Annotated in this window: 37 protein-coding genes and 4 pseudogenes; 23 read left to right on the top strand and 18 right to left on the bottom strand. The window is 60.1% G+C overall.

The window, feature by feature from the left end:
* Positions 1-365: 365 nt before the first annotated feature.
* Positions 366-877: pseudogene (locus I2H38_RS19460) on the top strand (DDE-type integrase/transposase/recombinase); the annotation flags it as partial.
* A 193-nt stretch (positions 878-1070) separates the two neighbouring features.
* Here I2H38_RS19460 and I2H38_RS19455 read toward each other — a convergent pair.
* Both I2H38_RS19455 and I2H38_RS19450 read right to left on the bottom strand, forming a co-directional pair.
* On the bottom strand, positions 1071-2381 hold the full coding sequence (locus tag I2H38_RS19455) for a porin (protein ID WP_196273531.1): 1311 nt from the start codon (positions 2379-2381) through the stop codon (positions 1071-1073).
* A gap of 1042 nt (positions 2382-3423) precedes the next feature.
* Positions 3424-3570: pseudogene (locus I2H38_RS19450) on the bottom strand (IS630 family transposase); the annotation flags it as partial.
* A gap of 467 nt (positions 3571-4037) precedes the next feature.
* Between I2H38_RS19450 and I2H38_RS19445 the strand changes: the two are divergent.
* From I2H38_RS19445 to I2H38_RS19435, 3 genes are all read left to right on the top strand, one after another.
* Positions 4038-4283 (top strand): hypothetical protein, encoded by a 246-nt coding sequence (locus I2H38_RS19445; protein WP_196273530.1) that lies wholly within the window; start codon positions 4038-4040, stop codon positions 4281-4283.
* A gap of 414 nt (positions 4284-4697) precedes the next feature.
* Positions 4698-5945: a Glu/Leu/Phe/Val family dehydrogenase gene (locus I2H38_RS19440; protein WP_196273539.1), complete on the top strand. Its 1248-nt coding sequence runs from the start codon at positions 4698-4700 to the stop codon at positions 5943-5945.
* Between the two features lie 18 nt (positions 5946-5963).
* Positions 5964-6815 (top strand): pseudouridine synthase, encoded by an 852-nt coding sequence (locus I2H38_RS19435; RefSeq protein WP_196273529.1) that lies wholly within the window; start codon positions 5964-5966, stop codon positions 6813-6815.
* Between the two features lie 126 nt (positions 6816-6941).
* Here the strand turns inward: I2H38_RS19435 and fahA are convergent, their stop codons facing one another.
* Together fahA and hmgA are read right to left on the bottom strand one after the other, a co-directional pair.
* A complete protein-coding gene (gene fahA, locus I2H38_RS19430) occupies positions 6942-8249 on the bottom strand; it encodes a fumarylacetoacetase (protein ID WP_196273528.1) in 1308 nt (435 codons plus the stop codon).
* 8 nt (positions 8250-8257) lie between these two features.
* Complete coding sequence (gene hmgA, locus I2H38_RS19425; RefSeq protein WP_196273527.1) at positions 8258-9610, bottom strand: homogentisate 1,2-dioxygenase; 1353 nt, start codon at positions 9608-9610, stop codon at positions 8258-8260.
* A 58-nt stretch (positions 9611-9668) separates the two neighbouring features.
* Between hmgA and I2H38_RS19420 the strand changes: the two genes are divergently transcribed.
* A complete protein-coding gene (locus I2H38_RS19420; protein WP_196273526.1) occupies positions 9669-10103 on the top strand; it encodes a MarR family winged helix-turn-helix transcriptional regulator in 435 nt (144 codons plus the stop codon).
* A 90-nt stretch (positions 10104-10193) separates the two neighbouring features.
* Here the strand turns inward: I2H38_RS19420 and I2H38_RS19415 are convergent, their stop codons facing one another.
* The gene (locus I2H38_RS19415; protein ID WP_229426825.1) at positions 10194-11189 is read right to left on the bottom strand and encodes a YeiH family protein; all 996 of its coding nucleotides are present in this window, start codon (positions 11187-11189) and stop codon (positions 10194-10196) included.
* Between the two features lie 13 nt (positions 11190-11202).
* Between I2H38_RS19415 and I2H38_RS19410 the strand changes: the two genes are divergently transcribed.
* The gene (locus I2H38_RS19410) at positions 11203-12195 is read left to right on the top strand and encodes a LysR substrate-binding domain-containing protein (protein ID WP_229426824.1); all 993 of its coding nucleotides are present in this window, start codon (positions 11203-11205) and stop codon (positions 12193-12195) included.
* Between the two features lie 388 nt (positions 12196-12583).
* Here the strand turns inward: I2H38_RS19410 and I2H38_RS19405 are convergent, their stop codons facing one another.
* Positions 12584-13735, bottom strand: coding sequence for an NAD(P)/FAD-dependent oxidoreductase (locus I2H38_RS19405; protein WP_196273524.1), 1152 nt, complete (start codon positions 13733-13735; stop codon positions 12584-12586).
* Between the two features lie 136 nt (positions 13736-13871).
* On the opposite strand from I2H38_RS19405, the gene I2H38_RS19400 reads away from it, so the two are divergent.
* From I2H38_RS19400 to I2H38_RS19370, 7 genes are read left to right on the top strand one after another with little or no spacing between them, the layout of a single operon-like run.
* Entirely contained in the window at positions 13872-14753 is an 882-nt protein-coding gene (locus I2H38_RS19400) for a MurR/RpiR family transcriptional regulator (RefSeq protein ID WP_196273523.1), read from the top strand.
* Between the two features lie 51 nt (positions 14754-14804).
* Positions 14805-16388 carry an ABC transporter substrate-binding protein gene (locus I2H38_RS19395; RefSeq protein ID WP_196273522.1) on the top strand — a complete coding sequence of 528 codons (1584 nt, stop codon included), beginning with the start codon at positions 14805-14807 and terminating at the stop codon, positions 16386-16388.
* Positions 16389-16421: 33 nt separating this feature from the next.
* On the top strand, positions 16422-17348 hold the full coding sequence (locus I2H38_RS19390) for an ABC transporter permease (RefSeq protein WP_196273521.1): 927 nt from the start codon (positions 16422-16424) through the stop codon (positions 17346-17348).
* Positions 17348-18196 (top strand): ABC transporter permease, encoded by an 849-nt coding sequence (locus I2H38_RS19385; RefSeq protein ID WP_210324880.1) that lies wholly within the window; start codon positions 17348-17350, stop codon positions 18194-18196. The genes I2H38_RS19390 and I2H38_RS19385 overlap by 1 nt, the downstream gene beginning before the upstream one ends.
* A 2-nt stretch (positions 18197-18198) precedes the next feature.
* Entirely contained in the window at positions 18199-19161 is a 963-nt protein-coding gene (locus I2H38_RS19380) for an ABC transporter ATP-binding protein (protein WP_196273520.1), read from the top strand.
* Positions 19154-20128, top strand: a complete 975-nt coding sequence (locus I2H38_RS19375; RefSeq protein WP_196273519.1) for an ABC transporter ATP-binding protein — start codon at positions 19154-19156, stop codon at positions 20126-20128. The genes I2H38_RS19380 and I2H38_RS19375 overlap by 8 nt, the downstream gene beginning before the upstream one ends.
* Positions 20129-20146: 18 nt before the next feature.
* On the top strand, positions 20147-21646 hold the full coding sequence (locus tag I2H38_RS19370; RefSeq protein WP_196273518.1) for a M81 family metallopeptidase: 1500 nt from the start codon (positions 20147-20149) through the stop codon (positions 21644-21646).
* A 299-nt stretch (positions 21647-21945) separates the two neighbouring features.
* Here I2H38_RS19370 and I2H38_RS19365 read toward each other — a convergent pair whose 3' ends face one another.
* Both I2H38_RS19365 and I2H38_RS19360 read right to left on the bottom strand, forming a co-directional pair.
* The gene (locus tag I2H38_RS19365; protein ID WP_229426823.1) at positions 21946-22329 is read right to left on the bottom strand and encodes a YybH family protein; all 384 of its coding nucleotides are present in this window, start codon (positions 22327-22329) and stop codon (positions 21946-21948) included.
* Positions 22330-22345: 16 nt separating this feature from the next.
* The gene (locus I2H38_RS19360) at positions 22346-23047 is read right to left on the bottom strand and encodes a GntR family transcriptional regulator (protein ID WP_196273516.1); all 702 of its coding nucleotides are present in this window, start codon (positions 23045-23047) and stop codon (positions 22346-22348) included.
* A gap of 265 nt (positions 23048-23312) precedes the next feature.
* Here I2H38_RS19360 and I2H38_RS19355 point away from each other — a divergent pair, with 265 nt between their 5' ends.
* From I2H38_RS19355 to I2H38_RS19330, 6 genes are read left to right on the top strand one after another with little or no spacing between them, the layout of a single operon-like run.
* The gene (locus I2H38_RS19355; RefSeq protein ID WP_196273515.1) at positions 23313-25145 is read left to right on the top strand and encodes a gamma-glutamyltransferase family protein; all 1833 of its coding nucleotides are present in this window, start codon (positions 23313-23315) and stop codon (positions 25143-25145) included.
* A gap of 35 nt (positions 25146-25180) precedes the next feature.
* The gene (locus tag I2H38_RS19350; RefSeq protein WP_229426822.1) at positions 25181-26704 is read left to right on the top strand and encodes an ABC transporter substrate-binding protein; all 1524 of its coding nucleotides are present in this window, start codon (positions 25181-25183) and stop codon (positions 26702-26704) included.
* Positions 26705-26722: 18 nt separating this feature from the next.
* The gene (locus I2H38_RS19345) at positions 26723-27763 is read left to right on the top strand and encodes an ABC transporter ATP-binding protein (RefSeq protein WP_196273514.1); all 1041 of its coding nucleotides are present in this window, start codon (positions 26723-26725) and stop codon (positions 27761-27763) included.
* Positions 27760-28881, top strand: coding sequence for an ABC transporter ATP-binding protein (locus tag I2H38_RS19340; protein WP_196273513.1), 1122 nt, complete (start codon positions 27760-27762; stop codon positions 28879-28881). Before I2H38_RS19345 ends, I2H38_RS19340 begins: the two co-directional genes overlap by 4 nt.
* A 3-nt stretch (positions 28882-28884) precedes the next feature.
* On the top strand, positions 28885-29826 hold the full coding sequence (locus I2H38_RS19335) for an ABC transporter permease (RefSeq protein ID WP_196273512.1): 942 nt from the start codon (positions 28885-28887) through the stop codon (positions 29824-29826).
* A 41-nt stretch (positions 29827-29867) separates the two neighbouring features.
* Positions 29868-30710, top strand: a complete 843-nt coding sequence (locus tag I2H38_RS19330; protein ID WP_196273535.1) for an ABC transporter permease — start codon at positions 29868-29870, stop codon at positions 30708-30710.
* Between the two features lie 123 nt (positions 30711-30833).
* Here I2H38_RS19330 and I2H38_RS21545 read toward each other — a convergent pair.
* Positions 30834-30917 (bottom strand): annotated as a pseudogene (locus I2H38_RS21545) (IS6 family transposase); the annotation flags it as partial.
* Positions 30918-31071: 154 nt separating this feature from the next.
* On the opposite strand from I2H38_RS21545, the gene I2H38_RS19325 reads away from it, so the two are divergent.
* Both I2H38_RS19325 and I2H38_RS19320 read left to right on the top strand, forming a co-directional pair.
* Positions 31072-32100 (top strand): trans-3-hydroxy-L-proline dehydratase, encoded by a 1029-nt coding sequence (locus tag I2H38_RS19325; protein WP_196273511.1) that lies wholly within the window; start codon positions 31072-31074, stop codon positions 32098-32100.
* Between the two features lie 62 nt (positions 32101-32162).
* The gene (locus I2H38_RS19320) at positions 32163-33179 is read left to right on the top strand and encodes an Ldh family oxidoreductase (protein ID WP_196273510.1); all 1017 of its coding nucleotides are present in this window, start codon (positions 32163-32165) and stop codon (positions 33177-33179) included.
* Between the two features lie 287 nt (positions 33180-33466).
* Here I2H38_RS19320 and I2H38_RS19315 read toward each other — a convergent pair whose 3' ends face one another.
* Positions 33467-33829 carry a methyl-accepting chemotaxis protein gene (locus tag I2H38_RS19315; RefSeq protein WP_324617447.1) on the bottom strand — a complete coding sequence of 121 codons (363 nt, stop codon included), beginning with the start codon at positions 33827-33829 and terminating at the stop codon, positions 33467-33469.
* Positions 33830-33957: 128 nt separating this feature from the next.
* Here I2H38_RS19315 and I2H38_RS19310 point away from each other — a divergent pair.
* Positions 33958-34165: pseudogene (locus I2H38_RS19310) on the top strand (IS6 family transposase); the annotation flags it as partial.
* Positions 34166-34186: 21 nt separating this feature from the next.
* On the opposite strand, the gene I2H38_RS19305 reads toward I2H38_RS19310, so the two are convergent.
* The 8 genes from I2H38_RS19305 to I2H38_RS19270 all read right to left on the bottom strand — a co-directional run bounded on the left by I2H38_RS19305 (position 34187) and on the right by I2H38_RS19270 (position 41261).
* Positions 34187-35152, bottom strand: a complete 966-nt coding sequence (locus I2H38_RS19305; protein ID WP_196273508.1) for a type II secretion system F family protein — start codon at positions 35150-35152, stop codon at positions 34187-34189.
* Positions 35153-35159: 7 nt separating this feature from the next.
* Positions 35160-36155: a type II secretion system F family protein gene (locus I2H38_RS19300; protein ID WP_324617446.1), complete on the bottom strand. Its 996-nt coding sequence runs from the start codon at positions 36153-36155 to the stop codon at positions 35160-35162.
* Between the two features lie 22 nt (positions 36156-36177).
* On the bottom strand, positions 36178-37680 hold the full coding sequence (locus I2H38_RS19295) for a CpaF family protein (RefSeq protein WP_210324879.1): 1503 nt from the start codon (positions 37678-37680) through the stop codon (positions 36178-36180).
* A 47-nt stretch (positions 37681-37727) separates the two neighbouring features.
* The gene (locus tag I2H38_RS19290) at positions 37728-38975 is read right to left on the bottom strand and encodes an AAA family ATPase (protein WP_196273507.1); all 1248 of its coding nucleotides are present in this window, start codon (positions 38973-38975) and stop codon (positions 37728-37730) included.
* A gap of 124 nt (positions 38976-39099) precedes the next feature.
* Positions 39100-39891, bottom strand: a complete 792-nt coding sequence (gene cpaB / locus I2H38_RS19285; protein ID WP_196273506.1) for a Flp pilus assembly protein CpaB — start codon at positions 39889-39891, stop codon at positions 39100-39102.
* 51 nt (positions 39892-39942) lie between these two features.
* Positions 39943-40458 carry an A24 family peptidase gene (locus I2H38_RS19280; RefSeq protein ID WP_196273505.1) on the bottom strand — a complete coding sequence of 172 codons (516 nt, stop codon included), beginning with the start codon at positions 40456-40458 and terminating at the stop codon, positions 39943-39945.
* 101 nt (positions 40459-40559) lie between these two features.
* A complete protein-coding gene (locus tag I2H38_RS19275) occupies positions 40560-40739 on the bottom strand; it encodes a Flp family type IVb pilin (RefSeq protein ID WP_196273504.1) in 180 nt (59 codons plus the stop codon).
* 345 nt (positions 40740-41084) lie between these two features.
* On the bottom strand, positions 41085-41261 hold the full coding sequence (locus tag I2H38_RS19270; RefSeq protein ID WP_196273503.1) for a Flp family type IVb pilin: 177 nt from the start codon (positions 41259-41261) through the stop codon (positions 41085-41087).
* Between the two features lie 209 nt (positions 41262-41470).
* On the opposite strand from I2H38_RS19270, the gene I2H38_RS19265 reads away from it, so the two are divergent.
* Positions 41471-41653, top strand: a complete 183-nt coding sequence (locus I2H38_RS19265) for a hypothetical protein (RefSeq protein ID WP_196273502.1) — start codon at positions 41471-41473, stop codon at positions 41651-41653.
* The last annotated feature ends 407 nt before the right edge of the window (positions 41654-42060 follow it).

Genomic DNA, 42060 nt, shown 5'->3' with positions numbered 1-42060 from the left:
TACTACGATCCGGACGGCACGGGTAAAGCGCCGGCGGTAGAGTTCGCGAAGCTCGACAAGTACCTCAAGATGACGGCTTCCGACTTCCTCGTCATCTAACGGTAACGAACAAGAGTGGCCCCGGTGCGAACCGGGGCCACTTGCCTGTCGGCAGTGGCTTCATCCGGGCAAGAATCGGCTCTGCGGGCGCCAGATGCGCGCCGTTGGCTTTGCAGGCTTCTCGGACACCGAGGACTTCGCCGAGCAGGCTAACGTGGTATCAACCAGCCGATGCCCACATTCCCACGTTCAAGGGGGTTGGAGGACGGGAGGCCGTCTCCGTGCTCCGCGCGGATCTAAATCGGATCAAACCGATCGCATCGGCCGAAGCGTACATCAAGGTGCGTGGAGAATGGACGTACCTTCACCGCGCTAAGGACAGTATGGGCGATACGGACGCGTTCTGGTTCGGTGAACATCGCGACCTGGCGGCCGCGAAACGCATCCTGACCAAGTTTCTTGAGCGGCATGGACGTCCTGAACGTATCGTCATCGACGGCAGTCGGACCAACCGCGAGGCGATCGTATCCTACGATACGACAAACCGATTGCTCGATCGATCGAGACGTCGGCTGAAGCCGATCCGGATCCGACAAGGCCCTTATCTGAATCACCGCATCGAGCAAATTCACCGCGACGCGTCGGGGCCGATGCTGGTTTCAAGCCGATGGACAGCACTCGTATTATTCTGGGTGGCGTCGAGTTGGTCCCTATGATGCGCAAACGACAGGCGAGGTTTGCCTTCAATCCGCGGCAATCTCTGGCCGATCAGTTCAGGATTCTGGCCCGCGACGTGGGATGTCCGACTGATTCTGTCCCCAGTTTGAGTTTGCGATAGATCGATACATGGTGGTGTGTCTCGAAAATATCAGGCGATTCGTAACCCGCTGAGAAGAGCCTTTCCGATCCGGGGCGCGCCCCGGAACATTCACGCCACGGCACCGAATCGGCGGCACGGTTTCACCGTGATGAGGCAAAGAAAAACCCCGGTGTTGCCACCGGGGTTTCCCTAACCAATCGGGTTGAACCGATTAGAAGTCGCGCTGAACGCGGAGACGGCCTTCCCAGGCGTGATCCGAGCTCTTGGTGATGTTCGTGCCGGGAACGAGCAGCTGACGGCCACGGGGATCGAGATTGACGTAGAGAGCTTCCACGCCGATATCGAAACCGGAAACCGGCTGCCAGAACACGTTCGTGCCGACGCGCCATTCGGTGGCGTCAGCCAGACCGGTGGTGATGCCAGCAGCATTGATCGCCGAAGCGCCACGGCCGTACTCGAAGCGAGCGTACGAACCGAACACGTTCTGACGGATTTGCGGGGTCCAGTAGTGACGCAGACCGCCGGCAATCGACCAGCCGCGACCGCGCTGGATGTTACCCGTGAGGGGGTTCACGAAGCCGTCAACCAGGCCGGCGACGAGATCGCCCGTGCCGAGCGTGTTGGACGAGCCACCGGTGATGTAGCCGAGAGCGCCGTTCGCGTAGACTGCGTTGAGCCACAGGGCGTCACCCGGAGCAAGCATCGGCAGGTTGATGCCGACGTTACCCTGCACGGCGAAGCCGTACTCGGTGTCCGGGTTGTCGGTGAAGCCAGCAATCGTGACCAGGTTGGCAGCGCGGAGCTGGTGAGCAGCGCCGGAGAGCTGAGCCGTACCCCAGGTGCCGGTGTACTTCACGTTAGCGACGACGTCCGGAACGCGCTGACCAGCGTAAACCAGGGCGTTCGCGCGCGGGCCACCGGCGATGAAGCCGTTGTCACGACGCTCGAGGCCGTCTTCCAGCGACACCGTGGCCGAGAAGCCGTTGCCGAAGGTGAAGGTGTAAGCCAACAGGTCAACGTCGGGCGAGTCCGAGAAGCGGAGCGTGCCCATGTGGCCGGTCGGCAGGTCGCCGTTGTCGAAGAAGGTGACAACACGACCGGCGGTCAGGCCACCGAACTGGACGAAAGCTTCCTGAACCTGCGGGTTGTTGCCGATGCCGCCCGTGGCGCCGAACGGCGTGCCGGACGAACGGGTGATCTCGAAGCGAACGAACGTGCGGAGAAGGCCATAAGCCGTCGCCGTACGAGCGTCTGCCTGGATACGGCCGCGAGCACGGAAGCCGATGGCATCCTGAGCGCGGAAGCGCGGCTCACCGTACACGTAGTCAGCGCGAACGCGGCCACCGACGCGGAGGCAGGTTTCCGTGCCCGGGATGTAGAAGAAGCCTGCGCCGTAGGTGGAGCAGACGCGAACGTACTCAACAGGAGCAGCCTTCTTCGCGGGAAGATCGGCAGCTTGAGCTCCGGCAACGGCGGCGAGACCCGCGACCGTTCCGAGAAGAAGGCTCTTAACGAGCTTCATGATTAATCTCCTAGGTTTCTTGGGACGGACACGTCTCACCAAAGCGAAGTGCATCCGAAAATTCACGAAAGGTCCCCCCTCCGCTTCGGCGACCCTAGCCAGCCATGCCGTAGGATCAAGTCGATAAGCCACAATCTAACTTTCTTAGGCCTGTTTTCCGCCCAAGTGTTGCCGAAATCATACAGAGTAATCGAGTAACATATTACTTAATATAAAATTAATTTCTCTGCGTAAGGCGGAAGCCGATTGACAGCAGAGGCGATTTTGGATTGATATCCTATTGTAATCACTGCCGAGAAGCGTGGTTGCCTCTAAAATTCAGGATTTGAGACCCGGAATTTTAAGCCCGGTAGCGCAAGCTACCGGGCTTTTTCGTGCGCGCCCGATCATCGTATGATTCCGCCCGAAACTCGCCAGTCGGCACGCCTTTCGGGGTACTCCTTTCGGCACGTTGCGAATCTCTTAACCGTGACCGTAAAACAAAACATCCGAGCTGATCCCTGGGCGCTACAGTAAATTGAAGTATCAGAGGCGTCCGAGATCATTCAGGCAAGTGGTGATAAACTTAAATTCCAGGGGGCTAAGATGTGTCCGCACGTTGAGCGCGTGGCTATGGCGTTTTATTACGCAGAACACGATATCAATAATTGGGAGTGCGAACCTGAAATTCTAAAAGAAGAGTTCCGCGCCTGTGCTCGGAGCGCGATAAGGCTTCTGAATGGGGACATGTCTCAGGTCAGCGATCTCACCGTCGATTTGATGGATACGGAACGCGAGGCGGCTTAGCGTCGCTCCCAACTTCATCTGCTCGAGAGAGGGCTTTCCGGCATGGATTTGATGGCTGCGGGCGAAAACGACCTGCCCTTGGAGTTCAGATAACCAATGCCCCAAATTGCTGTGCAGTGAGTGGACTTTTCTACCCACTGCAATCGCTTCACGAGCTATCGTGGTGGAAAGGGGCGCCGGATGCATCAAGCTCCCTGAAGCCGTGAGAACGAAGCCACAAGTCAGCTGTCGCTAATGCCGCTAGAGCTGAATCCGATCAGACTTCATCGTATCCGGCGGCGCTAAAGTAGTTGGTGCACCCGCTGGGCGTGAAGAGATCAACCAGGTGCCCGATTGCGTTCCATGGGCCCTCGACGGTGCGCTCCGCGGCCTTTCGCATGAGCGCCTTAAGTTTGGCGACGGCGTGGGCGTCAACAAACATGACGAGGCGTTATGGCCGGGCGCAACGCAGCTCACCCTGAGAGGCGTGGTGGCGCCCTTCGTGCTCGACGGCCTTTCGCACCTGTTCAATAAGGCAACCGGCAAGCGCCTGTCCTGATCTTTCAACATCGAGGACGGACCTAACGTGGAACTGTCGCAAAACTCTCCCGTAACTTGCTCCGCCGCCTGCTTCAGCCCGTAGCCGAGCCTCTTGTTGAGGTCCTCGAGGTCGGCCGCCGCGTCCGCGATCACCGTGCCGGGCGGAAGATGGCTGAGGCTTCCACTTCGATCAGCGCGTCGAAATCCCGAGGCGGGATTTCGCCATATTTGGCGGGCCACCTTGCGACCCGACACGGCGATCCGCACATATATGACCGTAGAAATCCGCAATGATTGGGGGACGTATTGATCCATCGAGATCGAAACAGCACAGGAATTCGATTGGTCCGAATGCCACGTTGGGTCGTCATTCTGTTGCTCGTCGCCGCAGGTCTTCTGGGAATTTTGTTACTCGCTCTGGCTGCGGGCCTTGCCTTGGTTCTGATCCCGGTTGCAGTAGCGATCACCATCGTCGGCCGTTGGCGTTTTCGGCGAGAGAGCCGGAAGGGCTTTGGAGGGAACCCCAGCATCATTGAAGTGGACTATCACACCGTCGACCCGGCACAAAAAAGTGAGGGCCAGGGAAGGCACCGATGACAGCCATCTAACGAGGGTTGTCGGCACGCATCTGGTACACGCCGGAGAGCTGAATCTTACCCGGATGAGGCCATTGCCGAGTGGTAAGGGTCGTGGCTACTCAACTGCACGACCGCATTCGGCGAGGCCCTTAAGGCGGCGCGCTGAGGGTGACCAAGGCCTATGCCGGCGCGTGCCGCTCCATCGATAGCGTGCTTGCCTGCCTCGACAGGTGCAACAGAGCCCACTCATCGCGCCAGATGCGAGTCAGGCTGACATTGTCTGAGGGTCAAATGCCGACTTTCACACCTAATCGACGCGGATGCTCGCCAAGCTGTTGCGCTTCAGCACGGAAGCCGCCATTAAGGCTCCCTAGCGGTAACCCGCCCGATCTGCACCAACGCACAGGAGCAAGATAGATTGCATGCAGCCTCCATGCTGGACCAGGCTCTAACACGCCTCGATGACGCAGCCCGGTACCTCGATCTCGATGCGGACGTTCTTGAAAAACTCAAATACCCGCGTGAGACCACGAAGGTCCGTCTGATGATCCGCATGGACGACGGCTCCCGTAAATCATTCATGGCCTGGCGCTGCCGCTATGACGACACCCGCGGCCCAACCAAGGGCGGCATCCGCTTCCACCCCGATTCCACCATGGAAGAGGTGGAGACACTCGCCTTCTGGATGACCTTCAAGTGCGCGGTGATGAATCTGCCCTATGGCGGCGGCAAAGGCGCTGTGCGGATCGATCCCCACACCCTCTCGAAGGCAGAGTTGGAGCGCCTTTCGCGCGCCTACATCCAGGCCTTCTCCAAGATCATCGGGCCCGACCGGGATGTCCCTGCACCGGATGTCTACACCAATTCGATGGTCATGGGTTGGATGGCCGATGAGTATGCTTCCATCGTCGGTGAGGCGACGCCGGCGGTGATAACCGGCAAGCCCATCGCCCTCGGCGGCTCCCTCGGCCGTGACGATGCGACGGCTCGTGGCGGCTATTATCTCGTCAGGCGCCTGGCCCAGCAGCTCGGGCTGGAGCCTGGAGCGCGCGTTGCGGTTCAGGGCTTCGGCAACGCCGGCCAGCATATCGCGAGGCTGCTTGCCACTGACGGATACAAGATCGTGGCGGTCTCGGATTCCAAGGGTGCGGTCCACTGCTCGTCAGGCCTCGATATCGGCATGTTACTTGCGGCTAAGGGGCGGGGGAGCGTCGCGAGTCTTGCAGGGTCAGAGGGAATTTTCTCCCTCCCAGCTGACGATCTCGTTTCGGTTGATTGTGAGCTTCTGGTGCCGGCGGCGCTGGAGGACATGATCCATGAGGGCAATGCCGCCAGCGTGAAGGCCCGCGTCGTCCTTGAACTCGCCAATGGCCCGATCACGCCCGAGGCCGATGAGATACTGTCTCGTAAGAACGTTATGGTGCTTCCGGATATCCTCGCGAATGCCGGCGGCGTCACCGTCTCGTATTTCGAGTGGGTGCAGAACCGGCAGGGCTATTACTGGCCCGTCGAGGAGGTCCACGCGCGGCTGAAGACGATGATGGAGCGGGAAGCCGACGCCATCTGGGCGCTTTCCCAGGAGAAAACCATCACCCTGCGCAGCGCCGCCTACGTGCACGCGCTTGCCCGGCTGGCTGGCGCCATTGAGGCGCACGGCACGCAGCAGTTCTTCACGAGCTGAGGCCGGAGCGACATCATTATGAAGCTGCCCCCGTCGCGGGGCGTGGGTAAGGTGCGGCGTCCAGATGGCGCCGTGGTCAGCCTGCCGCGCGCCCTGTCGAAGCTTGGGTTCTGCTCCCGCACGCAAGCCGAGGCCTTGATTGCCGACGGCCGTGTGCGTGTTGACGGCAGGGTCACCCGCAGTTTGACAACCCGCGTGGATCCCGGACGCGCCCGCATCATCGTTGATGATCAGCCGGTCGTGGCCGAGCGCAAGGTCTACCTGATGCTCAACAAGCCGCGCGGCCTCGTCACGACCCGCGACGATCCGCACGAACGAGCAACGGTCTACGACTGTTTGGAAGGCCTCGATCTCCCGTTCGTCGCCCCCGTAGGACGCCTCGACAAGGCGAGCGAGGGCCTGCTGCTCATGACCAACGACACGCGCTGGGCGCAGCGTGTTCTGGATCCGGCTTCGAACGTCGAGAAGCGCTACCACGTCCAGATCGACAGAATGCCGGACGAGACGATGCTGGAGCGGCTGCAGGCCGGCATGGTGCTTGACGGCGAGCGCCTCGTCGCGAAATCGGCGAGCGTGCTCCGTGCCGGCACGCGCAATGCATGGCTCGAAGTGGTTCTCAACGAGGGCAAGAACCGTCAGATCCGGCGCCTGCTCGGCGCGGTCGGAGCGGAGGTCCTGCGCCTCTTGCGCGTCGAGGTCGGCGAGGTACAGCTTGGCGATCTGCCGAGAGGCGCGGCCCGGCACCTCACGCCTGAGGAGAAGGCCAAGTTGGATGTTCCAGATCGGCCGGCCTCCAGCCTCTCCGGACTTCGGGAAGGAAGGCGCTCGTTGCAGGAGAAGCCGCGCACTGCACGCGCTTTTCCGAAATAGGACTGTGGCTGCTGTCAACCTGGTGCGGAGTCGACAGAGCTACGGCGACTTGCTCCCTGCAGATTTTTCAACGCCAATGCAATTTCGCGCGCCCGGAAAATCTGTCTGACAGAATGGTTCGTCGAGTCACAGGGCGGGCAAAATAACGGCCCGGCATTCTCCAAAACCGATTGGCGCGAAGCCTTCGCGTTGACCTCGGGCGCGGAGAAACACCTCGTCTCCGTCTTCCAGAAAGCGTCGTTCTTCACCCGAAGGCAGCGAAATTGGATTTCTACCTCCTACGGTCGCCTCCAGGATGCTGCCGCAGGAGGCCGCGTCGGGTCCTGAGATCGTGCCCGTGCCCAGGAGATCGCCGGGCTGGAGATTGCAGCCGTTGCTGGTGTGGTGCGTGATCATCTGCGCAACGGTCCAATACATGTGCCGCGTGTTGGACAGGCCGAGACGATGCGGCGACAGCCCTTTTTCTCTCATCGCGGGCGTGCGCAGAAGAACCTCGAGTTGGAGATCAAGCCCGCCCTCCTTCTGGTCGGCTTCGTCTGTCAGATATGGCAACGGCTTCGGATCGCCCTCTGGCCGCGAGGGTTGGGCGCTGCGGAAGGGCGCCAGCGCCTCCGGCGTGACGATCCAGGCTGAGACGGTGCTGGCAAAGTTCTTTGACAAGAACGGCCCGAGTGGTTGGTACTCCCAAGCCTGAATGTCGCGGGCGGACCAGTCGTTTAGCAGGCAATAGCCTGCCACGTACTGTGCGGCCTTAGTGATTTCGATCGGCTCGCCGGACACGTTACCGGAGCCGATCCAGACTCCCAGTTCCAGTTCGTAGTCGAGCCTTTGGCTCGGGCCGAAACGAGGATCCTCGGAATCCGGCAGCTTCGTCTGGCCGTTAGGCCGGCGCACCGCCGTCCCGGACGGGCTGATGGAAGAGGCCCTTCCGTGATAGCCGATGGGCACATATTTGTAGTTCGGCAACAGAGGATTGTCGGGGCGAAACTGCTTGCCCACATTGGTTGCATGGTGAATCCCGACGTAAAAGTCGGTGTAGTCTCCGATCCGCGCCGGAAGGTGCAGCGTGCAGTCGGTCGCAACATGGAGACATGCTTCTGCATGGCTCCGATCGGGATTGCCCAGCGTCAAAAGCTCAGACAAGCGGGCGCGCAAGGCGCATCGTGCCCTGGCTCCAAGAGCGAGGAATTCATTCAGCGTTTCTCCCGATGCAGCCGCTGCCGCTTCTCGCGCCTCGCCGTCGAAAAGACCGGCCTCGATCGCGGCGCCAAGGTCCAGAATCCGGTCCCCGATAGCGACACCGCCTCTCGGTTTTCCGGAGTGGCTGCTGAAGACACCCAAGGGCAGATTTTGAATTGGAAAGTCCGGATGTCCATTGGCTGAGGCGAGCCAGCTTTGGAGCTTCGGGTCATGCGTTTGGTCGAGTTTGGGCATAGCCGGTCTTATCGCTGGTTCGGATTGAAATGTTTCTTCAGTGAGTGCCCGTAGGCTCCGTAGTCCTTCTGCAGCTTTTCGGATCCGGCGGCATAAGCCGTGACCCGCTGCGGGAACCGCGTTTCGAACATGAAGGCCATCGTCCCCTCGAGCTTGTGCGGATTTAGATCCGCATTGCTGGCCTTCTCGAACGCTTCAAAATCGGGACCGTGCGGGAGCATCGTGTTGTGAAGCGAAACACCACCCGGCGAGAAGCCTTGCGGCTTCGCGTCGTACTGTCCGTAGACGAGGCCCATGAACTCGCTCATGACGTTCATGTGGTACCACGGCGGCCGGAACGTATTTTCTGCGACCATCCAGCGATCCGAGAAGATGACGAAGTCGATATTGGCTGTTCCCGGCGTCTCTGACGGCGAGGTTAGAACGGTAAAAATCGAAGGGTCGGCATGGTCGAACAGAACCGGCCCGACGGGCGAGTAACGACGAAGGTCATACTTGTAGGGGGCATAGTTGCCGTGCCAGGCCACAACATCGAGGGGAGAATGCTCCATCTCGGCGGCCCACAGCGCTCCGCCCCACTTCACATACATCCGCGAGGGCGCATCCTTGTCCTCGAAGGCGGCGACGGGGGTCAGGAAATCACGAGGATTGGCGAGACAATTTGCGCCGATGGGGCCGCGCTCCGGAAGCGTAAAGGCGCCTCCATAGTTCTCACAAAGATAGCCGCGTGCCGGTCCCTCCAGAAGTTCGACGCGAATTTTCACACCGCGCGGAACCACGGCGATCTCGCCGGGCTCGACATCGATGATGCCGAACTCGGTCCACAGGCGCAGCCGGCCCTGCTGGGGCACGAAGAGCATCTCTCCATCGGCATTGTAGAAATACTCATCCACCATGGAGCGGGTGATGAGATAGATATGCGCTCCCATTCCGGCGTGCGTGCCACAGTCGCCAGCAGTTGTGATCGTGCGGACACCTTGGAGAAATGACAGCTGCTCCGCAGGGATCGGGATCGGATCCCATCGCATCGGACCGATCGGAACATCGACTTCGGGAGCCGGAGCCGTGCGCCATAGCCCCATGTCCACTTTCTCGAACTGGCCCCAATGGGTGACGGTCGGACGAATACGATAAAGCCACGAACGCTCGTTGGTGGCGCGGGGCGCCGTGAAGGGCGAGCCGCTCAGCTGTTCCGCATAAAGTCCGTATGGACATTTCTGAGGGGAGTTTCTGCCGAGGGGCAATGCACCAGGCAGCGCTTCCGTCTCGAAACCATTCCCGAAACCGGACATGTAGCCATTCTGGATGGCGCTGACGCCAACGGTATTTTCAGCCTGCAACGGAGGGCTTTGATCGTTCATTTCGGAGACCTCTAATTTTTGTTGCATTGGTAACCGTCTATTTTGTAACCATCAACGCATGAAGAAACTCGCTCTCGAAAACTTTCTGCCCTACCGCCTCAACCGGATCGGGGCCGTTGTCTCCCAAAAATTCAAGAGCGTCTATGGCGCACACCACGATCTCACGATTCCCGAATGGCGTGTTCTGGCAACGCTGGGGCAGTTCGAGGAAATGGGCGCCAAAGCGATCGGGCAACATTCGTCCATGCACAAAACGAAGGTGAGCCGAGCCGTTCGGGCGCTCGAGGAGCGCCGTTGGCTCAGACGCCGAGAGAGCGACCAAGATCGCAGGGAAGAGATATTGTCACTTACAACCGCCGGCCGGCGCGCGTATGCGGATATCGTTCCTCGCGCCGTTGCTTTTGAAAAGCAGATCTTACTCGCCCTCGGTTCTGACGCGACAAAGCTGCTTGCCTCGCTCGATCGACTCGAGCGGACTTTCGAGGAGAACTAACGGGCGCTGCCTTGTTGCGGACCTAAGAATGTTTCTACCTCTGCCCAAAGCCCGTCGGCTCTTTTCCCTTCCGGACGAGAGACAAGGCGCTCATAAAACTCCAAGCAGACGGATCAGGCCGAGGCTGATGCAGAGCAGGAGAACGAGCGAGAGGGCCACGGCAAGCGTCACCCGACCACCCACGCGGCCGAGGACGCGCAGGTCCACGCCGAGCCCTAGGGCAGCCATCGAAACGACGGTGAGCGCCGAAGCGGCGGGGAGAATTCCGCCCAAGACTGGATCGGGAATTGCGCCCGAGGATCGTGCCGCTGCAAGTGCCAGGAAACCGACGATGAACCACGGTACAAGGCGCTTGAAGGACGGCCTCGCGGACTCGGCTTTGGCGCTGCCTACGATCACGGAAAGCAGAATAACGACAGGCCCGAGCATCAGGACACGTACGAGCTTCACCAGGGTGCCGACCTGCGTGCTGACGATGCTAATGGGCATGGTGGCGGCCAGTACCTGCGGCACCGCATAAACGGTTAGCCCCGCGAGCACGCCGTATTGGGTCTCTGACAATCCGAGAAGCGGCACGAGCAGAGGCAGAGAAAGAACCACGATCACTCCGAGAATGGCGGTAAACGCGATAGAGGAAGCGACATCCTCACTTTTAGCGCCAATCACTGGGGCAACAGTCGCGATGGCGGAGTTGCCACAGATGGAATTTCCGCAAGCTACCAGCATGGCCATGCGCTTGGGCAACCCGAGCACACGGCAGAGCCCGAAGGTTGCAAGAAGGGCCGCAGCAACGACGCCGGCAATCCCGACAAGAAGAGGGTATCCTGCCTGCAGCACGGTTTGAAAGCTGATCGAAGCGCCAAGAAGTGTCACGGCGATCTCCAGCAGCGTCTTGCTGCTGAAGGCGATGCCGGGGAGCCACCGGCTACCTGGCGTCCATAGAGTCCGAACCATAGCTCCGAGCAGGATCGCAATCACGAGCGCCTCGAGATAAGGCCGCCCGGTCCAGTGCTCCTCCACAATTTGTACGCCGAAGGAGACGAGGGCAATGAATGCGCAGAGAATGACACCTGGCAGCAAACGCATCCATTGATTTTGCATGGGAGTGGAAATCCTGAACATCGATTTCCAGCTTTCTGATCTTACTTTCGCTATAACGCAAATACATGTATCTCATAGGTCGATAACTGATAGTTATGACATGAATCTCCACCTCCTCAGGCTCTTCGCTGCTGTGGCAGCTCATCGAAGCTTCTCGCGAGCGGCCGAGATGCTCAATATCAGTCAGCCTGCGGTGTCCAAGGGCATACGCGAATTCGAGGCACAGCTTGGGAGTCCGCTTTTCGAGCGCAGATCCGGTGACGTCAAATTGAGCGAGGCCGGAAACGTTCTCATCGAACATGCTCGAGTTTTGTTCGCGATCGAGCGGGTGGCCGAAGAGGCTCTGGACAGTCTGCACGGGCTCCAGCGCGGGACGCTCCGCATCGGCGCATCGAAAACCGTAGCTACCTACTTTCTACCCCCGGTCCTGGGTGCTTTCTTTAAGGCTTACCCCAAGATCGAGCTGCGTCTGACGAGCGCCAACACGGCAAACGTCGTGTCTCTCTTGGTTAAGCGCGAGCTGGATGTCGCCTTGGTCGAGGGACCTGTCGAGATGGAAGGCATCGTCGTGACGCCTTGGCGTAACGACGAGCTGATATTAATCGCCGCTGCGAAGCATCCCCTCGCTACAAAAAGAGGACCCCACTCTCTACAGGCTCTCGCTGGCGAGACGATCGTTTTACGAGAGGAGGGTTCAGGGACACGGGATGTTGCCTGGGAAGCACTGGAGACCGCCGGTTTCAGGCCTTCAATGTTGCTCGAGGTGAGCGACAATGAGGCGCTCACACGAGTGGTAGCAGCAGGCCTTGGGATTGGAATTGTATCGTCGGTCGTTGCTGCCGACCAGATCGCCCTCGGCCGGCTGACGCAGATCAAAATCCGTAGTTTGACAATCCGTCGCGCGCTCTCCCGCCTCAGCTTGCCCGGACGGCAGCCGAGTCCGGCAACGCTAGCATTCAACAGCTATCTGACGAATTCAGAGCTCCGGTGAGAGGGCGAAGCTGGTAGCGATCAACCTCTGCGGGGATGCGGTCGAATTCTGGCTCAGCGAACACGGCGCTGTCACGTTAACTGAGAATCGGCGCATTAGGTGTCACGGACGATTGCCGGCTACGAGGTCATGGCGACGATCCGCAAGGGCCAAGTGGCGAGTGCACCAGCGAACGACGTGAGGGCTCGGAATGACTTGGTTGTGGCTGTGTTCAGCGCTGCTGCCTAGTTTGAGCCATCATCTGGCTCCGATTGACCTACCTCGCTGCGTGCAACAGAACCGCATGATCTCCAAGCGCGGACCGTTCCGCCTCTTTGGCTCGGATTTGCGACAAAGCCACGCGGGATACGCATAAGACAAAGGGAATGAGAAAAAGATCAAGGCTTCCTTACGCCGGCAGAGGCGTGGATTCGGCGTTCCTGCGTGAGAACCGCGCGACCGAAAGATCCTGCTCGGACAGTCCCTGCGCCGCAATCTTCCAGGGAATGCGTCCGTCGGTTATGAGGCCCGCCGCGATCCGCCCAAGGGTCGGCGCCATCATAATCCCGAAGCCTCCTTGTCCCGCCAGCCAGAAGAAATCTTCAATACCAGGGTCGAACCCAGCGACCGGCACCCCATCCGCGGCGAATGTCCGCAGACCCGCCCAACTGTTCGCGATCCGGCGGACGGAGATAAGTGTTCGGCGCTCCAACCAGTCCACAAGAACAGCCATGTCCCATTCTTCGGGCTGGATATCCTGCGGCTCGACCGGTGTCTGGTCCCCTGGCGAAGCCATGATTTTTCCGGCATCCGGCTTGAGATATGCTTCGCCATCGACAAACTCGACAGAAGGTAACGTCCTGGTGTCGAGCCCTCTCGGCTCATCCACGAGAATGGCGGTTCGCCGCTTGGGCACCAGGCCGAGAGGAGGTGTGCCCGCGAGAGCGCCGACCTGGTCTGCCCAGGCTCCCGCCGCGTTGACGACGACGCGTCCTTCGAAGCATGCCTCGCCAGCGCTCGCCCTCCAAAGCCCCGATTTTCGTGAGACCTTATCGATCCGGGCGTTACAGAACAGGCTTCCACCGCGCTGACGCAACCCTCGCAGATAGCCTTGATGCAGCGCGTCCACGTCCATGTCCATCACGCCGGGTTCATAGGCCGCGGCCGAGACGCATTCCGGACGCAGTAGCGGAGCCAGTTCGAGTACACGGGAAGCCGGGATCGCCTCTATCCTGTTGTCTTCCGAGGAAAGTGCGAGGATCGCGTTCAACTTGTCTTCGTCTCCCGGAGTGGCAACGGTCAAGGCACCGCGCGGTGTCACGAGGGGGCGCTCGGCAAATCCGCTCGGCGGATTGATGAAGAAGTCGTGGCTGGCCGCATTGATGCGCTGGACGACGGGTGCCCCGTAATTGCGGGTGTACAGCGCTGCCGAGCGGCCGGTGCTGTGATAGCCCGGCATGGCCTCGGCTTCGATCAGCGCGACGGATCCGCTTTGAGCGAGCTCAAACGCCGCGGCAGCGCCGGAAATGCCTGCGCCGATAACCAGATAGTCAAACTTCATCGCATGTCACTCATGAGCGCGCGGCCCGGGGCGGGCGCCTACAAATCCTTCAGCACTTTTGAAAGAAAAACAATATCGATTGACATCATGAAAGAAATATTCCCTGATTGTTCTAGCGGAAGCGGAGTGGAAGCCGTTGAACGGGCCGGTTCGTCAGAGACTGAGGGATTGCTTAGCGGGCGCCTCAAAGGCGGACAAAGCGCTTGCGAGTTATATGCTGGCGCGGCTGAGTGGCATTCCTTTCGAAACAGCCGCGAGCTTGGCGGAAAAGGTTTCCGTGAGCGAGCCGACCGTCGGTCGGTTCTGTCGCTCCCTCGGCTATAAGAGCTTCAAGGATCTGAAGGAACAGCTCCGCCAGGACATCGGCGACCGCCCCTGGCTCATCAGCGACCGGCTGCGGGAATTCCAGCAAAGGGCGCTGGCGGGCGAAAATCAGCTTGCTCAAGCGCTGCAGCTGGAAATGTCCGGTCTCGTCGCCGTCTACGAGCTCGCGCAGACCGAGGACTTGAAGCGCGCCGTTCAGCGTTTTGCTCACGCCAAAGCGGTTTTCGTCGCCGGCTTCCAGACCGAGCGCGGCATGGCTCAGTTCTTTGTCAATCAGCTGCAATATCTGCGCGATCGGGTGCATCTCCTGGATCTCGCGGGCGGGAATTTTGCCGAGCTGCTCCTGTCCGATCACGAGGGCGCTTGTCTCGTCATCTTCGAGGCCCGCCGCTACTCGCGGATGGCGCGCCTGCTGGCCCGCGAAGCACGGGAAGCAGGCATTCCGACCACGCTTATTACTGACGCATTCTGCGATTGGGGGCGGGATCTCGTTGACGAGATGCTCGTCGTGCCGACCGAGTTCAACATGTTCTGGGACTCCACTGCGCAAATGGCAACCCTCACCAATCTCCTGATGAATGCGATTTTCATCGAGCTAGGTCCCGCGGTGGAGCAGCGCATGAACAAGATCTCACAACTCTATGCTCGCTTCACAGGATACGTGGGCGATTCTTCCGGTCCGATTACGGGATGACAAAAGCCTGACCGGACCGGCCTTCACTCAACAAAACCACAGGGGACTGTCATGAAATCAATCTTCAAGAGCGCGTTGCTATCCGGATCCGCTCTTCTGACCGCAAGCTTCCTTTCGCTCGGTTCCGCCGCAGCGCAGGAAGCGGTTTTCGCCGTCACGGCCCGCGAGGTCGGCGCGCCAAGCTACAATCCGATCAAAGCGACGCGCCTCAATAGCGCCAACTCTCTGATCTTCGATCGTCTTCTTCTGCAGGATGCCGATCAAAGCTTTCACGGCGTTCTAGCAACATCCTGGGAATCCTCGCCCGACGGCATGGAGTGGACATTCAAGCTGCGCCCTGGCGTCAAGTTTCACAATGGCGAGCCCTTCAATGCCAAGACCATTCAATGGTGGGTTCCCAAATTCGCCGGCACCGAAAACGCTTACACTGTGAGCGCCATCGACAAGGTCGAGGTGGTGGACGACCTAACGGTCAAATTCATCATGAAGAATCCCGATCCGAATCTCCTCTTCAATCTCGCGAGCTCGTTCATGGGGGTTCCGGAGCCGAAGTCTTATGATGCTTTGGGCGACAAATTTGGCGTAACGGCCGCCGTCGGGACGGGGGCTTTCAAGATGGAGAGCTTTACGGTCGGACAGCAGACGGTTCTTGTGCGCAACGACGACTACAAGTGGGGCTCCGATCTTTCGAAGAACACGGGGCCGGCCAAGATCAAGCGTATCACCGTTCGCGAAATCGCGGAGGATTCGACAGCCTTCCTTGAGCTCAAAACGGGCGGCGTCGACATGCTCTTCACGGTGCCGACGGACTTCCTGCCGCGCCTTCAGGCCGAGAAGGCCGTCAAGGTCGTGGCCATTCCTGGCGTCGAACTCGTCTATATGCCGATCAACACCTCGGTCGAGCCTTTCACCGACATCAAGGTCCGCGAGGCGACGGCGCTCGCCGTCAATCAGAAGGAGATTCTGAACACGCTCTATGGCGGCGTAGGCGCTCCGGCGAAGAACTTTCTTATCAGCAGCCTTCTCGAATCCAAGGTCGATCCGAAGTACGACATCACCTACTCTCCGGAAAGGGCGAAGAAGCTTCTGGATGAGGCTGGCTGGACGATGGGTGCAGACGGCATTCGGGTGAAGAACGGCGCGCCGCTCCAGGTCAAATTGTGGACGCAGAACGGCACCGAGTTCAAACGCCTGACGGAAGTCATCCAGGCCCAGCTCAAGGCCATCGGTATGAAGGCCGATATCACCGTCTTCGACGCCAGCACGATCAACGCCCAGTACAAGAAGAAGACCGAGCATCAGCTCGCGGTCCGGTCGTATTCCTGGACGAACGCGGATATCATCGACTGGTTCTTCAGCGGCAAGCGTCTGGGCTATCCGAACGTCTCTATGCTTAATGACCCCAAGGCGGAGGAACTGAACGACACGGCGATGAACAAGTCGAAGACCTGGGAGGAGCGGGTTGCGAACTTCAAGGCCTATCACGAGTACGTCTTGTCCCAGTTCGCCTTCGCTCCGATCTACGAACCCGCACAGATCTTCGTCTATAACAGCAAGAGGCTAAAGTTCCCGGAGGCGATCCGCGGCACGCGCCTGACCAGCCAGTCGATCCTCGACGTGAACGTCGCCGAATAATCGACCTCTGGTCAACAACCGAGAGATACCGGGATGCTCACCTTCATCCTCAAGAGAATGCTGCTGCTCGTTCCGGTGTCGCTCGCGGTCTCGATCGTGATATTCATGATCGTTCATCTCGTGCCGGGTGATCCGATAGACCACATTGTTCAGATCGGTTCGTCACCCGAGCAACGAGCGGAGTTGATCGCTAGATACGGACTCGATAAGCCCATCCTCGTGCAATACGTGACTTGGCTCGGAAACGTTCTTTCAGGCGATCTCGGCACCGCCATTATTCTGCGTCAGCCAGTTTCGGCGCTGATCGTGCAGAACATGCCACATAGCCTGACACTCGGCGGTCTTGCGCTCTTGTTTTCGACCGTCGTCGGCATTTCGACCGGCGCTCTCGCCGCCGTGTTCAGAGACACTTGGATCGACAGGGGCGTAATGACCGCCATCCTATTCGGATCGACTCTTCCAAGCTTCTGGCTCGGCCTGCTGATGATCCTGCTTTTCGCCGTCCAGCTCGAGTGGTTCCCCGTTTCGGGAGCCCGAACCTGGGGCTCGCTTGTCCTGCCCGTACTCACGATCGGTATCGGCGGCACGGCGCTCGTCGGGCGCGTCACCCGCGCGGCCATGCTGGATGTGGTGCGCAAGGATTTCGTTCTGATGCTGCACGCGAAGGGGCTTTCGCCGTGGGCTATTCAAATGCACCATATCTTGCGCCATGCGCTGTTGCCCGTGGTGACGATCCTGAGCCTGCGCATTGGCTGGATTCTGGGCGGCGCAGTCACTATCGAATTCGTCTTTGCGCGCCCGGGACTGGGTTCGCTTCTCATCAACTCGCTCAGCCAGCGCGATTATCCGGTCGTCCAGGGCTGTCTCCTGATGCTCGCTATTGCTGTGATGCTCGGAACTTTGCTCGGCGACGTAGTCCAGGCCATCATGGATCCGCGCGTGCGTGAGAGGATTGCGTGATGGCTCAGCCGATGCATACGCTCGTCCGCATTGTCTCAACGCCGCGCGGCGCAGTATCCGGCGCGATTTTGCTGATTGTCATCCTTTGCGCGCTGCTGGCGTCCTGGGTCGCACCCTATTCTTATGACATCCAAAATCTGCCCGGGGCGAACTTGGAACCTTCCGCGAGCCACCTTCTCGGAACCGACGAATTCGGGCGGGATCTGCTTTCGCGCATCATCTATGGCGCGCGCACATCGCTCGCGGTTGGCTTCACCTCGATCGGCGCTTCCGTTCTGGTTGGGCTGGTCCTGGGCGGCGCGGCGGGCTATTTCGGTGGAGCGTTCGACCGCTCGGTTACGGCGATCGTCGACCTGACGTGGTCTTTCCCTGAGATCCTGATCGCGCTGATCCTGATTGCGATCGCGGGGCCGGGGCTCCACAGCACGGCCATCGCGATCAGCATCGCCTATCTCGCGCAATTCACGCGCCTCACCCGAGCGCAGATCATCGGCCTCAAGAACGAAACTTATGTCGAAGCCACCATCGGACTCGGCGCTAGCCATGGCCATGTCCTATTCCAGCATCTGTTGCCGAACGCGCTAACGCCGGTCATCGTCGCGGGCATGCTTGCAACCGGAGACGCCATCATTCTCGAAGCGACGCTCGGCTTTTTCGGGCTAGGCGCACAGCCGCCGACTCCAAGCTGGGGCGCGATGATGAGCAGCGGAACCGCTCAGATCTTCATTGCGCCCTGGATCATTATTTTCCCGGGTGTGGCTATCGCAGGCACGGTAATCGCCATCAACCTTTTCGGCGACGCGATCATCGACGCGCTCGATATCCGTGGCAAATTGCGGGAGAGCTGAGGATGACCTTGCTCTCAATCCGCGATCTTTCTGTCTGCATCGGCCGCCTGAGGCCCCTCGATGGCATCTCCTTTAATCTCGACAAGGGAGAAATCCTTGGCGTTGTCGGTGAGTCCGGCTCCGGCAAGTCACTCACGGCCACCTCCATCATGGGTCTTCTGCCGCTCATCGGTGGCAAGGTCCTCAAAGGTTCGATGTACTTTGATGGCATCGATCTCACCACGCTCGACGAGGCGTCTTATCGCCGGCTGCGCGGTAGGCGCATTGCCCTCATCAGCCAGAACCCAATGACGTCGCTCGATCCCATTGTGCGCATCGGCGCACAGATCGATCAGATGGCGTCACTCCATCTCGGTCTTTCGCCGCAGAAGGCGAGGGCGCGCAGCATTGAACTCATGGAGCAGATGCGGATTCCGCAGGCGGCAACCGTGTACGGCCAATATCCCCATCAACTTTCCGGCGGCATGAAACAGCGCATTGTCGTTGCTATGGCGCTTGCGGCCGATCCCGACCTGATCATCGCTGACGAGCCGACTACAGCTCTCGATGTCACCATACAAGCTCAAATCGTCCAAATTCTCATAGATCTTGTACGCGAGCGGGGCTTGGCGCTGATGCTGATCACCCACGACATGGGCGTCGTCGCGCAGGCTTGCGATCGGGTCGTTGTGCTCTACGCGGGCCGTGTGGCTGAGAGCAATAGTGTGGAGGGGATTTTTGCCGAGCCGAGGCACCCCTACACGCGCGCGCTGATCCGGTGCATCCCCCGGGGCGGGCAGGCCCGCGGCAGCCTTGTTGGAATTCCGGGGGTTGTGCCGCGCGTGCTCGACTACCCGCGTGGATGTCGCTTCAACCCTCGCTGCGATCTCGCCCAGCCCATTTGCTACACCGAAACTCCGCCGGTTCATGCCGATGGCTCTGCGGCCGTGGCGTGCCACTTCAGCGAGGTTCGCGCCCATGTCTGACGCGGCCAGCAATTGTCTTCTTTCGATGCGCGGCCTGACGCGCGAATTCCGAATCGGCGGTGGCCTTTTCTCGCCCGCCAAAGTGCTTCGTGCCGTCAGCGACGTCTGGCTTGACGTCCCTCGTGGCCGCGTCACCGGCATTGTCGGCGAGTCCGGCTGCGGCAAGTCAACTCTTGCTCGATTGGCGCTGCGGTTGCTGGACGCGACCGCCGGCAGCGTGATCTTCGACGACGTTGAACTCGGCGGCCTCAAGTCGGGAGAGTTGCGCGAGCTTCGCCGCCGCATGCAGATGGTATTTCAGGATCCGTATTCTTCTGTCGATCCGCGCTACACGATTCGCGAAGCACTGGTCGAACCTTTCAGGGTCCAGAGAATTCGTTTGACCGCTGCCGAGGCCAAAAGCCGGGTGGAAGAGATGCTGACCATGGTGGGTTTGAGCCCGCATCTGGCAAGCAGCTATCCGCATCAGCTTTCGGGAGGCCAGAAGCAACGCGTGGGGATAGCTCGCGCTCTGGCCCATAAACCGAGCTTTCTAGTTCTGGATGAGCCGACGGCGTCGCTCGATGTTTCGATCCAAGCCCAAATCGTCGCGCTTCTTGAGTATCTCCAGCGCGATCTTGGCCTAACTTATCTCTTCATCTCCCACGATCTCGGCCTTGTCCGCTATTTCTGCGACACGATCGTCGTGATGTATCTCGGCAGGATCGTCGAGATTCTTCCCAATGCGGTGGCCAAGCCGCGCCACCCGTACACGAAGACACTCCTCGACAGTACGTTCGAGCCTGACCCGTCAAAGCGCCGGCACATCAGCCGGCTGAGCGGTGAGATCCCGAGCGCCTTCGATCTTCCCAAAGGCTGTGCCTTCGCGGCGCGTTGCTCCCATGCTGCTGATCGATGCCGGCAGGAGCGACCGGAGATGTCGGACGCCCCGGGGCATCGCGTGGCCTGTCATTATCCCCTCAACTAAAAGCCATCGGAGAGTCGCATGTCCTTTACCGTTCTGACCGCCGAATTCTCGCATGAGAGCAACACGTTCAGCCGTCGGCTGACAGACTACACGGCTTTTACGGATCGCACGCTCTATTTTGGAGAACAGGCTGTCACGGAGCGCGGCGATGCCAACACTCCTCTGGCAGGTTTTCTTGACGTGGCACGCGCTTTCGACTGGCGAACGATACACCCGATCAGCGCAGCGGCGCAGCCTGCCGGCCCCGTGACGCGCGATGCCTATGAGCGCATCGCAGGGGTCATCGTCGAAGCAGCACGCGCCAACCGTGACAGGATCGACGGAATTCTGCTCGGGTTGCATGGCGCTATGGTGACCGATTTCTGCCAGGATGGTGAAGGTGAGTTGCTGGAGCGCCTCCGCGCCGTCGTTAGCCACCACATCCCCATCGGCATTACTCTCGACCCCCACGCCAATGTCACGCGCAAGATGTGCGAGCTCGCGAACATCGTCGTATCTTATAAGACCTATCCTCATGTGGACATGCGAATCTGCGGACGCCAGGCAGGGGAGGTCCTCCAGCGTGCGATGGCAGGAGAAATCGCGCCCGTCACCGTGCGAGTTCATCGCCCGATGCTGGAAGAAGTCAATGGTGGACGCACGGATATCGGCCCGATGATCGAACGCATCGCCCGCGCCCGCGCCTATGAAGCGGAACCCGATGTGTTCGCGGTGAGCGTTAACGGAGCCTTTGGAAACGCGGATATCGAAGAAGTTGGGCCGACTGTCCTCGTGACAGCGCAAGGCGATTTGGAGCGCCATCGACGCTTCGCGGAATCACTCGCCGACGACATCTGGAACAGGCGCCTTGAGTGCATCAACAGCTATGTTTCGGTCAACGATGCTGCTCTGCAAGGCAAATCTTACAAGAGAAAGACCGGCCCGCTGGTGATCGCCGATTATGCCGACAATCCCGGCGGCGGCGGTTATGGCGACTCGACCGAGTTGCTCCGCGCCATGATAGCGGCAGGCGTCGAGGATGCCTGTTTCGGCCCCATGGTGGATCCAGAGGTGGCCGCCGAACTTCACCGCCACAAGGTCGGTGAGACTGTCTCGACCCGCCTCGGAGGCAAGACAGATCCACGCGTGGGCGGTGCCCCGCTGAGTGTTACGGGTGAGCTGATGCTCCTGAGCAATGGCCACTACGTCGGCGACGGGCCAATGGCTGGCGGGTTGAAAGGGAGTTGGGGTCCGACCGCCGTCCTGCGCGTCGGCGGCATCGACATTCTCGTGGTTTCAATTCCCACGCAGATGCTCGACCTCCAGCAATTTCGAACCTTCGGCATTGATCCAGTGGCGAAATCGGTGGTGGCGTTGAAGTCGATGCAGCATTTTCGCGCCGCTTTCGAGCCGATTGCCGGCGATATCATTGTCTGCGACAGCGGGGCTCTGTGCACGCCGGATCTCAGCAAGCTCCCCTTTCGCAATGTTCCGCGCCCCATTTTCCCCCTCGATCGAGATATGACTTTATCTCTCTGAGCCGAAAGTCGTTCTGGTTTGGACTCGCACCGATTACAAGCCGAACATTGTTGGCCGCTTCCAGCTGTGCCGTGAGACGCCCGCTCGCCTTCGTTGCCATAGGCCTTCCCCCCAGCCCTGCCGCTCACAAGTCAGGAAGATGATGACGTCCCAGTCAGACTCCGCGACCACCAAGCTTGTTCAGGGCTGGCCGACCTCAACGCCCTCACCGCAGGTGGCCGCGGGCAGGTGCGATCTTCGCTCGGCTCGGATCCCCGTTCGGGGCGGCTGCGTGCCCGCTCCGGGGAATGCAGCGGCGTTCATTTCGGCTCGATCTGCGAGACATGATTAAGCGCGATCACCCATTTGCCGTCGCGCTTGCGCATCAGCCGGGTGTTGACACCTGTTTGGTTCCCGGCAGCCCGGACGAGATTGTAGTTGCTGATCAATTGGGCGGCGTCGGACGCTAGCATCTCGATGCGGATGTCCGAGAAGGTGAGCTGCCCTTGCGAGCCCGGCGCGCCGCCGTAATCGGCGATGTAGTGATCAAGCGTTGCCTGCCAGTCCTTTTGTATACGACCACGGGACACGAAAACGACGTCCGGATTGGCAAATCCATCCATGTAACCGTGGAAATCGCCGCGGTTCCAGGCCACCTCCATGTCCGCGATGACGGTTCGGATTGCGTCTTGATCTTCATTCATGGACATTTTCACAAACTCATACCTTGTCGAGAACGGTGGCCTTGGCGACTTCGTCTTCCTGACGTTGCCGTTTGAGGAGAACTTCCTGCGCCGCGGACACGAGATGGCGGCGCAGCGCGTTTTCAGCAGCCTTGGGGCTCTGGTCGAGGATTGCGTCGACGATCTGCTGGTGTTCGTTGCAGGACCGCTTCAGGCGCCCCTTGTCCTTGAGCTGATACTTGCGGAAGGGAGCGAGCTTCAGCCGCAATGTTTGCGCAGCGGCGATCAGATCACTGTTGCGGCTGCCCTGGAAAAGAAGGTCGTGGAAACGAGTATTGATCTCGTTATAGCCGACACAGTCGCCCTCTTCGGCAAGGGCGTTCATCTCCCTGTGCATACTTTCCAGTGCCGCGCGCTCGCTCATCGTCATCCGATGGGAGGAGAGCCGCCCACAGGTAGCTTCGAGCTCCGCCATGGCCTCGAACATCTCATCGATGCGCTGGGCGGAAATCTGCGTCACGACGACTCCCTTGTAGGGCTCGCGTTCGGCAAGCCCTCGGCCGCACAGGATGTGCAATGCCTCGCGCACCGGCGTGCGCGACACGCCGAACTGCGCGGCGATGGATGTTTCGTCGAACCGTGAACCGGCCGGAATCGCGCCTTTGATGACCGCTTCCTCGAGCTGCTCGGCAATGAATTCGCTACGGCTTTTCTTACCGGAAGCCGGTAAATCCAGCACCTTGTTTTCCTTTTCCCTTTGGCGCCTCGGTCTCCCGGGCAGAGTGTTTCAATAATACATGATGCGCAAATTATACAATCGGCCCGCGATCAGGGTCATAAATATACAACTTGTCCACAGAGGATGGGCATCTACCGGGTTGTTGTCCAGCTATACCGGGGCTTGTATATAATTTAGTCAAATTACACAGACTTTGTCGACAATCTCTGGAAAGGGCATGTCTTTGCAAAGTGAGACCGCGGCTGGATAGGTAGTGAGGATTGGAATGACATTTACGACGCGACCGGAACTCAGGGGTACGTTCGGCGCCGTCTCTTCCACCCATTGGCTGGCGTCGACGGTTGGCATGTCCATTCTCGAAAAAGGTCACACGGCCTTCGATGCGGCGGTCGCGACCGGCTTCGTCTTGCAGATCGTCGAGCCGCATCTGAACGGTCCCGCTGGTGAAGTGCCGATCATCGTGACGCCCGCCGGCGCCAACGCGCCGACCGTGATCTCCGGCCAGGGCCCATCGCCCGCCAAGGCGACAGTCAAATATTTCAAAGATCTCGGCCTCGACATCATTCCTGGAACCGGCCTGCTCGCTGCATGCATCCCCGGTGCTTTCGGCGCGTGGCTGACACTTCTGCGCGACTACGGCACGGCAGAACTCGAAGAAGTGCTCGCCCCGGCGATCTATTACGCAAAGACGGGCCACCCGCTCGTGCCGCGCATCGCCAGCACGATCGCATCGATGCGCGACCTCTTCACCACCCATTGGCCGAGTTCGGCGGAAATCTACCTGCCCGGCGGTGTCGCTCCACAATCCGGCAAGCTCTTTCGCAATCCGCAGATTGCAGCGCTCTACCAGCAGATCCTCGACGAGGCGAAGTCGGCGAAGAGTCGCGAAGCACGCATCAATGCGGCGCTTGATTTCTGGTATCGCGGTCCGGTTGCCGAACGGATCGAAGAATATTGTGCGACTGAAGAGGTCTGGGACGTTTCCGGCCGCCGCCACAAAGGCCTCATTACTGCGCAGGACATGGCGGACTACACGCCGCTCATTGAGAAGCCGGTCTCCGTCCCCTATGGCGGCTATGAGGTCTTTAAATGCGGGCCATGGTCGCAGGGCCCCGTCCTGCTGCAGATGCTGCAGATTCTGAAGGGGACCGATATTGCCGATCTCGACCCGATGGGGGCCGATTTCGTCCACCTCGTGATCGAAACGGCGAAACTCACCATGGCCGACCGCGATTCCTGGTATGGTGACAGCTCGGACGTGCCGCTCAAGACCCTGCTGTCCTCCGGCTATGCCGATACCCGCCGGGCGCTCATCGGCAGAACGGCGTCGATGGAAGTGCGACCCGGTGCGCCCGACGGTCGCAATCCCAACCTGCCGCCGCTGCGCACTATCGGCACCATTCCACAGCCGGGTCTCGGCGGCGGCGAACCGACTGTCGCTCGCGAACCGAAGCTGCCGAACGACAAGCAGGGTGAGCCAGCGCTCACTCCCGAAGGCGCGCAGCGCGGCGACACTGTGCAGGTCAGCGCCGTCGATCGCTGGGGCAACATGGTTTCGGCAACCCCCTCCGGCGGCTGGTTCCAATCGAGCCCGGTCATTCCGGGCCTCGGCTTCAGCCTGACGACTCGGGGTCAGATGTTCTGGCTCGAAGAGGGTCTGAATTCCACACTGATGCCGTCGAAGCGGCCACGTACGACGTTGACCCCGTCGATGGTGTTCCGCGGCGGCCAACCCTACATGGCCTTCGGCACACCGGGGGGAGACCAGCAGGACCAGTGGCAACTGGTCATGCTGCTGCGTCATATCCACAACAGCATGAATCTGCAGGAGGCGATCGACGCGCCCTCCTTCCACACGGACCACTTGCCGAGTTCCTTCTGGCCGCGCGAGATCAGCCCTGGGGCGATCACGCTCGAATCCCGCTTCCCGGAAGCGGTACGCGAAGAGCTCGCAGCAAGAGGGCATAAGGTAACCGTCGGCGATGCCTGGTCCGAGGGGCGGCTTTCAGCCGTGGCGAGGGAAATGGACGGCGGGGTGCAGCTGGTAAAGGCAGGCGCCAATCCGCGCGGTGTGCAGGGTTACGCTGTCGCCCGCTAATCCTAAGTTTGAACTATATAACAAAAGAGGGAATGATGATGAAACCGCTTTACGTCGCACTCGCAGCCGGCCTGGCCCTGAGTGGCCTGGCAGCAACCGCGGCTCCCGCCGCCGCCCAGTCAGTCCTCCGGATCGGCCTGCAGGACGATCCGGATACACTTGACCCGGTCTCCAACTGGAGCTTCGTCGGCCGCCACGTTCTACAGTCGCTCTGCGACAAGATCGTCGACATCGACGTGAGTGGTCAGATCGTGCCGATGCTCGCGACGAGCTGGGAATGGAATGGAGACAGCACCGCGCTCACGCTTAAGCTGCGCCGGGATGCTGTATTCCACGACGGCACTAAAGTGGACGCGGCCGCGATCAAGTACAATCTAGACCGCGATCTGACCATGAAGATCTCCCGCCGCAAGGCCGAGATTAGTGCGATCGGCAACGTGGAGGTGGTCGACGACTACACCGTCAAGATCAACCTCAAGGAGCCGTCCGTGCCGCTGCTTGCCGCGCTCAGTGACCGAGCCGGCATGGTTATCAGCCCGAAGGCAGGTGAAGCGCTCGGCGAGAAGTTCACCGACGCCCCAGTCTGCTCCGGTCCGTACAAGTTCGTGGAGCGCGTCACCCAGGACCGCATCGTCCTCGACAAGTTCCCGCAGTACTACAACGCCGACAAGTATCATTTCGACCGACTCATCTATCGCGGTATGCCGGATTCCAACGTCCGACTGCTGAACCTGCGCTCGGGTCAGCTGGATCTTATCGAGCGCTTGGCAGCGACCGATGTCAAAGCCGTCAAGGCTGACAAGTCCCTTGCTATCGATCCGGTCGTCGGCCTTGGCTACTACGGCATCACCTTCAACATTGATGGTGAAGGCGCCGACCTCGATGCCGGCAAGAAGGCTGCCATCCGCGAAGCCTTCAGCCTTGCGATCGACCGCGGCGCCATCAGCAACGTCGTGTTCGACGGCCAAGCGAGCACCGGCAACCAGCCCTTCCCGCCTTCGAGCCCGTATTACGACAAAAACTATCCGGTTCCGGCTCGTGACGTGGGTGCTGCTAAGAAAAAGATGGCGGAAGCCGGCGTGCAGTCGGTCAATCTGGACCTCCTGGTTCCGACCGATGCGGAACGCCAGCAGGTGGCCCAGCTCGTCCAGGCGATGGTCGCTGACATCGGTATCAAAGTCTCGATCAAGCCGACCGAGCTGATGACGCTGCTCGACATCGCCCGCCAGGGCAAGTTCAAGTCCCACCTCGTAGGCTGGAGCGGCCGTGTCGATCCTGACCTGAACATCACCCCAATGTTGGCTTGCGGTGCTTCCGGTAACGATGCGCACTACTGCAACAAGGAGCTCGACGTTATCCTGACCAAGGCGCGCGCCCTCGGCGCCACCGAAACCCGCAAGGCCGAATACAGCAAGGCTATCTCAATCTTGCTCAAGGACCTGCCGATCGTCTACCTGTATCACTCGCAGTGGATCTTCGCGCACAACTCCAACATCACCGGTCTGAAGTCTGCGCCGGACGGCATCATCCGCCTCACTGGCGTCAGCCGTAAGAACTAGGTTGGCAACCAAGGTTCGATGAGCACGTCTCAAAATATACTTCACGCTCCGTCAGCCCGATCCGTTCGGGCTGACGATGCCGTGCCATCCGTATTGGATGTCTCGAACCTCCGGGTCGTCTTCGAAGGCGATACGAGGACCGTCACCGCAGTCGATGGCGTGAGTTTTTCTGTCAAGAAGGGCCGCACGCTTGCCATCGTCGGGGAATCCGGCAGCGGCAAGAGCGTCACGTCGCTTGCCTTAATGCGGCTTCTGCCCGAGCATACGGCCCGCGTTTCCGGCAACGTCAATTTTGACGGGCGCCAGTTGCTAACTGAACCGACGAGCACCATGCGGAGCCTGCGGGGCAACCGGCTGGCGATGATTTTCCAGGAGCCGATGACCTCGCTCAATCCCTCCTATACGGTCGGTGAGCAAATCAAAGAAGTCATCCTGCGTCACCGCCAGATGTCCAAGAAGGAGGCGGCCGAACGCACCATCGCCATGCTGCGGTTGGTGCGCATTCCGTCGCCCGAAACCCGTTATCACCAGTACCCGCATAATCTTTCGGGCGGCATGCGCCAGCGTGTGATGATCGCGATGGCACTCGCCTGCGATCCGGAACTCCTAATCGCCGACGAGCCGACCACAGCACTGGACGTCACCATCCAGGCGCAAGTCTTGGAACTGATGCGCGAATTGCAGCAGAAGACCGGCACCGCCATCGTCCTCATCACCCACGATCTCGGCGTCGTCGCGGAATCCTGCGACGACGTGATCGTCATGTATGCCGGCCAAGTAGTCGAGCAATGCTCTGTGGAGGAACTCTTCACCTTCCCGCAGCATCCCTACACGGTCGGCCTACTCGGTTCGCTGCCGCGCCTTGACGAGAAGCGCGAGCGCCTCGCGGCGATAACGGGCACCGTGCCGGATATGGCCAATCCGCCGGCCGGATGCCGTTTCCAGGCACGCTGCCCGTTCCGCATCAACAAATGCGCCGAAATGCCCGCGTTGATGGAGGTCTCCCAGAGCCATTTCAGCCGTTGCTGGCGGGCACCCATGGAGGACCTCGTCCCATGACCCAAGCCCCTTCTTCCGCCTCCGCCGTAAAGCCGATTATCGAAGTCCGAGGGCTCGGTAAGAACTTCGTCCTCAAGCGCAGCGTCTTCAGCCGTCCACTGGTGCAAATTCGTGCCGTTGACAATGTGACGCTATCCCTGATGCCGGGCGAGACCCTGGCGATTGTGGGTGAATCAGGCTGCGGGAAATCGACTCTCGGCCGGCTGTTGATGCGCCTTATCAAGCCTAGCACCGGCGAGGTGTTCATCGACGGGCAGAACGTCACCAATATCAGCCATGCGGAGATGCGCCAGCAGCGGCGGCATGTCCAGCTCATTTTCCAAGACCCTTACGCGTCCCTGAACCCGCGCATGACGATCGCTCAGACCATCGCCGAGCCGTTGATGCTGCACAACATCGTGCCGGCTGGCCAGCGCGCTAAGCGTGTCGCCGAACTCCTCGAAATGGTGGGTCTTCGCCCCGAACAGGCAAACCGCTATCCGCACGAGTTCTCCGGCGGCCAGCGCCAGCGCGTAGTGATTGCCCGAGCGCTCGCGCCCGAGCCGAAGGCGATCATCTGCGATGAAGCGGTCTCGGCGCTCGACGTGTCGATTCAGGCCCAGATCCTCAATCTCCTGAAGGATCTGCAGAACCGCCTCGGGCTCGCCTTCGTCTTCATCTCGCATGATCTCGGCGTGGTGAAGCACATCGCCGACCGGGTTGCCGTCATGTACCTCGGCAAGGTGGTCGAGATTGGGGCGTCCGACGAGATTTTCAGTGCACCCCGCCACCCGTATACCCGGGCGCTGCTCTCGGCCATTCCGGTCGCCGCTCCCCCAAGCCATCAGCGCTCCCGCGCCGCCCGGCTCCACGGCGACCTGCCCAGCCCGCTTTCTCCCCCGCAGGGCTGCCGGCTGCATACGCGCTGTCCGCATGCTCGGCCCGAATGCAAGACCGTCAGCATGAAGCTCGACGTCGAGGCGAGCGGCCACGCCAACGCATGCGCCTTCTGGCGCGATCTGCCCGCGCAGGATGGCACGGAAGGCGTCCGCGAACCCCGCAATCCCAAACTCGAAAAGCTGTTCGTAGCCTTCGAGGCCATGGCCGCGCGGTCGGCCCAGACAGTCAAAGGAGGCTAAGCCATGTCCTCGCTTCTTGCGCGCCGTCTCCTGCAACTTATCCCCACAGTCGTCATCCTGTCGCTGATCATCTTCTCGCTCCAGCACCTGCTGCCCGGTGACCCGGCGCTGGTGCTCGCCGGCGAAAATCCAGACGAGGCGACACTCGCGGCAGTTCGCGCACAATATCACCTCGACCAACCGATTTTCGTCCAGTACATCTTCTGGGTGAAGGGCGTGATGACCGGCGACCTCGGCGAATCTATGCGCCACAACCGACCGGTGCTCGATCTGATCCTCCTTAAGTTGCCGGTGACGCTGCAGCTCGCGATCATGGGCATCGTCGTGGCGCTCATCCTCGGCGTTTTGGGCGGTGTCATCTCGGCGTTGCGCCAGAACAGCGCCGTCGACTATGCGACGAACGTCGTGTCGCTCGCCGGCATTTCGGTGCCGAATTTCTGGTTGGGCATCATGCTCATCCTGTTCTTCTCGGTTCATCTCGGCTGGCTCCCGGCCTCAGGCTTCGTCAGCCCCTCCGAAGATCTCAAGATGAACCTTTCGACGACGATCATGCCGGCCTTCGTGCTGGGCACGGCGATCGCTGGCGTCATCATGCGCCATACCCGCAGCGCCATGCTGCAGGCGCTCGAAAGCGACTATGTGCGTACCGCGCGCGCCAAGGGGCTGAGCGAATGGGTGGTGGTGTTCAAGCACGCTATGCGCAACGCTCTGACGCCGATCATCACGCTCGGCGCGCTGGAATTCGGCGCGCTGCTCTCCGGTGCCGTGCTGACGGAGCAGATCTTTACGATCCCCGGTTTCGGCAAACTTATCGTCGACGCCGTCTTCACTCGCGATTATTCCGTCGTGCAGGGCGTCGTCCTGGTGACCTCGCTTTTCTACATCATCCTCAACCTTCTGGCTGACATCGGATACATCCTCGTCAACCCAAGACTGAGAAGCTGACCGTGCTGACGATCTCGGAGACTAATCCTTCGACCAACCCCATGGCGAATTTCTTCCGCAGCCACCTCTGGCGACGGCTTTCGAAGCGCAAGAGCGCGCTCGTGGGCATGATCGTCGTGCTGTTCATGGTGTTCGTTGCCGTCTTCGCGCCGGTCCTGGCGCCCTTTGATCCGGCCGCCCAGAGTTGGACGGCGGTGCGAAAGGCGCCGTCGGCCCTTCACTGGATGGGCACCGATGAAGCCGGTCGAGACGTGCTTTCTCGCATCATCTGGGGTGCACGCGCCTCCCTGATGGCGGGTCTTACCTCTGCCGGCATAGCCATGGCGATCGGCGTGCCGCTCGGCCTCGCCGCGGGATTTCTCGGTGGCATCATCGACGGTCTCATCAGCCGCTTCACCGATGCGATGCTTGCCTGTCCGTTCCTGATCCTCGCGATCGCCTTTGCGGCCTTCCTCGGCCCGAGCCTCACCAATGCCATGTTAGCGATCGGCATCACTGCCATGCCGCTGTTCATCCGGTTGACGCGTGGCCAAGTGCTCTCCATCAAGGCAGAGGAATATATCGAGGCGGCGAGCGCAGTGGGCAATCCGCAATGGCGCATCGCGGTCCGGCATATCCTGCCAAATATCTTGCCGCAGCTCATGGTTCAGGCGACGTTGACAATCGCATCCGCTATTATCGCGGAAGCCAGCATGTCCTTCCTCGGTCTCGGCCTACAGCCACCGGCACCCTCCTGGGGATCGATGCTGAACTCCGCCCAGCGCTTCCTGAGCAGTGCGCCCTGGATGGCGCTCTGGCCCGGCATGGCGATCTTCACGACCGTGCTGTCGTTTAACCTCCTCGGGGACGGTCTACGCGACGCGCTCGATCCGCGCTCGCGATGATCGCCGGCGCGTGCCGTTCCGACCCAGCTAGAGCGGCAAGCGGCCAGACTTGCTTGCCGACCCCGACGCCTACGTACCGCGCTTCTTCACGGATCACCGATTGCGGCGCAATCAGCGACAGTGCTCGGTCAGCATCTCCTGGAGATTGCGGAGACTGCAGGCACAGGGCAGGATTACCGAACGATCAAAATGGCGACTTTTGAACATCAGATACCTCCAGAGTCTGCCGGTGGCGTATGGTGCACTGAGCTACTGGAGGGTTGCGACAGTTCCATCGATTCTTTGTCGACGCAGGGCAACGTTCCCGCGCCACATCATCCAGCACTCTAAACGATCCATCAGACCTGACCGGGGGGCAAATATGCGCACGTCAAAAGTCGTTCATGTCGTCAGTTGCCACGCGGAAGGGGAGGTGGGAGATGTGATTGTGGGTGGCGTCGCACCTCCGCCGGGCGATACAGTTTGGCAGCAGTCACGATTCATCGCCAAAGATGAAACTTTGCGCAAATTCGTTCTGAACGAACCGCGCGGCGGTGTCTTTCGGCACGTGAATCTATTGGTCCCGCCAAAGAACCCGCAAGCGCAGATGGGCTGGATAATCATGGAGCCCGCCGATACGCCACCGATGTCGGGTTCAAATTCCATCTGCGTCGCAACCGTGCTGCTCGACACGGGGATCATTCCGATGCAGGAACCGGAAACACACCTCACCCTCGAAGCGCCGGGCGGTCTTGTCGAAGTCACTGCGGCCTGCCGCGCCGGCAAGGCCGAGCGTATCACGGTCCGCAACGTGCCCTCCTTCGCCGACAAGCTCGATGTAAAGATCGAGGTCGAGGGTCTGGGCACGCTGACCGTCGATACGGCCTATGGCGGTGATAGCTTCGTGATCACGGATGCTAAGGCTCTTGGCTTTGCGATCCGCCCCGACGAGGCGAAGGACCTTGCCGAGATCGGCGTGAGGATCACCCGCGCGGCCAATGAGCAAATTGGTTTCAGGCATCCCGAGCTTCCGGGCTGGGATCACATCTCGTTCTGTCAGATCGCAGCGCCTCTCGTGGACCGAGACGGCGTTCTGCATGGTGCCAATGCCGTCGTGGTGAGGCCCGGCAAGATCGACCGCTCGCCCACCGGAACGGGCTGCTCGGCCCGCATGGCCGTGCTTCATGCGCGTGGCATCATGAAGGTCGGCGATAGCTTCGTTGGCCACTCGATCATCGATTCCGAGTTCATCTGCCGGATCGAGGATGAGGTGACGGTCGGCGGAAAGAGGGGCATCATCCCTTCCATCTCCGGACGCGCTTGGGTCACGGGCACCCATCAGCACATGCTCGATCCGGACGATCCGTGGCCGCATGGCTACCAGCTGTCGGATACCTGGCCGCAGATGTAGACTGAACGCCACGCTTTTCAAAAAAAGCGCCATCAGAAGCGAACGGATCGGGCAACGGAAGTATGAGTGAAGAAGTCTCCCTCTCGCTGGACGATGTGCGGCGTCTCAGCATCGATGTTCTGAAAGCGGGCTGTCTTTCCAGCGAGCAGGCCGAGGCCATTGCCGCTGTCATCTATGCTGCGCAGCGCGATGAATGCCATTCCCACGGCGTGTACCGGTTGCTCGGCTGCGTGAGATCCGTAAAGGAAGGCAAGGTCAATCCCAACGCGGTACCGGATGTGGTCGATCACGCACCCGCCATCGTTCGTGTCGACGCCCATTACGGCTTCTCGCCTCTGGCGTTCGAGCGCGGCAAGCCGCTGCTCGTCGAGAAGGCCCGCAAGCTGGGCCTAGCGGCCATGGCCATCAACAATTGCTTCCACTTTTCCGCCCTTTGGCCGGAAGTCGAGGCCATCAGCGAAATGGGGCTGGTGGCGCTCGCAATGACGCCGAGCCATAGCTGGGTGGCACCCGCAGGCGGAAGGAAGCCTATCTTCGGCACGAACCCGATTGCCTTCGCTTGGCCGCGTCCTGACGGGCCGCCCTTCGTGTTCGACTTCGCTACCAGCGCCATCGCGCGCGGTGAGATCGAGCTCCATCGGCGCGCGGGCAAGGCTATTCCAACTGGCTGGGCCATCGACAGCGAAGGCAATTCCACCAACGATGCGGCGGCAGCCTTGGCGGGTGCGATGCTCACCTTCGGTGGCCACAAGGGCTCGGCGCTTTCCGCGATGATCGAGCTGATGGCGGGACCGCTGATTGGCGGCATGACGAGCGCGGAATCCATGACCTTCGACGAAGGTGTCGGTGCAGCGCCCTGCCATGGCGAGCTGATCCTCGCCTTTGATCCGAAGGTGTTTTTGGGTGGGGATGCCGCGCCGCATGTGGACAGCGCTGAGAGGATGTTCGAATCGATCGTTGGTCAGGGCGCGCGCCTACCGTCCCAGCGCCGCTATGAGGCCCGTGTGCGCAGCGAGGCGCATGGTGTGCGTATTCCCAAGACGCTCTACGATGACTTGCTGACGCTCTTGCCCCGTTGAGGAAGGGGATTTCCTGCGGAACCGTCGCGAACTCTTCGGTAACTTGCTCCGGCGTACACCTCTGGTAAAATTCCGAGACTCCGATGAGGTTGAGGCTTCCCTCAAGGGTATTCAACAGTCTCGTCGGCCACGAGGCAGAACGCGTTTCCTGATATTGACGCACTTCTCGCTCTCCGCAGCGAGTCACCGAGGTTGCCGCATTAGATGCGGCGAACCTCTTCGAGGAAGTTGTGGACGGCGGCAGTAACCTATTCCGTCTGGCTGTCTACGGTCTCCGAGGTTGAGCTCTAGATGGCCTCGATCTGTGCCCTGATATCCTCTGTTGCATTGGCCGTCTGCCCCGTCAGCGTCTTAACCTCAGATGCGACAACGGCGAACCCCTTGCCTGCTTCACCGGCTCTCGCGGCCTCGATGGTCTCATTAAGGGCCAGCAGATTGGTCTGTCCTGCGATAGTCCTGATGAGTGATACAATATGCCCGATCTTCTGCGAGGATTCGGCGAGAGCCTGAGCCTTCTCTGGGCTTTCTTGTGCTTCGCGCGCCGCCGCCCGAGTCGTTTGGCTCGATTGGTCGATCTGGCGACTGATCTCCGTAATCGACGCGTTTGGATCCTTTGCCGCCGATGCGACGGTCTGGACGTGAAGGCTCACCTCCTGCGCCCCCGAAGAGGAGTTCGCCGCCGACGAGGATGTGTCCGCCGTAGAATCAATGACGTTCGCTGCCGCGCCGCGCATCAGTTCAGTTCGGTCTACGCCTCCGGCAAACTCCGGAGATTCAGATGTTCAAAGGCCGCGATTTCGATCGCTCGATCATCCTGCTGTGCGTCCGGTGATATCGCACTTATAGCCTTAGCCTGCGGGATCTCAAGGAGATGATAGCCGAGCGCGGCATCCCCGTTGACCACGCCACAATCCACCGCTGGACCGTCCACTTCTGCTGGAGCAGTTCGATCGGCGCGAGCGCCGGTCACCCGCAGATGGCACATTGCGGTTTCAATGGCATCACTCCTAGACCTTCATGATCTGGATAACCGCCGGCGTGATGATGACGGCGAATAGGACAGGCAGGAAAAACACGATCATCGGAACTGTCAGTTTGGGCGGCAAGGCAGCAGCCTTCTTCTCGGCCTCATTCATGCGCATGTCGCGGTTCTCCTGCGCCTGAACGCGAAGGGACTGACTGAGCGCGGTACCGTATTTCTCCGACTGAATGAGGCTGGTGACGACACCTTTGACGCCGTCGAGACCCGTGCGCTCGGCGAGATTTTCGTACGCTTTGCGTCGATCCTGCAGGTAAGACAGTTCCGCCGTCGTCAAGCCCAGCTCCTCCGCGAGCTCTACCGATTGAGAGCCTATCTCGGCGGAGACCTTGCGAAGGGCGCCTTCGATTCCCATCCCACTTTCCACGCAGATGAGCAAAAGGTCGAGGGCGTCCGGCCATGAGCGGCGGATTGAGGTTTGTCGCTTCGTGATCTTGTTCTTCAAGTAAAGCGACGGGGCATAATAGCCGAGTCCAGCCGCGGCCATGACGATCGCCAGCTTCACGAAGAGGGGGTATCCAAGCTGCAGAATGACGAAGACATACAAAGTCGCCAGAACGATCATGACGACGGGAGCGAGCTGGCGGATGGCGAGGTAAGCAATGATCGGCCCCTCGCCGCGATAACCGGCCATCCGCAACATCTTGACGGTCTCGCTATCCTCTGTTCCAGCCAGATGGAGACGATCCACGATGAGTTTGTAGAGCCGCTTCGGCTCGCTCCTGAGTGATACCTGCCTGTTTTGAGCGTTGAGACGACCGCGCTCGCGCACCCGGATGCGCTCGCTCTCAGTGGTCACCTGAGCCATTCGTTCGGTAAGGCGATCGCGGACGAGATAAGGCCAGGAGACTACGAAGATCGCCGCGAAAACGGCGATAGCCGCGGAAAGAGCGATGAGCATATCGACATTGCCGGCGAGCACGCCAATGTTCATTGCAACCTCAAAAATCGAAATTGATCATTTTCCGCATCATCAGCACGCCGAAACCCATCCAGATCGCGGCGGCCGCAAGAACCAATTTGCCGATGAGGGTCGTAAACAGCAGCGTGATGTAGTCGGGCGCGGAGAGATACAACAAACAGGTGACGACCACGGGGAGCGACCCGATGATGCCGGCGGAGGCTTTCGCCTCTGAGCTCATCGCCCGGATCTTGCCGTCCATTTTCTTGCGCTCCCGCAGGACCCTGGACAGATTCCCGAGAGCCTCGGAAAGGCTTCCTCCCGAGCGACTCTGAAGCGCGATGACGATGGCAAAGAAATTGGCGGCCGCGACTGGAATGCGCTCGGCAAACCGCTGCACGGCCTGATCAATTGGCATTCCCAGCGTCTGATCGTCAAGGATCGCTCTGAATTCGCTGCGCACCGGCTCCTTCGCTTCTGTCGCAATGATCCGGAGACAATCGACAACCGGCAAACCTGCCTTGACACCGCGCACAATCACATCAACCGCATTGGGAAATTCGGCATCGAAACTCTTGAAACGATTCGTGCGCCGTCTGTTCACGTAGAGATGAGGCAGCAGAAGCCCGCCGGCCAGCCCGAAGCCCATGGCAGGCAGCGGACTGACCCCGAAAATGGTGAGGGCAACCATGAACGAAACTCCGCTGGCGACCAGGCAGGCAACGAAATATGTCTTCTTGCTCCAGCTCAGGTCGGCCTGTCGCATCCGGGTCGTAAGCGATGGCTTGACGCCTTTCTTTGCCTTCTGCTGTTCCTCGAGGTTGCGCAGTGTGGTTTCGATCGAACGCTTCCGTCCACCATCCTCGAAGGCTGCAGCACCAGCCATCGGACCATCCCATGCGGCAATCGCCGCGAGCCGCCTGTCGGCCTCCGAGCGTCCTGCCCGCGCATAGAGCATTGAAATCGCGATGCCGCCGACACTGACAGCGGCGAGCAGGGCGACGAACAGCGGCACAAGCTCCGGCGACAACATCATTCAACTCCAGTACGTATTGGCATCACGGGCCAACTTTCTCGGCAGCATCGAGCGCAGCAGCGAGGCGCTTTTCCTCGCCGTAATAGCGCGCGCGATCCCAGAAGCGGGGCCTGCCGACCCCCGTCGAGCGATGCTGTCCGATAAGATTGCCCTGCGGATCCTCGCCCTGGAGATCGTAGATGAAGAGATCCTGTGTGGTGATGACATCCCCTTCGAGGCCGAGAATCTCGGTAATGTGTGTAATCCGGCGCGAGCCATCTCTCAGGCGCGCGGCCTGAATGACCACGTCGATCGAGGACACGATCATTTCGCGAATTGTCTTCGACGGCAGCGAATAGCCGCCCATCGTAATCATTGACTCCAGACGGGAGAGAGCCTCCCGCGGAGAGTTGGCATGGAGGGTGCCCATCGAGCCGTCATGCCCGGTATTCATCGCCTGGAGGAGATCGAAGGCCTCCGCGCCGCGCACCTCGCCGACGATGATACGCTCAGGCCGCATGCGGAGGCAGTTCCTGACGAGATCGCGCATGGTGACTTGGCCCTCGCCCTCAAGATTGGGTGGCCGCGTTTCCAGACGGACGACGTGCGGTTGCTGCAACTGAAGCTCCGCCGCGTCTTCGCAGGTAATCACACGCTCAGTGGGTTCGATATAGGCCGTCAGGCAATTCAGCAGGGTCGTCTTGCCCGAACCGGTACCGCCCGAGATGAGGACGTTGCAACGAACGCGGCCGATGATCTGCAGAATTTCCGCGCCCTCCGGCGAAATGGCGCCGAATTTGACGAGCTGATCGAGAGTGAGCTTGTCTTTCTTGAATTTGCGGATCGTCAGGCTCGGGCCATCGATAGCCAATGGAAAGGCAATGACGTTCACGCGCGAGCCGTCAGCGAGGCGTGCGTCGCAAATCGGGCTGGATTCGTCGACCCTGCGACCGACCTGGCTCACGATGCGCTGGCAAATGTGGAGCAACTGCGCGTTGTCGCGGAAATGGATATCCGTCCTCTGCACCTTACCACCGACCTCGATGTAGACCGTGTCGGCGCCGTTGACCATGATATCGGCGATGTCATCGCGGCCGAGCAGCGGTTCGAGCGGTCCATAGCCGAGGACGTCGTTGCAGATATCCCGGAGGAGTTCATCCTGCTCCGAGATCGACATGACGACCTTCTTCGCGGTCACGATATCGGTGACGATTTCTCCGATTGCATCGCGCGCGTGGCTGGCATCCATTCTCGCAAGTTGCGAAACGTCGATCGCTTCGATCAATGCCGCGAAAACCTGGCCCTTGAGCAGATAATATTCGTCAGACTTCGCTGCCTGCGGGCGAGCCGCGGCCACCACATCAGATGTCCTCGGTGCCGTCTTCGCGGCGACGGCAGCGCGGGGACGTGCCTTCGGTTCGGCCGCTGCGGACGGCTTCCCCGCAGCGTTGACCGGGGATCTCCCCAGCGTTTCGACGCTTGATGTCCGCTGAAACACCGATACCTCGCCCGGCCTTTCACTCTGCAGGCTTCTTTTGCCGAACATGATCGGAGTTCCCTGTTCTTGCGCGCTCGAGCGAGACAACGGCTGCCTTATGGGTTTTTCGAACCGAATTTCATCTTTCTGATCATTGAACCGAGGCTGAATGGCCCTTTGCGGCGGCGTAACTGCTGAGGCGCGATGGCGTCTGCGATTTCGGTGAAGATCTTGGAGGCGGCCGCTTTCGCGGACACCTCGGCCACCATCTTGCCTTCGTTCGAGGCCGTTCCAAAAAGATGCGGGTCAAACGCGAGGCAAGCCAGCAATTCGAGCTGAACGGCCTTGGCAAACTCTGCGGCTTTGATTTCCGGTTTTTTCGACATGCCGACCTGGTTCAAGACCAACTTGGGTGGTGGATCATGGGGGCGGGCTTGCCGCAGGAATGTGATCAGGCTCTTGGCATTCCGCAAATTGGGAAGATCCGGAACGGCCGTGATGATGATCTCGTCAGTGCCAACCAGCACGTTTCTAGCCCACGAGTTCCACACATGTGGCATGTCCAGGATCAGGAACGGCACGCTCGATTGCGCAATTTCGATCAGCGGATCGACGGCGTTCTCCGAAAGGTCATAACACTTGTCGAGCGTGCCGGGCGCGCGAAGCAGACTGAAATGATCACCACATTTGGCGAGCAGGCGGTCAAGTAGAACCTCGTCGAGGCGCCCCGCATCTTCGATGGCCTCGGCCACACCCTGTCCGGCGTCGAGCTTGAAATTGAGGCTCGCCGTGCCGAACGCCAGATCCATATCCGCGAGGACGACATCGGATTCAAGTTGGCGCGCGATCGTCCATCCCACGTTATGAGCAATCGTCGAGGACCCAACTCCGCCCTTCGTGCCCACAAAGGCGAATGCCTGTCCGAGCTTCCCCGATGCCGGCTCGCTGTAAATCCCCGCAATAGCAGCGATAAGGGATACAGGATCGATGGGAGCAAGCAGATAATCGCTGATGCCCCGCCGCGTCAGCTCACGATAGAAATAGACGTCGTTTGCATGTCCGATCGCCATCACCTTCGTGCCGGCGTCACTGACTTCGGCCAGTCTGTCGAGTTCGGCGAGGAATGCCTCAGGCGCCGAGCAGCTTTCGATCACGATGAGCTGGGGCGTCGGTTCCTCCTGGTAGCGTGCAGTCGCGGCGGCAATCCCACCTTCCTGAACGGTGACCTGAGCACGCGACATGAGACGATCGGCGGCTGCACTCCTGATGATGTCCGCGACATCGGGACTTTCACAGAAGGCCTGAATGCGAATGTAGGGGATCCGCATCGCCTGCCGACGATGTGGATTGTCCGAGGGCGCCATTCCCTCAAGCCTGCGTGCGATCGATCGCGCTTGAACCGTGTCTGACTCGAGAGGCTCGAACCTCATCGTCGATGCGAGGCTGGTCATCTACGCTCACCCGTCCCAATGCCGTACGCGCCACACGTCATTGAATGATCGTGCCTTCGCTCAGGACTTTCACATCTTCACTTTTGCCCGCACGGAACACGCGTACGTTGACGCTGTTATCCTGCGCGAGGACAGGCTTTTCATCGAGGTCTGCGATCGAGCGGAGGGCGAGCGAAAGAGTGCCGGCGGCTTGAGCCGACGCGATTGTCTCTGCTTCGATCGGAGTCACCTCCAGCGTCGCGGTCTTGCCCACAACGACCAACTGGCCCTTGGCTTCGTCGGCTTTCTGATCCACTGCCAGCACGCGGACGTTCCTGAGAAGAGTGCGGCTCCTGTTCTCGGCCTTCCCTCCGTCCGAACCGGAGACGTTCTGAATGACATCCACACGGTCATTGGGCAGGATGAATCCACCCGCCGCGCTTTCCGCCGAGACGCGAATCGCGACGGCGCGCTTGCCGGACGGCAGCATGGTGGCAAGCATGCCGGCAGGGCCGCGGGAAAGCTTTTCCTCCCGGATAGGCTCGCCGGAAACAAAATGGCTGCGCACGAGCACCCCACTGAGAGAGGTCAGTGCATCGGGCTTGGCTTCACGGCTGATGAACCCGGGGCTGACGGCATCCTTTGGCCAGGATTGCCAGCGAAGGCTTTTCTCATCGAGCGCCTGCCCTTGAATCAAGTCGCTCGCGGCGACCAAGACTTCGGCTGTGGTCTGCGCGACCGGCGCAGTCGGTGCGACCGCGATCCCCTCGCGCGACCGCGTGGAGAGCACGAGCCAACCCGCGAGGCAACCAGCCCCAATCGCAACCACAAGAATGATAACACGAAGCATGGTCGAAAACCCCGTCGTTGATCATGAATGGAGATTCCTGGCGCTTTCGCTTCAGATCGAAGCTTTCATCCAGTGTGTCATCGGAAAGATGAAGAGCGCCGCACCTGCGATTGCAACTCCGTAAGGAACGCCTGTCTCCGGTGCATGCAGCCGCATGATCCAGTTCACGGTCAGGCATTGGGAAGGCAGTACCGTTAAACGAAACTGAAGAAGCGCGATCGTCAGGATTCCGCCGAACAGCGCCGTGTAGAGGACATAGGCGAAAGCATGATCCGCCCCGAGCCACAACGCGATCACGGCCGCCAATTTGGCGTCGCCACCGCCGATCCAACCGAGACCGAATAAGACAAACGCGCAGACGAGAACGCCCACGGCAACGGCGACGCTCCAACCGATATCCACCCAATCGATGCCGGAGGACGGGGCCAAGATCGCATAACTCGCGAGAAGAAAGAGAACGAGCTCGTTCCTGATCTTCATCGTCACGAGATCGGCCGCGGCCGCCCACACCATCCCGATAGCGAAACACACAAGTGCGACGTATGATGCGGCAACAGGAAAAGTCATTGGCACACGCTTTTTAGCCAAAGTCGCTGAGGCGATCCGGTTTAGCGGAAGCGAAGCGGAGCGCTTTTCGAACGCTCCGCTTCAAAATAACTGGGACGCCCTTAAGTCTTCGGGACTGCCGCGAGCTTCGTCTGAATAGTCTCGAATACCGACTTCAAATCGGTGCCGACAGAAGTCAGAGCGGTAATAATTACTACCGAGACAAGACCGGCGATGAGGCCGTATTCGATGGCGGTTGCGCCGGATTCGTCCTTCACGAAACGCGTTACGAGAGACTTCATGATATCTGTCCTTGACCTGGATGGATTTCCGCTGCCTGACGCCGCAGCCTCGGCACAAGGCCATGACCTGGAATTCGTAAAGACCAGAGCCCAGTCCTTGTGTTGTCGTATTTTCGGCTATCCAAATTTGCCAGTCGATTCGGCTTTATGGCCGAGGCTTCCGGCCACGCCGCATATCCCAAATGGTCTAGACTGAGCGAAATGGCCCGGTCGTTGCGCGACCTTGCGCAGTCGCATGGCAGAGCGCTTCAACCACATGCGCTCACGCATTTCTGTTGGCTTGGCGAGAGCGAAGCAGAAAGCGTTGCTACTACCCGCCGCGATACACTTGGAGCGTCCACATCCTCATCTGAGAGCAGACACGACCGCGTCTTTGATTGTGATGTACAGGCCTTCCACCTGGGGCGCCATGAGCGTCAAAGCAGCCACGATCACGATTGAGACGAGGCAAGCAATGAGCCCATACTCAATGGCGACAGCGCCGGCTTCGCCCTTCAGAAAACGATCGAGGAGAGACTTCATAATGTCTGATCCTAACCTGGATGAACCCGACACACGTTGACCCGGGATGCAAAACCAATGCCGCAACATATTGTTATTCTGTTTCTCGCATCTCGGCGCGTTGGTCCATTCGGCCATATGGCCTAGATCCTGGATGGATCCGCCAGCGCCAAATTTTGACACGAGCCCAGATCGGCTAACCTCAGACTCGCCATGAGATGGAGGTGGCTTTGAACAAAATTGCATCCGACTTCGGTGATCTCGTCTGCGTCGGAATCAACGCCTTCAACATCGGTGCTCTGAATTCAAGCTGCGCGGCAAGATCCACTACAATCACAATCGGTTACGTGGCCATGGCTGCAATCGCGGTCGTTGTGGTCACGCTCTTTCTCAAGTCCCGCCGGCCCGCCTGAATTGCGGGTCGCGACGGGCTGGCGTCGCTGTCGCCTCGACCATTCCACATTAGGTCTGCGGCTGCGCGACGCCTGTCCGCACGCCCGTTGGGAGGCGAAATGCGCCGAAACGGTGGAAACACACAGCTCATGCGGGGTAACCCGTTATGGGTAGAGGCGTTTCGCTAATCGCTCGTGTGAAAGCGCAAACGGCATGGATCTCCGGGCAGCACCGAATGCGGATGCCGGAGCGAAATTCCCGGAGATCTTCCGATTGTTCTGCCTCAGTAGGCGCCGTAGAGGCTACGCCAGGAGGGCGGCTCAGTTCTTGAGCCGCCCTTCAGCCATCACGCGTCGACGTCGAATTTCACGCCCTGGGCGAGCGGCAGCGTGGTGCCGTAATTGATCGTGTTGGTGGCGCGGCGCAT

The organism is Microvirga alba (assembly GCF_015694465.1).
Lineage (GTDB): Bacteria > Pseudomonadota > Alphaproteobacteria > Rhizobiales > Beijerinckiaceae > Microvirga > Microvirga alba.
The sequence above is the reverse complement of the archived record's forward strand: the minus strand, read 5'-3'. Positions and strand labels throughout refer to the sequence as shown.

Excerpts from the sequence above, each read along its gene's own strand:
- I2H38_RS19290 (WP_196273507.1), bottom strand. The coding sequence starts at position 38,975 with ATGGCGCCCTCGGACAATCCACATCGTCGGCAGGCGATGCGGATCCCC.
- I2H38_RS19410 (WP_229426824.1), top strand. The coding sequence starts at position 11,203 with ATGGGAGTGGAAATCCTGAACATCGATTTCCAGCTTTCTGATCTTACT.
- I2H38_RS19295 (WP_210324879.1), bottom strand. The coding sequence starts at position 37,680 with ATGTTCGGCAAAAGAAGCCTGCAGAGTGAAAGGCCGGGCGAGGTATCG.
- I2H38_RS19435 (WP_196273529.1), top strand. The coding sequence starts at position 5,964 with ATGAAGCTGCCCCCGTCGCGGGGCGTGGGTAAGGTGCGGCGTCCAGAT.
- cpaB (WP_196273506.1), bottom strand. The coding sequence starts at position 39,891 with ATGCTTCGTGTTATCATTCTTGTGGTTGCGATTGGGGCTGGTTGCCTC.
- I2H38_RS19270 (WP_196273503.1), bottom strand. The coding sequence starts at position 41,261 with ATGAAGTCTCTCCTCGATCGTTTTCTGAAGGGCGAAGCCGGCGCTGTC.
- I2H38_RS19365 (WP_229426823.1), bottom strand. The coding sequence starts at position 22,329 with ATGAATGAAGATCAAGACGCAATCCGAACCGTCATCGCGGACATGGAG.
- hmgA (WP_196273527.1), bottom strand. The coding sequence starts at position 9,610 with ATGAACGATCAAAGCCCTCCGTTGCAGGCTGAAAATACCGTTGGCGTC.
- I2H38_RS19405 (WP_196273524.1), bottom strand. The coding sequence starts at position 13,735 with ATGAAGTTTGACTATCTGGTTATCGGCGCAGGCATTTCCGGCGCTGCC.
- I2H38_RS19370 (WP_196273518.1), top strand. The coding sequence starts at position 20,147 with ATGTCCTTTACCGTTCTGACCGCCGAATTCTCGCATGAGAGCAACACG.
- I2H38_RS19385 (WP_210324880.1), top strand. The coding sequence starts at position 17,348 with ATGGCTCAGCCGATGCATACGCTCGTCCGCATTGTCTCAACGCCGCGC.
- I2H38_RS19320 (WP_196273510.1), top strand. The coding sequence starts at position 32,163 with ATGAGTGAAGAAGTCTCCCTCTCGCTGGACGATGTGCGGCGTCTCAGC.
- I2H38_RS19330 (WP_196273535.1), top strand. The coding sequence starts at position 29,868 with ATGGCGAATTTCTTCCGCAGCCACCTCTGGCGACGGCTTTCGAAGCGC.
- I2H38_RS19395 (WP_196273522.1), top strand. The coding sequence starts at position 14,805 with ATGAAATCAATCTTCAAGAGCGCGTTGCTATCCGGATCCGCTCTTCTG.
- fahA (WP_196273528.1), bottom strand. The coding sequence starts at position 8,249 with ATGCCCAAACTCGACCAAACGCATGACCCGAAGCTCCAAAGCTGGCTC.
- I2H38_RS19390 (WP_196273521.1), top strand. The coding sequence starts at position 16,422 with ATGCTCACCTTCATCCTCAAGAGAATGCTGCTGCTCGTTCCGGTGTCG.
- I2H38_RS19280 (WP_196273505.1), bottom strand. The coding sequence starts at position 40,458 with ATGACTTTTCCTGTTGCCGCATCATACGTCGCACTTGTGTGTTTCGCT.
- I2H38_RS19345 (WP_196273514.1), top strand. The coding sequence starts at position 26,723 with ATGAGCACGTCTCAAAATATACTTCACGCTCCGTCAGCCCGATCCGTT.
- I2H38_RS19305 (WP_196273508.1), bottom strand. The coding sequence starts at position 35,152 with ATGAACATTGGCGTGCTCGCCGGCAATGTCGATATGCTCATCGCTCTT.
- I2H38_RS19455 (WP_196273531.1), bottom strand. The coding sequence starts at position 2,381 with ATGAAGCTCGTTAAGAGCCTTCTTCTCGGAACGGTCGCGGGTCTCGCC.
- I2H38_RS19325 (WP_196273511.1), top strand. The coding sequence starts at position 31,072 with ATGCGCACGTCAAAAGTCGTTCATGTCGTCAGTTGCCACGCGGAAGGG.
- I2H38_RS19375 (WP_196273519.1), top strand. The coding sequence starts at position 19,154 with ATGTCTGACGCGGCCAGCAATTGTCTTCTTTCGATGCGCGGCCTGACG.
- I2H38_RS19420 (WP_196273526.1), top strand. The coding sequence starts at position 9,669 with ATGAAGAAACTCGCTCTCGAAAACTTTCTGCCCTACCGCCTCAACCGG.
- I2H38_RS19335 (WP_196273512.1), top strand. The coding sequence starts at position 28,885 with ATGTCCTCGCTTCTTGCGCGCCGTCTCCTGCAACTTATCCCCACAGTC.
- I2H38_RS19440 (WP_196273539.1), top strand. The coding sequence starts at position 4,698 with ATGCTGGACCAGGCTCTAACACGCCTCGATGACGCAGCCCGGTACCTC.
- I2H38_RS19350 (WP_229426822.1), top strand. The coding sequence starts at position 25,181 with ATGATGAAACCGCTTTACGTCGCACTCGCAGCCGGCCTGGCCCTGAGT.
- I2H38_RS19300 (WP_324617446.1), bottom strand. The coding sequence starts at position 36,155 with ATGATGTTGTCGCCGGAGCTTGTGCCGCTGTTCGTCGCCCTGCTCGCC.
- I2H38_RS19445 (WP_196273530.1), top strand. The coding sequence starts at position 4,038 with ATGCCACGTTGGGTCGTCATTCTGTTGCTCGTCGCCGCAGGTCTTCTG.
- I2H38_RS19380 (WP_196273520.1), top strand. The coding sequence starts at position 18,199 with ATGACCTTGCTCTCAATCCGCGATCTTTCTGTCTGCATCGGCCGCCTG.
- I2H38_RS19415 (WP_229426825.1), bottom strand. The coding sequence starts at position 11,189 with ATGCGTTTGCTGCCAGGTGTCATTCTCTGCGCATTCATTGCCCTCGTC.
- I2H38_RS19355 (WP_196273515.1), top strand. The coding sequence starts at position 23,313 with ATGACATTTACGACGCGACCGGAACTCAGGGGTACGTTCGGCGCCGTC.
- I2H38_RS19340 (WP_196273513.1), top strand. The coding sequence starts at position 27,760 with ATGACCCAAGCCCCTTCTTCCGCCTCCGCCGTAAAGCCGATTATCGAA.
- I2H38_RS19275 (WP_196273504.1), bottom strand. The coding sequence starts at position 40,739 with ATGAAGTCTCTCGTAACGCGTTTCGTGAAGGACGAATCCGGCGCAACC.